General features: G+C 72.8%; 51 protein-coding genes and 1 pseudogene (1 of these 52 only partly in view). 26 read left to right on the forward strand and 26 right to left on the reverse strand.

Features of this window, described 5'->3' with window-relative positions; translation table 11 throughout:
• Nucleotides 1-119 precede the first annotated feature (119 nt).
• The 5 genes from HHX30_RS38365 to HHX30_RS38385 all read right to left on the reverse strand — a co-directional run bounded on the left by HHX30_RS38365 (nucleotide 120) and on the right by HHX30_RS38385 (nucleotide 5109).
• On the reverse strand, nucleotides 120-1751 hold the full coding sequence (locus HHX30_RS38365) for an integrase (protein ID WP_169988858.1): 1632 nt from the start codon (nucleotides 1749-1751) through the stop codon (nucleotides 120-122).
• A 245-nt stretch (nucleotides 1752-1996) separates the two neighbouring features.
• Nucleotides 1997-3013 carry a zinc-binding dehydrogenase gene (locus tag HHX30_RS38370; protein ID WP_169988859.1) on the reverse strand — a complete coding sequence of 339 codons (1017 nt, stop codon included), beginning with the start codon at nucleotides 3011-3013 and terminating at the stop codon, nucleotides 1997-1999.
• Nucleotides 3014-3140: 127 nt separating this feature from the next.
• A complete protein-coding gene (locus HHX30_RS38375; RefSeq protein WP_169988860.1) occupies nucleotides 3141-3857 on the reverse strand; it encodes a DUF3618 domain-containing protein in 717 nt (238 codons plus the stop codon).
• Nucleotides 3833-4231: a phage holin family protein gene (locus HHX30_RS38380; protein WP_169988861.1), complete on the reverse strand. Its 399-nt coding sequence runs from the start codon at nucleotides 4229-4231 to the stop codon at nucleotides 3833-3835. Before HHX30_RS38380 ends, HHX30_RS38375 begins: the two co-directional genes overlap by 25 nt.
• The gene (locus HHX30_RS38385) at nucleotides 4228-5109 is read right to left on the reverse strand and encodes a hypothetical protein (RefSeq protein WP_169988862.1); all 882 of its coding nucleotides are present in this window, start codon (nucleotides 5107-5109) and stop codon (nucleotides 4228-4230) included. Before HHX30_RS38385 ends, HHX30_RS38380 begins: the two co-directional genes overlap by 4 nt.
• Before the next feature lie 24 nt (nucleotides 5110-5133).
• On the opposite strand from HHX30_RS38385, the gene HHX30_RS43915 reads away from it, so the two are divergent.
• From HHX30_RS43915 to HHX30_RS38410, 5 genes are all read left to right on the forward strand, one after another.
• Entirely contained in the window at nucleotides 5134-5328 is a 195-nt protein-coding gene (locus HHX30_RS43915; protein ID WP_169988863.1) for a pentapeptide repeat-containing protein, read from the forward strand.
• Nucleotides 5329-5907: 579 nt separating this feature from the next.
• The gene (locus HHX30_RS38395; protein WP_169988864.1) at nucleotides 5908-7227 is read left to right on the forward strand and encodes an ABC transporter substrate-binding protein; all 1320 of its coding nucleotides are present in this window, start codon (nucleotides 5908-5910) and stop codon (nucleotides 7225-7227) included.
• 164 nt (nucleotides 7228-7391) lie between these two features.
• Nucleotides 7392-8405 (forward strand): carbohydrate ABC transporter permease, encoded by a 1014-nt coding sequence (locus HHX30_RS38400; RefSeq protein WP_169988865.1) that lies wholly within the window; start codon nucleotides 7392-7394, stop codon nucleotides 8403-8405.
• A complete protein-coding gene (locus HHX30_RS38405) occupies nucleotides 8398-9237 on the forward strand; it encodes a carbohydrate ABC transporter permease (RefSeq protein ID WP_169988866.1) in 840 nt (279 codons plus the stop codon). Before HHX30_RS38400 ends, HHX30_RS38405 begins: the two co-directional genes overlap by 8 nt.
• A gap of 41 nt (nucleotides 9238-9278) precedes the next feature.
• Nucleotides 9279-10649: a GH1 family beta-glucosidase gene (locus tag HHX30_RS38410; RefSeq protein WP_169988867.1), complete on the forward strand. Its 1371-nt coding sequence runs from the start codon at nucleotides 9279-9281 to the stop codon at nucleotides 10647-10649.
• 22 nt (nucleotides 10650-10671) lie between these two features.
• On the opposite strand, the gene HHX30_RS38415 is transcribed toward HHX30_RS38410, so the two are convergent.
• On the reverse strand, nucleotides 10672-11721 hold the full coding sequence (locus HHX30_RS38415; protein WP_169988868.1) for a LacI family DNA-binding transcriptional regulator: 1050 nt from the start codon (nucleotides 11719-11721) through the stop codon (nucleotides 10672-10674).
• A 466-nt stretch (nucleotides 11722-12187) separates the two neighbouring features.
• Nucleotides 12188-12916, reverse strand: coding sequence for a type 1 glutamine amidotransferase (locus HHX30_RS38420; protein WP_169988869.1), 729 nt, complete (start codon nucleotides 12914-12916; stop codon nucleotides 12188-12190).
• Nucleotides 12917-13043: 127 nt separating this feature from the next.
• On the opposite strand from HHX30_RS38420, the gene HHX30_RS38425 reads away from it, so the two are divergent.
• A complete protein-coding gene (locus HHX30_RS38425; protein WP_169988870.1) occupies nucleotides 13044-13487 on the forward strand; it encodes a protein-tyrosine phosphatase family protein in 444 nt (147 codons plus the stop codon).
• Between the two features lie 133 nt (nucleotides 13488-13620).
• Complete coding sequence (locus HHX30_RS38430; protein WP_169988871.1) at nucleotides 13621-14358, forward strand: sulfite exporter TauE/SafE family protein; 738 nt, start codon at nucleotides 13621-13623, stop codon at nucleotides 14356-14358.
• Nucleotides 14359-14516: 158 nt separating this feature from the next.
• On the opposite strand, the gene HHX30_RS38435 is transcribed toward HHX30_RS38430, so the two are convergent.
• Nucleotides 14517-14699, reverse strand: coding sequence for a hypothetical protein (locus HHX30_RS38435; RefSeq protein ID WP_169988872.1), 183 nt, complete (start codon nucleotides 14697-14699; stop codon nucleotides 14517-14519).
• A gap of 17 nt (nucleotides 14700-14716) precedes the next feature.
• Here HHX30_RS38435 and HHX30_RS38440 point away from each other — a divergent pair, with 17 nt between their 5' ends.
• Both HHX30_RS38440 and HHX30_RS38445 read left to right on the forward strand, forming a co-directional pair.
• Nucleotides 14717-15400, forward strand: coding sequence for a hypothetical protein (locus HHX30_RS38440; RefSeq protein WP_169988873.1), 684 nt, complete (start codon nucleotides 14717-14719; stop codon nucleotides 15398-15400).
• A gap of 134 nt (nucleotides 15401-15534) precedes the next feature.
• Nucleotides 15535-15744 (forward strand): hypothetical protein, encoded by a 210-nt coding sequence (locus HHX30_RS38445; RefSeq protein ID WP_169988874.1) that lies wholly within the window; start codon nucleotides 15535-15537, stop codon nucleotides 15742-15744.
• Nucleotides 15745-15748: 4 nt separating this feature from the next.
• On the opposite strand, the gene HHX30_RS38450 is transcribed toward HHX30_RS38445, so the two are convergent.
• From HHX30_RS38450 to HHX30_RS38460, 3 genes are read right to left on the reverse strand one after another with little or no spacing between them, the layout of a single operon-like run.
• Nucleotides 15749-17671 carry a prolyl oligopeptidase family serine peptidase gene (locus HHX30_RS38450; protein ID WP_169988875.1) on the reverse strand — a complete coding sequence of 641 codons (1923 nt, stop codon included), beginning with the start codon at nucleotides 17669-17671 and terminating at the stop codon, nucleotides 15749-15751.
• On the reverse strand, nucleotides 17671-19452 hold the full coding sequence (locus HHX30_RS38455; RefSeq protein ID WP_169988876.1) for an N-acetylglutaminylglutamine amidotransferase: 1782 nt from the start codon (nucleotides 19450-19452) through the stop codon (nucleotides 17671-17673). Before HHX30_RS38455 ends, HHX30_RS38450 begins: the two co-directional genes overlap by 1 nt.
• A gap of 6 nt (nucleotides 19453-19458) precedes the next feature.
• Nucleotides 19459-20598: a glutamate--cysteine ligase gene (locus tag HHX30_RS38460; RefSeq protein WP_169988877.1), complete on the reverse strand. Its 1140-nt coding sequence runs from the start codon at nucleotides 20596-20598 to the stop codon at nucleotides 19459-19461.
• Nucleotides 20599-20823: 225 nt separating this feature from the next.
• Here HHX30_RS38460 and HHX30_RS38465 point away from each other — a divergent pair, with 225 nt between their 5' ends.
• From HHX30_RS38465 to HHX30_RS38480, 4 genes are all read left to right on the forward strand, one after another.
• Entirely contained in the window at nucleotides 20824-22206 is a 1383-nt protein-coding gene (locus tag HHX30_RS38465; RefSeq protein ID WP_169988878.1) for a cellulose binding domain-containing protein, read from the forward strand.
• 181 nt (nucleotides 22207-22387) lie between these two features.
• Nucleotides 22388-23245: a universal stress protein gene (locus HHX30_RS38470; protein ID WP_169988879.1), complete on the forward strand. Its 858-nt coding sequence runs from the start codon at nucleotides 22388-22390 to the stop codon at nucleotides 23243-23245.
• Nucleotides 23246-23378: 133 nt separating this feature from the next.
• Nucleotides 23379-23864 carry a DUF6194 family protein gene (locus HHX30_RS38475; RefSeq protein WP_169988880.1) on the forward strand — a complete coding sequence of 162 codons (486 nt, stop codon included), beginning with the start codon at nucleotides 23379-23381 and terminating at the stop codon, nucleotides 23862-23864.
• A 50-nt stretch (nucleotides 23865-23914) separates the two neighbouring features.
• Nucleotides 23915-24223 carry a thiamine-binding protein gene (locus HHX30_RS38480; protein ID WP_169988881.1) on the forward strand — a complete coding sequence of 103 codons (309 nt, stop codon included), beginning with the start codon at nucleotides 23915-23917 and terminating at the stop codon, nucleotides 24221-24223.
• 51 nt (nucleotides 24224-24274) lie between these two features.
• Here HHX30_RS38480 and HHX30_RS38485 read toward each other — a convergent pair whose 3' ends face one another.
• From HHX30_RS38485 to HHX30_RS38505, 5 genes are all read right to left on the reverse strand, one after another.
• The gene (locus HHX30_RS38485; protein ID WP_169988882.1) at nucleotides 24275-24958 is read right to left on the reverse strand and encodes an endonuclease V; all 684 of its coding nucleotides are present in this window, start codon (nucleotides 24956-24958) and stop codon (nucleotides 24275-24277) included.
• 170 nt (nucleotides 24959-25128) lie between these two features.
• The gene (locus HHX30_RS38490; RefSeq protein WP_169988883.1) at nucleotides 25129-27291 is read right to left on the reverse strand and encodes an MFS transporter; all 2163 of its coding nucleotides are present in this window, start codon (nucleotides 27289-27291) and stop codon (nucleotides 25129-25131) included.
• Between the two features lie 171 nt (nucleotides 27292-27462).
• Nucleotides 27463-28368, reverse strand: coding sequence for a D-isomer specific 2-hydroxyacid dehydrogenase family protein (locus HHX30_RS38495; RefSeq protein ID WP_169988884.1), 906 nt, complete (start codon nucleotides 28366-28368; stop codon nucleotides 27463-27465).
• Between the two features lie 118 nt (nucleotides 28369-28486).
• Nucleotides 28487-29638, reverse strand: a complete 1152-nt coding sequence (locus tag HHX30_RS38500; protein WP_169988885.1) for a glutathione-independent formaldehyde dehydrogenase — start codon at nucleotides 29636-29638, stop codon at nucleotides 28487-28489.
• Nucleotides 29639-29814: 176 nt separating this feature from the next.
• Nucleotides 29815-30987 carry a sensor histidine kinase gene (locus HHX30_RS38505; protein ID WP_169988886.1) on the reverse strand — a complete coding sequence of 391 codons (1173 nt, stop codon included), beginning with the start codon at nucleotides 30985-30987 and terminating at the stop codon, nucleotides 29815-29817.
• A 114-nt stretch (nucleotides 30988-31101) separates the two neighbouring features.
• Between HHX30_RS38505 and HHX30_RS38510 the strand changes: the two genes are divergently transcribed.
• The 3 genes from HHX30_RS38510 to HHX30_RS38520 are packed head-to-tail and all read left to right on the forward strand — an operon-like array spanning nucleotide 31102 to nucleotide 33180.
• Nucleotides 31102-31719 carry a TetR/AcrR family transcriptional regulator gene (locus tag HHX30_RS38510; RefSeq protein ID WP_169988887.1) on the forward strand — a complete coding sequence of 206 codons (618 nt, stop codon included), beginning with the start codon at nucleotides 31102-31104 and terminating at the stop codon, nucleotides 31717-31719.
• A complete protein-coding gene (locus tag HHX30_RS43025) occupies nucleotides 31716-31916 on the forward strand; it encodes a ferredoxin (protein WP_169988888.1) in 201 nt (66 codons plus the stop codon). Before HHX30_RS38510 ends, HHX30_RS43025 begins: the two co-directional genes overlap by 4 nt.
• A 1-nt stretch (nucleotide 31917) precedes the next feature.
• Entirely contained in the window at nucleotides 31918-33180 is a 1263-nt protein-coding gene (locus HHX30_RS38520; protein ID WP_169988889.1) for a cytochrome P450, read from the forward strand.
• Nucleotides 33181-33200: 20 nt separating this feature from the next.
• Here the strand turns inward: HHX30_RS38520 and HHX30_RS43580 are convergent, their stop codons facing one another.
• Entirely contained in the window at nucleotides 33201-34490 is a 1290-nt protein-coding gene (locus HHX30_RS43580; RefSeq protein ID WP_169988890.1) for a glycosyltransferase family 4 protein, read from the reverse strand.
• Nucleotides 34491-34590: 100 nt separating this feature from the next.
• Between HHX30_RS43580 and HHX30_RS38530 the strand changes: the two genes are divergently transcribed.
• Nucleotides 34591-35448, forward strand: a complete 858-nt coding sequence (locus tag HHX30_RS38530; protein ID WP_311923025.1) for an AraC family transcriptional regulator — start codon at nucleotides 34591-34593, stop codon at nucleotides 35446-35448.
• On the opposite strand, the gene HHX30_RS38535 is transcribed toward HHX30_RS38530, so the two are convergent.
• Complete coding sequence (locus HHX30_RS38535; RefSeq protein WP_169988891.1) at nucleotides 35441-36322, reverse strand: aldo/keto reductase; 882 nt, start codon at nucleotides 36320-36322, stop codon at nucleotides 35441-35443. The genes HHX30_RS38530 and HHX30_RS38535 overlap by 8 nt on opposite strands.
• A gap of 157 nt (nucleotides 36323-36479) precedes the next feature.
• Here HHX30_RS38535 and HHX30_RS38540 point away from each other — a divergent pair, with 157 nt between their 5' ends.
• Together HHX30_RS38540 and HHX30_RS38545 are read left to right on the forward strand one after the other, a co-directional pair.
• The gene (locus tag HHX30_RS38540; protein ID WP_311923026.1) at nucleotides 36480-37166 is read left to right on the forward strand and encodes a TetR/AcrR family transcriptional regulator; all 687 of its coding nucleotides are present in this window, start codon (nucleotides 36480-36482) and stop codon (nucleotides 37164-37166) included.
• Between the two features lie 220 nt (nucleotides 37167-37386).
• Nucleotides 37387-41430 (forward strand): hypothetical protein, encoded by a 4044-nt coding sequence (locus HHX30_RS38545; RefSeq protein ID WP_169988892.1) that lies wholly within the window; start codon nucleotides 37387-37389, stop codon nucleotides 41428-41430.
• Between the two features lie 7 nt (nucleotides 41431-41437).
• Here the strand turns inward: HHX30_RS38545 and HHX30_RS38550 are convergent, their stop codons facing one another.
• Nucleotides 41438-42256 carry an AfsR/SARP family transcriptional regulator gene (locus tag HHX30_RS38550; RefSeq protein WP_169988893.1) on the reverse strand — a complete coding sequence of 273 codons (819 nt, stop codon included), beginning with the start codon at nucleotides 42254-42256 and terminating at the stop codon, nucleotides 41438-41440.
• Between the two features lie 119 nt (nucleotides 42257-42375).
• On the opposite strand from HHX30_RS38550, the gene HHX30_RS38555 reads away from it, so the two are divergent.
• Entirely contained in the window at nucleotides 42376-43011 is a 636-nt protein-coding gene (locus HHX30_RS38555) for a helix-turn-helix transcriptional regulator (RefSeq protein WP_169988894.1), read from the forward strand.
• Between the two features lie 23 nt (nucleotides 43012-43034).
• Entirely contained in the window at nucleotides 43035-43472 is a 438-nt protein-coding gene (locus HHX30_RS38560; RefSeq protein WP_169988895.1) for a hypothetical protein, read from the forward strand.
• 96 nt (nucleotides 43473-43568) lie between these two features.
• Here HHX30_RS38560 and HHX30_RS38565 read toward each other — a convergent pair whose 3' ends face one another.
• Together HHX30_RS38565 and HHX30_RS38570 are read right to left on the reverse strand one after the other, a co-directional pair.
• Nucleotides 43569-44324, reverse strand: a complete 756-nt coding sequence (locus HHX30_RS38565) for an SDR family NAD(P)-dependent oxidoreductase (RefSeq protein ID WP_169988896.1) — start codon at nucleotides 44322-44324, stop codon at nucleotides 43569-43571.
• Nucleotides 44321-45226 (reverse strand): NAD(P)-dependent oxidoreductase, encoded by a 906-nt coding sequence (locus tag HHX30_RS38570; RefSeq protein WP_169988897.1) that lies wholly within the window; start codon nucleotides 45224-45226, stop codon nucleotides 44321-44323. The genes HHX30_RS38565 and HHX30_RS38570 overlap by 4 nt, the downstream gene beginning before the upstream one ends.
• A gap of 200 nt (nucleotides 45227-45426) precedes the next feature.
• On the opposite strand from HHX30_RS38570, the pseudogene HHX30_RS43920 reads away from it, so the two are divergent.
• Nucleotides 45427-45801: pseudogene (locus tag HHX30_RS43920) on the forward strand (PhoD-like phosphatase N-terminal domain-containing protein); the annotation flags it as partial.
• Between the two features lie 8 nt (nucleotides 45802-45809).
• Nucleotides 45810-46841 (forward strand): alkaline phosphatase D family protein, encoded by a 1032-nt coding sequence (locus HHX30_RS42340; protein ID WP_311923027.1) that lies wholly within the window; start codon nucleotides 45810-45812, stop codon nucleotides 46839-46841.
• Between the two features lie 99 nt (nucleotides 46842-46940).
• Here HHX30_RS42340 and HHX30_RS38580 read toward each other — a convergent pair whose 3' ends face one another.
• A complete protein-coding gene (locus HHX30_RS38580) occupies nucleotides 46941-48707 on the reverse strand; it encodes a thiamine pyrophosphate-dependent enzyme (protein ID WP_169988898.1) in 1767 nt (588 codons plus the stop codon).
• Between the two features lie 52 nt (nucleotides 48708-48759).
• Nucleotides 48760-48969: a hypothetical protein gene (locus HHX30_RS38585; protein WP_169988899.1), complete on the reverse strand. Its 210-nt coding sequence runs from the start codon at nucleotides 48967-48969 to the stop codon at nucleotides 48760-48762.
• A 261-nt stretch (nucleotides 48970-49230) separates the two neighbouring features.
• Between HHX30_RS38585 and HHX30_RS38590 the strand changes: the two genes are divergently transcribed.
• From HHX30_RS38590 to HHX30_RS38595, 3 genes are read left to right on the forward strand one after another with little or no spacing between them, the layout of a single operon-like run.
• Nucleotides 49231-52401, forward strand: coding sequence for an FAD-binding and (Fe-S)-binding domain-containing protein (locus HHX30_RS38590; protein ID WP_169988900.1), 3171 nt, complete (start codon nucleotides 49231-49233; stop codon nucleotides 52399-52401).
• Nucleotides 52391-52846, forward strand: a complete 456-nt coding sequence (locus tag HHX30_RS41075) for a thiamine pyrophosphate-binding protein (RefSeq protein ID WP_211593372.1) — start codon at nucleotides 52391-52393, stop codon at nucleotides 52844-52846. The genes HHX30_RS38590 and HHX30_RS41075 overlap by 11 nt, the downstream gene beginning before the upstream one ends.
• A complete protein-coding gene (locus tag HHX30_RS38595; RefSeq protein WP_211593374.1) occupies nucleotides 52807-54249 on the forward strand; it encodes a thiamine pyrophosphate-dependent enzyme in 1443 nt (480 codons plus the stop codon). Before HHX30_RS41075 ends, HHX30_RS38595 begins: the two co-directional genes overlap by 40 nt.
• 120 nt (nucleotides 54250-54369) lie before the next feature.
• On the opposite strand, the gene HHX30_RS38600 is transcribed toward HHX30_RS38595, so the two are convergent.
• The 3 genes from HHX30_RS38600 to HHX30_RS38610 form a co-directional block, all read right to left on the reverse strand.
• Nucleotides 54370-55410: a PP2C family protein-serine/threonine phosphatase gene (locus HHX30_RS38600; protein ID WP_169988901.1), complete on the reverse strand. Its 1041-nt coding sequence runs from the start codon at nucleotides 55408-55410 to the stop codon at nucleotides 54370-54372.
• 231 nt (nucleotides 55411-55641) lie between these two features.
• Nucleotides 55642-56295, reverse strand: a complete 654-nt coding sequence (locus tag HHX30_RS38605; RefSeq protein WP_249350911.1) for a TrkA family potassium uptake protein — start codon at nucleotides 56293-56295, stop codon at nucleotides 55642-55644.
• Nucleotide 56296: 1 nt separating this feature from the next.
• Nucleotides 56297-56577 carry the end of a TrkH family potassium uptake protein gene (locus HHX30_RS38610; RefSeq protein ID WP_169988903.1) on the reverse strand. 1069 nt of this gene lie beyond the right edge of the window, so only the last 281 of its 1350 coding nucleotides appear in the window; the start codon falls outside the window, past its right edge — the gene reads right to left on this strand; its stop codon occupies nucleotides 56297-56299.

Here is a 56577-nt window from a genome sequence, read left to right on the forward strand (position 1 = left end):
ACGTCCGGTGAGTGCGACGAGCACCTCCCGGCCGAAGCCGACAGATCCCGTTGAGGACCCTAAGTCAGTCAGTCGATGGGTCAGACCCCGGCGGGAGGTGCTCACCTACATCATCTCTGTCAGTCGATGAGGTCGCACAGGCCGGGCCCGAGGTCGTCGTCCACCATGCGCAGCGCGGTCTCCGCCCTCGACGCGAGCGCGAGCGGGGGCACCCCGGCCACCAGATGGGAGTGCGCGATGCGGTCGAGCGCGGCGCCGACCAGCGGCGCCGTGACCCGGAGGGCGGCGGGAAGCGCGACGCCGCCGGTGGAACCGCCGTGGAGCACGATGTTGCGGCACCGGTACAACCGCCGCAGCGACACCTCCAGGTAACCGCGCACCCGCCCCAGCACGGGCCGGCGGTCGGCGAGCAGCGCCTTCATCCGGAAGACCGACGCCACGTCGCTGCCGGTCCGCCAGGACCGCACCAGCGGGAGCCCGTCCCGGCTCTCCAGCTCGGCGGCGACGAGTGTGGAACGTTCCCGGTTGGACGCGCAGGCCGCCAGCTTGTCCGCGAGAGCGTCACCGGGCACCTCCCGTATCCGGTAGGAGAGCGCGGTGAGCTCGGCACGCGGCCAGGAGCAGGCGACGAGCGCGGCGGCGCGGGAGGCGGCCACCACCTTCTCCCGCTCGTCGGGATCCCTGGCCTCGGTCAGCAGGGACTCCAGAGCCGCCCAGCCTCCCGCGATGGCGGGCGCGAGCGGCCCCTGGTTGAGCCCGGAGGCGATCTCCAGGGCCTCGTCGACCGTGCTCCTGGCCTGCTCGCCGAACCGCTGCACGTCCTGGCCGACCACGTACAGCTGCCGCTCGGCGGCCAGTGAGAGCACCTGCGCGCCGCGCGAAGGCAGCAGGAGGGGGAGCGGCCGGTCCTCACCTCCGATGTACGCCTCGCCCAGGGGGACGACCATCCCCGCGGCCGTGAAGCGCGCCCGCGCCTGAAGCCGTTCGACGAGGTCGGAGACGATCTCCACGGCGCGCTCGGCATCCCTGGCCTCGACCGAGTAGCTGAGCCCGCCGACCACCTCCCGGTGCCGCTCGGCGCTCGCGCCCGCCATCAGGGGCAGCGTCTGCTCGGCCGTCAGCCAGTTGGGCAGCCAACCGGCCAGCTCCTCGTGCCGGCTCAGCGCGCGGAAGGGGACGACGACCCGCCACTGGCGTGGCGGCCGGGCCAGCAGGGCGGACGCCTCGGCGATCAGGTCCGTAGCCGACAGATTCAGATGGCCGGCCCGGAGCCAGCGCTGCACACCCGCCAGGCTGTGCCCGCTGTCGAGCAGGTGCGCGGCGACGGCCCGGGCCACGCGTTCGGCCCGGGGCGGCTCCTGCGCCGCGGCGCAGGACGACCAGCGGCCGAGGTAGCCGGGCCGCCCGATGTCGATGAGGTGGCGCAGCTTGCGGCGGCCGTCGCTGGCCAGAGTGAGGGTGGTGCACAGGACCTCGCGCAGCTCACGACGATAGGCCGCGGTGCCCAGGGCGGGATCGTCGCCGAGCAGGCGCTCCAGCGCGTGGCGCTGCCAATCCACCGCCGCCTGCGACAGCACCCGCCGGTCGACCCACACCCCGGCCTCGTACAGCTCCTCCAGGGCGAGGAACGATCCGACATCCCACAACCGGATCGGCCAGGGGGCTCCTTGGCGGGTGAAATCGAGCAGCCGGGTGGTGACGTGCCGGGAGTAGGAGGACCGGGGGTCACGACCGGCGGGAATCGCATGCATGCTGACGCAACCTCGGGGGGTGTGCAGGACATCGGGGGAAATAAAGAGGGCGCGGCCCAGAAAGACCGCGCCCTCGGGGGCGACTGCCCCGGTGAAGCCTGTGCTCGCTTGCGCGATGCTCAGAAGATACCCCGTGTCGCGCCCGCCGCACCGGGATTTCGGGAGAACCTTGACGCGTGTCGTGGCGCCCCTGTCGGTGCGGCTGTCAATTCGACAGTGTCTGCCCGTTATGGCGCATCGGGCCCTCAGACCTGGGGTTCCACCACGACCTTGAGCCCGCGCCGGGTGACGGCGGCGGCGAAGGCGTCCGCCGCAGCCGCGAGCGGGAAGCGGTCGGTGACCAGCGACGAGACGTCCACCGCGCCGCCGGCGACGAGGCGGATCGCCCGGGGATAGGTGAGGTTCATCCGCCGGACGAGCGCGAGCGTGAGGCCCTTGCGCCGGGCCAGCGAGGCGGGGAACGAGGTGCGGTCGTCGTCGGGAATGCCGGCCAGCACGACCCGGCCGCCGGGACGTACGGCGGTCATGGCGATACGTACCGCGTCGTCGACGCCCGCCACCTCGAAGGCCACCCGTACGCCGAGGCCGTCCAGCCCGTCGATCCCGGCCCACGCGGCCGGTCCCGCGTCCTCGGGGGACAGGGCGTGGTCGGCGCCGAACCGCAGGGCGGCGGCGCGGCGGTGCGGCAGGGGGTCGACGGCCACGACCGCCGAGGCGCCGGCGAGCCGGGCGAGGCGGACGACCAGCAGCCCGATCGGCCCGCACCCGACGACGGCCACGGGCGACCCCAGGCTCACATGTCCCAGGTCCACGGTGTGGAGCGCCACACCGAGCGGTTCGAGCATGGCCCCGTCGCTGTCGGAGAGCGCGTCGGGCAGCGGGTGCAGCAACTCGTCGGGCCAGGCGAGAAACTCGCGCAGGCCGCCGTCGAGCGTGCCGTGCCCGGCGAAGCGGACGTCCGGGCACAGGTTGCCGTATCCCGTCGCGCAGACCGCGCAGCGGCCGCAGGGGATGGCGGGGTCCACCGCGACCCGGGTGCCGTGCCGGGGACCGCCCTCGACGACTCCGGCGATCTCGTGTCCCACGACGAGCGGCTCGTCCAGCACCGCGTCGCCGATGCCGCCCTCCGAGTACCAGTGCAGGTCGGAGCCGCACAGGCCGACGGCGGTGACGCGCACCAGGCTCTCGCCGGGCCCCGGGACGGGCGGCGGCTCGTCGGCCAGCCGGATGTCGCCCGCCTTCTGCAGCCGCGCCGCCCTCACGCCCCCGTCCCCCGCGTCATCGCCGCCTCCTCGATGAGTCCTTCACCTTGATCGTATCCCGGCGTACGCCGAGGGCCGGGCCCTCGCTGCTGCCGGCCCGGCCCTCGGAACGTTCCCACGGCCCCCGCTATGACCGGGCCTGCCCGGTCATCTGCCGTGCTTGGTCGCGGGTCTGCTCGGTGACCTGCCGTGCCTGGTCGCGGGCCTCCTCGCCGGTGGTCCTGGTCGCCTCGGCGGCCGTCTCGCGCACCTGCTGGACCGCCTCCCTGGCATCCTCGCCCACCCGCTGGGCGGTCTCCTGGACGGCCTGCTTGACCGGCTCGACCATGTCCTCGGCCCGGTCCTTGACCTGGAGGGCCGCATGCTCCTCCGCGGAGGTCTTCGGCAGCAGGCTCGCGGCCAGCAGCCCCGCGCCGAAGGCGATCAGCCCCGCGGCGAGCGGGTTGCCCTGCGTGCTCCGCATCGCCTGGCGCGGCGCCTCGCGCACGGTATGGGCGGCCTGCTGCGCGCCGTGCCTGACCATCTCGCCGGCCTCCGCCGCGGTCCCGCGCACCGTCTCGCCCGCCTGCGCCGCCGCGTCGCGGACCGTCTCGCCGGCGTGCGCCGCGGCGTCGCGCATCGTCCCCGCGGTCTCACCGGCCTGGTCGCGTACCGTGTGGGTGGCGTGTGCCGGCACTCCCATCACCTTCTCCTTCACCGAGTGCGCCATCCCGCGCATCCTGTCCGTACGGCGCCGCACGATGCGCGCCGGGCTCGTCCGGTCGGCGAGCCGGTCCACGTCGGCGGCGAGTTCCGCCCGCGTGACCTCGATCTCGGCCCTTATCTCCTCTGGGCTCGCGCCCATTGCACGTCCTCCTTCAGCGTCTCGATGGTCTGCTCGGGCGTGGGGTTCACCTCGCGCATGCGCTCCCTGCCGCGCGCGAACAGGACCCCGCCGATCACCGCCCACACGACCGCGACGATGAGCGCGGCCCAGGCCAGGTCCATGACGTTGCCGAGCCCGAACATCACGGCCAGCGTGACGAGAAGCGCCACCATGTATCCGGCGAAACCGGCCCCGCCGAGCATCCCGGCCGCCTTGCCGGCCTTCGTGGCCTCCTGCCGGATCTCGGCCTTCGCGAGCTCCACCTCCTGGCGGAACAGCTTGGACAGGTCCTCACCGATCTCCCCGACCAGCTTGCCCAGCGAGGGCTCGGCGGGCGGGCTGGGGTAGCTCATCGCGGCTCACCTCCGGCGCCCGGCGCGCCGGGGAAGCCGTCCGAGCCGCCGCGTCCGTCGTCGGCACGGCTGTCCCGGATCTCGTCGGACGGGTAGCGCGCGCCGGTGGTGTAGCCGGTCCCGGTGCCGTTCCGCGTCACGTCGCCGGTCCGGTGCCCGTCACCGGCCCGGTATCCGTCGCCGGTCCCGTTGCCGTTACCGGTGCCGTACGACGGTGAGGGGGTCACGCCGGTCCCCGGGCCGCCGGTGCCCGTGCTCCCGCTCACCGGCTCTCCGGCCACGGTGTGCCGGGTGCCCGTGCCGTACGTCGTGACCGGGCGCGTGCCGTACGGGGCGGACGAGGGCGACCCGGAACCGTACGCGGCGCCGCTCCCGTCGCCGGAGGCGGAGCCGTACCCAGAGCCGTATGCGGTGCCGGAGCCGGACCACCTGGCGTCACGGTCCGCGGTGCCGACCGCCGGGCCGTTCACCGGGCCGTTCGCGTGCGGATCCTCGGCCGAGGCGACGGCCTTGACGGCCCGCCCCACGAGGAATCCCGCGACCACGGCGCCGGCGAGGAACAGCCCGGGGCGGCGCCGCGCGAAGTCCTGCACGTCGCGCACCGCGCCCTGGAGACCCTCGGTCTCCAGGTAGTCGGCGGCGCGGTGGCCCCGCTCGGCGACCTGCTGGACCACGCTCCGCATGGGGGAGTCGGGCTGGGCGTTGTCGCCGATGGCCTCCAGTTCGCCGGTCCACTGCCGGATCGTGCCGGCGGCGCGCCTGCTCTGGTGCCGGGCCTGCTCGTCGGTGTGCCTGCGCAGCTGGTGGAGAACGTGCCGCGTCTGCTCCCTGGCCTCGTGGGCCACCGTCCGCGCCTGGTCCTTCGCGGTCAGCGCCACCTCGCCGGCGGCCGACCTGGACTCGTGGGCCGTCTCCTGCGCCGCCTGCCGGACCTGCTGCGCGGTGCCTGCTTGAGTGGTGCCCGCTTGAGTGGTGCCCGCTTGAATGGTGCCCGCCTGCGTGGTGCCCTGCGGTCCGGCCTGCTCGCGGCCGGCGTCCTGCGGCAGCTCGCTTCCCCCGGCGTATGTTCGCGGCTCGGTATGGAAGTCGCTCACTGAAGCCTCCTTGGGTCGAAATCGTCCCTGGAGCGGCGAGCTACCCCCGAAGTTCGAACGGACGCACAAATTGCCCAAAAAAGTCAAGAATGCGTATTGACACGGTAAACGGCGGCCGGGGTGGGACCGCCGACGGGGGCCGGGACGTGCCCGGCGTGCGGCTGGGGAGTGACGACCTCTCTTGGCGGCGAGGGAACAGGAAATGGGAGAGCGCTTTCCCAGAGCCTGGACTCCAACGGCCGCCCTGTCAAGGCGGGCTCGCGTCGTCGCCGAAACTCCCAGTTCATGCCGACAGGACTGGCGTAGCGCTGGCCGGGCGTCCCGGGCCGGGGGGTGAGGGGAAGGGCCGCCTCTTGACACGTCCGGCCTTCCGCGACACTCTCCTGCTTGGAGAGCGCTCTCCAAGCCGTGGCGGCGAGGAGAGCCCGTGCTCGCGAGGCGCGCGCCACAACGTGGGGCGGCTTTCGCGCAGGCGGGGGCCCGTCCGCGCCCCGCTGTCGCAGGACATGGACTGTTCACCCCCCCCAGGCCCCCGCCCCCGCGGGCGGGCGGTCGCACCCCGCAAGAGTGAGGACAACACCCGTGCGCAGACGCAAGCCATATCTCCTCGCCGTCGCCGGAGCCCTCGTGCTCGCCGCGACGGCCTGCGGCGCCGACGACTCGCCGTCCACGGCCGGATCGGCCGGCGGGAGCGCGGCCCAGACGATCACCTACTGGGCGTCCAACCAGGGCACGAGCCTGGAGAACGACAAGGAGGTGCTGAGGCCCGAGCTCGACAGGTTCACCAAGGAGACCGGGATCACGGTGAACCTGGAGGTCGTCCCCTGGGCCGACCTGCTCAACCGGATCCTCGCCGCGACCACGTCGGGCAAGGGCCCTGACGTCGTCAACATCGGCAACACCTGGTCGGCCTCGCTGCAGGCGACCGGGGCGTTCGTGCCGTGGGACGACGCGCTGCTCAAGACGCTCGGCGGCAAGGAGCGCTTCCTCGGCCCCAGCCTCGCCGCGACCGGCGCCCCCGGCCAGCCGCCCACCGCCGTGCCGATCTACGGCATGACGTACGGCCTCTTCTACAACAAGAAGATGTTCGAGGAGGCCGGCATCGACAAGCCGCCGGCCACGTGGGACGAGCTGATCGCGGACGGCAAGAAGCTGACCAAGGACGGCAGGTGGGGGCTCGCCGTGGAGGGCGCGAGCGTCAGCGAGAACGCCCACCACGCCTTCATCTTCGGCCGGCAGCACGGCGCCGAGCTGTTCGACGCCTCCGGCAAGCCGCACTTCGACTCCGACCAGGAGACCAGGGCCATCAAGCAGTACCTCGACCTGATGGCCGTCCACAAGATCGTCAACCCGAGCAACGCGGAGTACGCCAACGGCACCGAGGCGGTGCAGGACTTCGTCTCCGGCAAGGCCGGCATGCTCATGTGGCAGTCGATCGCCACGCAGCTCAAGCAGGCCGACTGGTCCGAGGACGACTACGGCCTGGCCCCGATCCCGCTGCCCGACCCGTCGCAGGGCGGCGAGCAGGTCAACGCCATGGTCGCCGGCATCAACCTCGCCGTGTTCAAGACGGCCGCCAACACGGACGGGGCACTGAAGTTCGCCCAGTTCATGACGTCCAGGCAGACCCAGCAGAACCTCAACAAGGCGTACGGCTCGCTGCCGACCGTCACGGACGCCTACGACGACCCGGCGTTCGAGAGCGAGACCGTCAAGACCTTCCAGCAGATCCTCTCCACCACGGCCGCGCCGCTGCCGCAGGTGGCGCAGGAGAGCCAGTTCGAGACGCTCGTGGGCAACGCCATGAACCAGTTGTTCGCGGACGTCGCGAGCGGCAAGCCGGTCACCGAGGAGGCCGTCAAGGCCAAGCTGACCGAGGCCAACCAGCAGATGGGCGGCTGAGCGGCCCAGGCACCCTCCGGCGCCGGGCGGCGGCCCCGCCCGGCGCCCGCGTGCCTCCCGCCCACCGCACGGAAGTCCCCGGAAAATTCGTCGCCCCCCGGGCGCTTCCTGCTTGTTTCCTCGCCCACTCCGGGCGCCGTCTGCCTGACACCGAGAGGAAGTCCATGGTCGTGTCCACCACGTCCCGGCCCGGCGCGGGACGGAGACCCGCGTCTCCAGGTGGTCCTCCGCCTCCGGGCGGCCTGCGGCGCGGGATCGCCGACCGCGTCCCGGCGCGGCTGCGCCGTCTCGCCCTGCCGTACCTGCTGATCCTTCCGGCCGTGCTGCTCGAACTGCTCGTCCACCTGGTGCCGATGGTGATCGGCATCGGCATGAGCTTCCTCAAGCTCACCCAGTTCTTCCTGCGCAACTGGTCGGCCGCGCCGTTGGCGGGGCTCGGCAACTACCGCGTCGCCGTCGACTTCGACGGTGCGGTCGGCCGCTCGCTGCTGCACTCGTTCCTCGTCACCGTCGCGTTCACCGTGCTCACCGTCGGGCTGTCGTGGCTGCTCGGCATCTGCGGCGCGGTGCTCATGCAGGGCTCGTTCCGGGGCCGGGCCGTGCTGCGCGCGCTGTTCCTCGTGCCGTACGCCCTTCCGGTCTACGCCGGGGTGATCACCTGGAGCTTCCTGCTCCAGCGCGACTCGGGACTGGTCAACCACGTGCTGGTGGACCAGCTGCACCTGTTCGGCGAGCGGCCGTTCTGGCTGATCGGCTCCAACAGCTTCGTGTCCCTCATCGTGGTCTGCGTGTGGCGGTCGTGGCCGTTCGCCTTCCTCGTGCTGATGGCCGGGCTGCAGAACATCTCCGACGACCTGTACGAGGCGGCGGCCATCGACGGCGCGGGCTGGGGCCGGCGGCTGCGCGCGGTCACGCTGCCCATGCTGCGCCCCGTCAACCAGGTGCTCGTCCTGGTGCTGTTCCTGTGGACGTTCAACGACTTCAACACGCCGTACGTGCTGTTCGGCAAGTCGGCCCCGCACGAGGCGGACCTGATCTCGATCCACATCTACCAGAGCTCGTTCGTCACCTGGAACTTCGGCTCGGGCTCGGCCATGTCGGTGCTGCTCCTGCTGTTCCTGCTGCTGGTGACGGCCGTGTATCTGGTCGCGACGTCCAGGAGGAGGAGCGATGCGTGAGCCCCGCTGGCTGCCGTGGGCGCGGTGGGCCGGCCTCGGCCTGCTCGGCCTGTTCACCCTGACCCCGCTGTACGTGATGCTGACCTCGGCGATGAAGCCGTTGCGGGACGTGCAGGGGGACTTCCAGTGGATCCCCACGACGATCACCCTGCGCCCGTTCGCCGACATGTGGCGGACGGTCCCGCTGGCCCGCTACTTCGCCAACAGCCTGATCGTGGCGTCGGTGGCCGCGCTGGTGTCGGTGCTCATCGCGATCTTCGCGGCGTACGCGATCAGCCGCTTCCGCTTCCCCGGACGCCGGATCTTCTCGGTCACGGTGCTGTCCACGCAGATGTTCCCCGGCATCCTCTTCCTGCTCCCGCTGTTCATGATCTACGTGAACCTCGGGACCGCGCTCGGGGTCGAGCTGTACGCCAGCCGCACCGGGCTGATCATCACGTACCTGACCTTCTCGCTGCCGTTCTCGATCTGGATGCTGGCCGGCTACTTCGACTCGATCCCGACGGCCCTGGACGAGGCCGCCCAAGTCGATGGCAGCGGCCCGGTCGGGGCCCTGCTGCGTGTCGTGCTCCCCGCCGCCACCCCCGGTATCGTGGCCGTCGCGATCTACGCGTTCATGACCGCGTGGGGGGAGGTGCTGTTCGCCTCGGTCATGACCGACGAGACGAGCCGCACCCTCGCCGTCGGCCTGCAGGGGTACGCCACCGAGAACGACGTCTACTGGAACCAGATCATGGCGGCCTCCCTGGTCGTCAGCGTCCCCGTGGTGGCGGGGTTCCTGCTGCTGCAGCGCTATCTCGTGCAGGGCCTCACCGCGGGCGCCGTGAAGTGAACGCCCACCATCACCACCATCGAACCAAGGAGAACCAGCGAATGGAGCCGCAGCGCGGCCACGCCCCCGATGTAACCGCTTTCGACGACTTCGTCTGGGGCGTCGCCACCTCGGCCTACCAGATCGAGGGCGCGGCCCTCGAGGACGGCAGGCTGCCCTCGATCTGGGACACCTTCTGCGGGGTGCCCGGCGCGATCGACGGCGGCGACACCGGAGACGTGGCCTGCGACCACTACCACCGGTGGCGCGAGGACGTCGGCCTGCTCGGACAACTCGGCGTGGACGCCTACCGCTTCTCGGTGGCCTGGCCGCGCGTGGTGCCCGACGGCGCCGGCCCGGTGAACCCGCGCGGGCTGGCCTTCTACGACCGCCTCGTGGACGCCCTGCTCGACGTCGGCATCCGGCCGTTCGTGACCCTCTACCACTGGGACCTGCCGCAGGCGTTGCAGGACCGCGGCGGGTGGCCCGAGCGCGACACCGCGCAGCGCTTCGCCGAGTACGCCGCCGTCGTGGCCGAACGGCTCGGCGACCGCGTCGCCGACTGGACGACGATCAACGAGCCGCTGTGCTGCTCCTGGCACGGGCACCTTGAGGGCTCCATGGCCCCCGGGGTGCGGAACCTGGAGGCGGCCGTGCGCACCTCCTATCACCTCCACCTCGGGCACGGCCTCGCCGTGGAGGCCGTACGGGCCGGCGCGCGGCTGACGCCGTCGATCGGGATCGTCAACAACCTCAGCCCGATCGACCCCGCGACCGACAGCGAGGAGGACCACGCCGCCGCGCGGCGTCTCGACGGGCACGTCAACCGGTGGTGGCTCGACCCGGTGACCGGCCGCGGCTACCCCGAGGACATGCTCGCGGTGTACGGCGTCGACCTGCCGATCCGGCCGGGCGACCTGGAGACGATCGCGACGCCGCTCGACTACCTGGGCGTGAACTATTACTTCCGTCAGGTCGTGGCGGCCGACCCCGGAGGGCCCGTGCCGTACGCGCGGCAGCTTGAGGTGCCGGGGGCGACGACCACGGCCATGGGCTGGGAGGTCGACGCCGGCGGCCTGGAGCGCCTGCTGGTGCGCCTCACGCGGGAGTACGCCGCACCCCGCCTGTACGTCACCGAGAGCGGGTCGGCCTGGCCCGACACCGTCGGCCCGGACGGCACGGTCGACGACCCGGAGCGCCTGGCCTACCTGGAGGACCACATCGCGGCCTGCGGCCGGGCGATCGAGCAGGGGGCGCCGGTCGCGGGCTATTTCGCGTGGTCGCTGCTGGACAACTTCGAGTGGGCCTACGGCTACGACAAGCGGTTCGGCCTGGTGCACGTCGACTACGAGACCCAGGCGCGGACGGTGAAGGCGAGCGGCCGCCGCTACGCCGAGATCATCGCGGCCGGCAAGCGGCTGCGGGTGGCCTGACAGACGCGGCGCCGGTGGTCCGTCAGGCCGACTCGCGGACCACCAGCGCCGGCTGCACGATGACCGAAGTGACCCGGAAGCCCGGGTCCGCGACGTGCGCGAGCAGCAGGCGGGCCATCTCGGCGGCCATGTCCTCCATCGGCTGGCGCACGGTCGTCAGCGGCGGGCGGCAGACGGCCGCCGCGCTGTCGTCGAAGCCGACCACCGCGACGTCCTCGGGCACCCGGCGCCCGAGGTCGCGCAGCGCGAGCAGCGCGCCCTGCGCCATCAGGTCGTTGGCGACGAAGACGCCGTCGATGTCCGGGTGCTCCTTCATGAGCCGGTGCATGCCGGCCTCCCCGCTCGCGGGCATGAAGTCGCCCTCCACGGCCGGCACGTACGGGTGGCCGTGACCGGCCATGGCCTCCTGGAATCCCGACAGCCGGTCCTGCGCCGCGGGGACGTCGAAGGGGCCGCTGATCGTGGCGACCCGGCGGCAGCCGCGCGCCACCAGGTGGTCGGCCGCCAGCGCCGCGCCGGCCCGGTGGGCGAGGTCCACGTAGCTGATCGGGATCGGCCGGGCGGGCCGCGCCCACAGCACGGCGGGCAGCCCGGCGTCCACCAGCAGCTTCGGCAGCGGGTCCTCGCCGTGCGTCGAGACGACCAGCGCGCCGTCGGCGCTGCCCTGCCGGAGGAAGGAAACGACGTCGTGGCGGGTCTGCGCCGAGTCCGCCAGCATCAGCACCGGGTGGATGCCCCGCGGCCGTAGATATCCCACCACGCCGCTGGCCACCCGGCCGAAGAACGGGTCGGCGAACACGCGGGACTCGAACGGCTCTCCGCCCTTCGCGTCGCCCGCGCCGGAGACGACCAGTGCCACCGCTCCCGTACGGCGGGTGACGAGGGACCGGGCGGCCCGGTTCGGCACGTACCCGGTCGTCGCGATGGCCCGGTGCACGGCCTCCTGGATTTCGGGCGCCACATTGCGGATACCGTTGATCACGCGCGAGACGGTCGCCCGGGACACCCCCGCCACGCGGGCCACGTCCTCAAGTGTGGGAGTTCCCGAGAGCGGCGGAAGGTCGCTGGTCATGCAGCCATTTATAGCACGGAGGGGGAGAGCGCTCTCCGGTGTCGCCCGGCCGTCCCGCAGCCGACCGACACGTGAGGAGGAGCGACGGGAATGCCCGGCCTACTGGCACTTCGACCCGTCACGGAAGCCGACCTGGACGCCTTCGACGCGGCCTTCCAGAGCGAGAGCGGTGCGACGCCGTACCAGTGGTTCGGCTTCACCCCGACGGCGGGGCTGCGGGAGGCCCTGCGCGCCCGCGGACTGCTGGCGGGAGCCGACAACATGCTCGCCGTGACGGTGGACGGCGAGCTCGCCGGGCGGGTCGAGTGGACGCGTCCAGGCGACCACCGATCCGGAGAACAGGGCCGAGATCAGGTGCCTGGAGAAGATCGGATTCCGCCTGGAGGGCGTCGTACGGCGTGCTCAGTGGCGCGGCGGGCGCTGGCACGACCAGCTCCTCTACTCCATCCTCCGGGACGAGTTCCCGCTAGCGGGCCGTCCCTAGTGGTCCCTCCTTGACCAGGGTGGCGAAACGGGAGGCCACCTCGCCCCAGGAGGCCCGCGAGAGCGGGTCGTCGGCCACAGCGGCGGCATACAGTTCGTCGAGGTCGAGACCTCGCCGCCGGGTGTGGTCGACGTCCCACTGCCGGATGCGTTCGGGCCGCACCTCGGGGTGGAACTGCACGCCCCAGGCCCGGTCGCCCAGCCGGAAGGCCTGGTAGGGGCAGCGTTCGGTCTCCGCCAGCCACACCGCGCCCGGCGGCAGGGCCGTGATGGCGTCGATGTGGTTCTCGATCGCCGGGACGACGGCGGGCAGCCCGCCGAAGACCGGATCGTCCGCCGCCTCGGCCCGGATGGTGATGGACGTGCTGCCGTGCTCGGGCGCCCCGGCGTCGCCCTGGACCTTCCCGCCGCCGACCGAGGCCAGCATCTGCCCGCCGAGGCAGATGCCGAAGAACGGCACCGACTCGGCGAGGGCCTGCTCGACGAGGGCGCGGGTGGCCGGCAGCCAAGGCGCCGTGTCGTCGTCGTCCGGGAGGTAACCGCCGCCGAGCACGAGCAGGCCGTCGTGCTCCAGCCGCGGCGGGAGGGCGGACCCGTCGAAGGCGGTGACCACGTCGACGGCGACCCCGGCGGCGTCCAGCCATTCCCCGAACCGCCCGGGACCCCCGTTCGTTCCGTTCTGTACGGCGAGCACACGCGGCGTTTCCGGCATGAGGCCCGACTCTAGCGCCCCCGTCCGCGCGCACGATTCCGCTTCTCCCATGGCGCGACGGCAGGCGGGATCACGGCGTTCCCGTCATTCACGTGATCTTGACGCGGTGGCGGAGGCACAATGGGGCATGCCCACGACTCGTCTCACCGGCGCGATCCGCCTTCCCGACGGCGCCTGGGTCCGCGGACGCGGCCTGCGGCGTCCCGCTCCCGCGGGCGAGCCGCCCGAGTACGGCCTCTACCTCGGCGGCCCGCGGCTCAGGCGCAGGCACGACCAGGGCCTCACCTGGACGCACGAGTGGATCGACTGGCCCGATTTCCTGCTGCCCCGCGACCGGGAGCAGGCGATCGACCGCATCCGCGCGCTGCACGAGCACGCCCGGGCGGGCAAGGCGGTGGAGGTCGCCTGCGGCGGGGGAGTGGGACGCACCGGCACCGTCATCTCGTGCCTGGCCGTCCTGTCGGGCCTGCCCGCCGACCGGGCCGTCGCGTGGGCGCGGGCCGAATATCACCCGCGGGCCGTCGAGACGCCCTGGCAGCGCCGCTGGGTGCTGCGGTTCCCCGCCTCCTGACGGACACGGCGCCCATCCGGCGTTCACCCGCACCGGGGGCGGCGGAGCCGGGCACGGACCGTTTCGGGCCGACCGGTAGGCCGGTTTTTGCGGTCCAAAACCCATATGGTTGGGTTCCCTTGTGCTTGTCGACGTGCTCGGGTTGGCCGGGATCGGCCTTATCGCCGGGGTCGTCAGCACGGTCGTGAGTCTGGCTTCGATCGTGTCGTACCCCGCGCTGCTGGCCTTCGGCCTGCCGCCGCTCACCGCGAACGTCACCAACACGGTCGCGCTGCTGTTCACCGGTGTGGGTGCGGCGGCCGGCTCGCGGCCGGAACTGGCGGGCCAGGGGCGTCTCCTCGCCCGGCTCGGCCTCGCCACCGCGCTGGGCGGGGCGACGGGCGCGGCGCTGCTGCTGGTCACGCCGTCGCGGACGTTCGAGGCGGCCGCCCCATGGCTGATCGCGGGCGCCTCGCTGCTGCTGTTGCTGCGCCCGCCCCGCCAGGGACGGGTGCACCTCGGCGGGGAGAAGGGCCTGGCCCTGCGCGTGGGCGCCTTCTGCGTCGCCGTCTACACCGGCTACTTCGGCGCGGCCGGCGGCATCATGATGTTCGCCGTGCTCGCCGCGGCGCTCGACCGCCCGGCGGCCGGGGTCAACGCGGTCAAGAACGTCGTGGGAGCGTTCGCCAACGCCGTCGCGGCCGTCTGGTTCGCTTTGTTCGGGCCGGTCGACTGGGCGGCGGTCGGACCCCTGGCGGCGGGGTTCCTCGTGGGCGGCTGGCTGGGCCCGGCGGTCGCCCGCCGCCTGCCCGGCGACACGCTGCGCCTCGCCGCGGCCCTCTGCGGACTCGCGGTCGCGGTCAAGCTCGGCGTCGACGCGTACGGCGGCTGAGCGGGTGGGGCCTTGCGCCGGACAGGCCGGCGCCTTCTCCGGACGTCCGCGCTGCCACGTCACCCCGTCGCCACGTCACTCCGTCGCCACGTCACTCCGTCGCCACGTCACTCCGCCGCCACGTCACTCCGCCGCCTCGCCCCGGCGGCGGTGCGTGCTCACCGAGCGGTTGTGCCGGGGGACGCGTCCGCCGCGACGGCCTCGGCGTGCCGGGCGCGCAGGCGATCCCGGATCTCCTCCGGCGTGTACGCGCGCCTGCGGCGCTCGGCCCGGGCGATCACCACACCTGTCGCCGCGACACCCGTGAAGGCCGCCAGACCGAGTATCTTCCACCACCGCATGTGCCTAGGCTACTGCCGTGGCTCATACGCGGATAAGCCTCGACAAGGCACTCGAACTGGCCCGTACCGGTGACGTCTGGGTGTTCCGGGGACGCAGCGTCCCGGACCGCGCCATCCAGGTCACCACCAACAGTCCGGTCAACCACGTGGGCATGGCCGTGGTCATCGAGGACCTGCCGCCGCTCATGTGGCACGCCGAACTCGGCCGGTCGCTGCCCGACATGTGGTCGGGCACCCACCAGCGCGGCGTCCAGCTGCACGACATGCGCGACGCGGTCTGCGTCTGGGCCGCGAGGTACGGCCAGCGTGCCTGGCTGCGCCAGCTGGAGCCGGGCGTGAGCAGGGAGATGGAGGACGCCGTCCTGCGGACGATCGCGCGGCTGGACGGCACGCCGTTCCCGTCCACGGCCCGCCTGGCGGGACGCTGGCTCCGCGGGCGGCTCCCCGCACTCCGGCCCGCGGCGTGGCGCGGGCTCCGGAACGCGGAGCGGCGGACCGCCCGCGACAGGGCTCTGGAGACCGCCTACTGCGCGGAGGTCGTCGCGGTGACCTACGAGGCGATGGGCCTGCTGCCCGAGGGCCGCCGCCCGAACTGGTACGACCCCGGCAGGTTCTGGAGCGGCGACAACCTCGTCCTCGGCGAGGGGCACCGGCTGGGCGGCGAGATCGCGGTCGACGTCCCCGGCGGCGAGGCGCCCTGACCGCGCGTCCGGCGTCTTGATAACGCCCCGGCGAATATTTTCCCGGGGCCGTCAACCTCCGGTGCCGGAGGCGCGTCAGGTGTAGGCACCGTTCGTCCAGACCCGGAGGGCAGAGCCCCATGCCTACTCCTGAGATGAGACGCGAGGATCTCGCCGGAACCACCGACCGAGAGCGGCGGGCGCGTCTCGCGCTCGACGCGATACGCCGCCAGGGTCCAGAGGCGGTGCAGGAGGAGACGTTGCGCCTGAAGTCCGAGCTGTTCCGGCAGTACGGATGGGAGGGATACCAGCGGGTCATCGCCAAGATGGAGAGCGACCTGGCGCGGCTGCACGAGTCGCGCTGACCGCTCAGGCGGACGACGGGCAGGTCAGGTGCCGGCCGAGCCACTCGGTGACGCGCCGCACGAACGTGACCCGGTTGACCCGCCGCCGGATCTCGTGCCCCTCGTCCTCGAACAGCAGCAGCTCGCAGGGCACCCCGCGGGCCCGGGCCGCGCCGACGACCTGTTCGGCCTCGTACACCGGGACGTTGGAGTCCCGCGCGCCGTGCACCACCAGCAGGGGAGCGGCCAGGCGGTCGAAGGCGTGCAGGGGCGACAGCGCGTGCAGCAGGTCGCGGTCGGCCTCCGGATGTCCGTACTCGCTCACCGCGGCCGCGGCGATCCACGGCTCGGTGCGCTCGTAGAAGGTGGCGAAGTCGGCCATCCCGCACACGTCCACCCCGGTCCGGAAGAGCCCCGGATAGGTGACGAGCGCGGCCAGCGTGAGATAGCCGCCGTACGACCAGCCCATGCAGGCCAGCCGGACGGGGTCGGCGAGGCCGGCCCGCACCAGGAAGGCGGCGCAGTCGGCCACGTCGTCGATGGCGCGGAACCGCAGCGCGTGGTTGTCGGCCTCACGGAAGGCCCGGCCGAATCCGGCCGAGCCGCGCACGTTCGGCGCGAAGACGCCGATCCCGGCGGCCACCAGGCACTGGTACAGCGGGGTGAACGCGGGCCGCTCCTGGTCCTCCGGCCCGCCGTGCAGGAAGAGGGCGTACGGCGCCGGGCCCCGCGCGCCGGGCGGGCGGTAGAGCCACCCGCCGATCTCCAGCCCGTCGCGGGCCGGCAGCCGCACGAGTTCGGCGTCCACGGCCCCGGCGACGCGTCCCGCCCCGGCGAGCGTCCGATACCGGCCCGTGTCCAGGTCGCACGACACCACCTGTGCGGGCTGGGCGGGCCCTTCCACGGCGAGCACGGCCACCCTGTCGTCGAGCGACACGCTGATCGAGGTCACCAGCTCACCCGGAGGAGGGGGCAGCGGGCGCCGTACCGGGTTCTCGGCGGCAGCACCGCCGGTGACGAGGGCGGTGTCGGCGACGCCGCCGGCGTGCCCCCAGCCGTGACCGCCGTCGCCCGGCTCCAGCACCTCCAGCTCCGAGCGGCCCCCGACGTTCCACACCAGCACGAGACGGCGGCCGTCCGCGCTCAGCGCGAAGCGGTCCAGCTCGGCGTCCGGGCGCTCGGCCAGCACCACCGGGCCGCCGCCCCGGCTCACCGCCACCAGCGCGGCGCGGTCCCGGCCCGCGTCGGACAGCAGGTAGGCGGTCTCGCCGTCGGGGGACAGGACGCCGTGGCCGGTCGAGCCGGGCAGGTCCGCCAGCAGCGGCTGCTCCGTGCCGCCCAGGGTCAGGTCCCTGAGATACATGCGCCGCATCCCTCTCGGGCCGCGGCGCAGCAGCACCCGCGCGTGGTCGCGGCTCACCGACTCCGGATGCACGAGTGGCCCGGCCGCGACGGTCTCCCGGCTCCCGGTGCCCGCGTCGACCAGCAGGGCCTCGGCCGGCCCGGCCGCCGAGACCTCGGCCACCAGAAGCAGATCGCCCCGGCCGGTCCACCGGACGAACCAGGCGGACCCGCCCTCGGGCGCGGCCAGCGGCCGCAGGTCGCCGCCGTCCGGGCGGACCGTCCAGACCTGGGTGTGCTCGCCGCCGCCGGGCACCACGAGCACGGCCAGCCGCTCGCCGGTCGGCGACCAGCTCACCTCGGCGACCGGCTCGGGCCCGGTGTCGACGGCCCGCGCCCCCGCGCCGGGCCGCGTCGGCTGGACCCAGACCCGCGGCGTGCCGTCCCGGTCGCTGACGTACGCGACGGCGCCGCGGTCCGGGGCCAGGGCCGGCGTCCGGCACTCCCAGGTCTCCAGGAACGCGGCCCCCAGGAACGCGGCCCCCAGGAACGCGGCGCCGTGGGACGCGGCGTCGGCGAGCTCGGTGCCGGGGACGTGCTCCGCCATCAGATCCCTTGCGACTGCAGCCACATCTCCAGCAGCCCGAGCTGCCACAGCGTGTTGACCCCCGTCCTGGCGCGGTCGGCCCCCGGGTCGTCCAGCAGCCTCGCGACGTACGCCGGGTCGAACAGGCCGCGGGAGCGGGCGGCGGGCGCGGTGAGCGCGTCGCGCACCAGGTCGAGGAACGGCCCGTCGATGTGCCGGATGGCGGGCACCGGGAAGTAACCCTTCGGCCGGTCGACGATCTCGCGCGGCAGCAGCGCCCGCGAGGCCTCCTTCAGGATGCCCTTGCCGCCCCCGGCGAGCTTCAGCTCGGGTGGGCACGCCGCCGCCAGTTCGACCAGCTCGTGGTCGAGGAACGGGGTGCGGGCCTCCAGGCCGTGGGCCATCGTCATGTTGTCCACCCGCTTGACCGGGTCGTCGGCGAGCATCAGCCGCGTCTCCAGGCGCAGGACGGCGTCGAGCGCGGTCTCGGCGCCCGGCCGGTCGAGGTGGCGGCGGACGACGCGGGCGCTCTCGTCCTCCTCGGCGAGGTAGGCGGGCGCGACGATGCCGGCGAGGTCCTCGTGCGGCCGGTCGAAGAACTCCCTGGCGTACGCCGCGAAGGCGTCCTCGCGTGGCACAGCGGCCACGGGAGGGAACCAGCGGTACCCGGCGAACACCTCGTCGGCGCCCTGCCCGGACTGCACCACCTTGACGTGCCTGGCCACCTCCCCGGACAGCAGGTGGAAGGCGACGCAGTCGTGGCTGACCATCGGCTCGCTCATCGCCCGCACCGCCTCCGGCAGGCCCGACAGCAGCCGGGAGTCCTCGATGAGGATGCGGTGGTGGGTGGTGCCGAAGCGCTCGGCGACCATGTCGGAGTAGCGGAACTCGTCGCCCGCGTCGCCGCCGGCCGCGTGGAATCCGATGCTGAACGTCGACAGGTCCCGCTGGCCCTCCTCGGCCAGCAGCGCCGCGATGACGCTGGAGTCCAGGCCGCCCGACAGCAGCACGCCCACGGGCACGTCCGCGACCATCCGCCGGCGGACGGCGGCGCGCAGCCGGTCGAGTACGGCCTCGCGCCAGTCGTGCGCGTCCATCCCCTCGTACCGCGGCAGCCGGGTGAAGGGCGGGTCCCAATAGACCGTGTCGCGGTACGTCCCGTCGGCCTCGACCGTGCGCACGGTCGCCGGCGGCAGCCTGCGCACGCCGGTGAGGATCGTGCGCTCGCCGGGCACCAGCGAGTGGAAGGTCATGTAGTGGTGCAGCGCGACCGGGTCGATGTCGGTGCTCACCTCGCCCCCGGCGAGCAGCGCGGGCAGGGTGGAGGCGAAGCGCAGCCGCCGCCCGTCCCCGGACACGTACATCGGCTTGATCCCGAGGCGGTCGCGGGCGAGCGTCAGCCGGCCCGTCGCCGGTTCGAAGACGGCGAAGGCGAACATCCCCGCGAAGCGGCGCACGCAGTCGGGCCCCCAGTGGTGGAACGCCTTGACCAGGACCTCGGTGTCGGAGCCGGAGAAGAAGTGGTATCCCTCGGTTCGCAGTTCCTCGCGCAGCTCGCGGTAGTTGTAGAGGCAGCCGTTGAAGACCGCGGCCAGGCCGAGCGAGGGGTCGGCCATCGGCTGGGCCGCCTTGTCCGACAGATCGATGATCTTCAGGCGCCGGTGGCCGAGGGCGACCGGGCCCCGCGACCACAGGCCCGACCCGTCCGGGCCGCGATCGTGCATCGCGTCGGTCATCCTGCCCACCGCGCCGATGTCGGCGCGCCGCCCGTCGAACCGGATCTCGCCGCTCAGTCCACACATGTCGTCCTACCTCCCGGCCCCCGCGAGCCGACGGTCCCCGGACCTCGTCTCGCCGAGGAGGAGGTCCACGACGTCGGTCAGGCGGCCGCCGCGCCGGAAGGCCTCACGCTGCCGCGCGGCCGAGCCGCCGTCGGCCAGCGCCCGCTCCGCCAGGGACGAGACGAGCGCCCAGTCGCCGGACTCCTCGAGCTGTGGCCGCAGCCCCTCCAGCATCCGGCCGATCACCTCACGGGCCGGCCTCGGCACGCCCTCGACCGGGTCGACCAGCTCGCCGTCCAGTCCCGAACGCGCGGCCCGCCAGGAGGCGGCCCGCACCAGTTCCGTACGCACGGACTCCTCGGCCGCGGAGGGCGAACGGCCGGTGGCGAGGGCGTCCAGCTCCCGCGCGACCAGCGCGCGGAACAGCCCGGCGATCAGCACGATGTCGTCCACCCGGGGGCAGGCGTCGCACACCCGCAGCTCGACCGTGGGCACGTGCGCCGACGGCCGGACGTCGAAGTAGAGCATGCCGGGATCGCTGATCACCCCCGACCGCACCAGTTCGTCCACCATCGCGTCGTACTCCTCGGCCGACTCGAACCGCGCCGCCGGCCCGGCGGTGGGCCACCGCTGCCACACCATCGACCGGAAGCTCGCGTATCCGGTGTCGGCGCCCATCCAGTACGGCGAGCTGCAGCTCAGGGCCAGCAGCGGCGGCAGCCAGGGAGCCAGCCGGTGCGTCACGGCCACCGCCAGGTCGCGGTCGCGCACCTCCGCGTGCACCTGCGTGCCGCAGATGAGCTGCTCGCGGGCGAGCGCCTGGTAGTCGGCCAGCATCTGCTCGTAGCGCGGATCAGGGGAGATCTTCATCGTCTCGGGGTCGACCAGCGGGACCGTCCCCGCCGCGACGATGCCCAGGCCGAGGCCGTCCGCCGCCGCGACCACGTCGGCCCGCAGTCCGGCCAGCTCCCGCGACAGGTCCTCCAGGCGGGTGCACGGGCGCGTGTTGGCCTCCACGACCGAGCGGTGCAGCTCCTGGGTGAACCGGTCGGGGGGCAACTGCTGGAGGAGCAGGCCGGCGCGCGGGACGGGCTGCCGTGTTGCCAGGTCCACGACGTGGAACTCCTCTTCGACGCCGACCGCCATGTCCCGCGCGAAATCCGTCATATGGTCGCTCCCCAGGCTGATGAGTGCTTTCGTGTCCTCTGCCCCGAAAGTCGGCTTACGCACGTCTCTGGTTTGCCATGGTGATGAAAGTTACAGGTCCTCACCAGAGGATCGCCCAGCTCACCGGCTCGCCGGCGGGGCCGCCTCGGCCGGGGCCCTTGACGGGAAGGGGTTACGCGGCCACGATCGCCGCGTTCCGAGCCGACCGTGAGCGCAGGGAGCCCGATGAACGGCCGCGCATCTTCCTTCCGACGCCGCGTGTGGGCGGCCGCCGTCGCCGCGGTCCTGCTGACCGCCTGGCCCGCCGCCACGCCGGCCGGGGCGGTCGACGACCCGCCCGCGCCGGTGACCGGGAACGCGACCTACTTCGACGCCCTCGGCTCGCCGTACGGCGGCTGCGGCATCCCGCAGTCGGAGCTGGACTCGCAGGACTTCGTCGCGCTGAACGTGTACGACACGCCCGGGGACTACGCCTTCTACCCGCGGCCCCTGACCGGGGCGAACGCGTCCAAGGCCGGGCTGTGGAACAACGGCCTGAACTGTGGCAGGTACGTCAAGGTGACGATCTCCGACTACTGCACGGGCGTCAACGACGGCGGGGCCGGCCAGGCGTTCTGCCGCAACGGCTCGTGGGTCTCCGACGCCTACAGCGGCGCCACGCTGACCATGATCGTCGCCGACAGCTGCGGCGATCCCAACGGCTGGTGCCGCGACGACCGCTACCACCTCGACCTGTCCAAGCCCTCGCTCAACAGGTTCGTCAAGAACGGGGCGCCCGTCGGGGACATGTACCCCAACCACTGGAACAACCGCCACGTGACCTGGTCGTTCGTCCCGGCGCCCGGCTACAGCGGCGACATCCGCATCGGGTTCATGAAGGGCGCGCAGGCGTGGTGGCCCGCCATCGCGGTCTCCCACCTGCCCAACGGCATCCACGGGGTGGAGTACTACGCCGACGGCGCCTGGAAGCAGGCCCAGATGAACTCCGACATGGGCCAGTCGTACATCATCGGCGGGGTCACGCAGGGCGCCACCCGGTTCCAGATCCGGGTGCGCGACGTGTCTGACGCGCTGGTGAACGGCGGCCGGGTCTACAGCTTCGCCCTGCCTGCGTCCTGCGGATCGCAGTGCGGCGCCGACTACACGGAGGTGAGCTACACCACGACGACGCCCAGTGGGTCGCCCTCGCCCTCGCCCTCGGTGTCCGTCTCGCCCTCCGCCTCACCGTCGGTCTCGCCGTCGGTCTCGCCGTCTGCGTCCCCGTCCGTTTCCCCGTCCGCCTCGCCCAGCCCGTCTCCCTCGGCGAAGCCCGGGAACTGCCAGGTGACCTACCAGGTGGCCAGCTCGTGGCAGGGCGGGTTCACGGCGGACGTCACGGTCAAGAACACCGGCGCAGCGGCCTGGACGGACTGGACGGTCACCTGGGACATGCCGTCCGGGGTGAGCCTCGTCAACGCCTGGAGCGCGACCGTGACGACCGGCGGCGCCCGCTGGACGGCGAAGGCGCCCTCGTGGGCGAGGAGCCTCGCGCCCGGCGCGTCGGCGAGCTTCGGCTTCCAGGCGTCCGGCCCCTCCACGCCCGGGGCGAGCGGCATCACCTGCTCCTGACCTCCGGCCGGCTCGCCGCCCCCGGACAGCGGTGAGCGGGCCGGCCTCGCTCCGGATTCCCAGCCCTTGTCCCGGGCACCGTACCCGTGGGAGGAGAAAGGTCCCGCGGCGCGGGGACCAGCGGCCCTGCCCCTGACGGGGCGCAGGGGGTCGGATGGGGGCAGGAGCAGAAGGAGGAGCCATGACCCAACCCGTCATCGTGGGCACCGACGGATCGCGCGCCGCGACCGCCGCGGTGGAGTGGGCCGCGGGCGACGCGGCGCGAAAGGGCCTGCCGCTGCGGATCGTCCACGCGGTGGACCGCCTGCCGTACGAGATCGCGCGCTATCCGATCCCGGTGGAGGACCAGCTCGACCGGGCAGGCCGGCGGATCCTGGAGGAGGCCGAGCAGACCGTGCGGGAGACCCATCCGGTCGTCCGCGTCACCACCGCCCTGATCGAGGGCGACCCGTCCCGGGTGCTGCGTCAGGAGGCCGGGAACGCGGCGCAGATCGTGGTCGGCAGCAGGGGACACGGCGGGTTCGCCGGCATGCTGCTCGGATCGGTCAGCATGCACGTCGCCGGCCAGGTCGACGTCCCCGTCGTCGTGGTGCGTCCCGGGGTGTCGGCGCCCAACGGGCTGATCGTCGTCGGCGTCGACGGCTCCGACGAGGCCGGCACCGCGCTGACCTACGCCTTCGAGGAGGCGCGGCTGCGCGACTGCCGTCTGCTCGCCCTGTACGCCTGGCAGCTTCCGGTGCACGCCTTCGCGCCCGAGATCGCCTACGACGTCGACGAGGTGCGCAAGGCCCAGGAGGAGTACGTGGCGGACGTGCTGCGGGCCCACCGGGACCGGTACCCCGGCGTCCGCGCCGAGATGCGGGCCGTGTGCGCCCACCCCGTCGCCGCGCTGGTGGAGGCGGGAGACAAGGCCGACCTGCTCGTCGTGGGGTCGCGGGGACGCGGAGCCGTCGGCGCGGCGGTGCTCGGCTCGGTGAGCCGGGCGGTCCTGCACCACGCGCACTGCGCCGTCGCGGTGGTGCGGCCTCCCCGGGGCTGAGCCCGGCGCGGCCAAGGTCTCATCCGCGAGTTGAGAGTCGGTGACGGCCCAGCAGTGGATTCCCCGGAAAAGTCTCATAAAGGACTTGAATGGGACACTTGAAGGAGGAATCCCAGCGAGAAAAGGACCTCGTGTGACCGAGAACGACGTCATCGAATTCACGACCGGCCTCCCGGGCGTCGTCGCCTTCACCGCCGGCGAGGACAACGGCGCCCCGCGGGCCGCGTGGGGGGACACCTTCTTCTACTACGACCCCGACGACGTTCCGGCCAACCGGAAGATGCCCTTCGCCACGATCGTCGTCAAGGATTACGAGGGGTTCGACACCGCCTCCGACCTGAACCGGCCGGGCGTTTTCCGGGTCAACATCGGCGTCGGCCGCGCCGTGTTCGAGGAACTGCTCGGTTACCCGCCGGCCGCGCACCCCGCCCACCACGAGGCGGTGGACTACCGCGTACCGGACCGGATCCTGCCGCACCCGGTCTACGCCGCCCAGTCCTGGATCTGCGTGCTCAACCCCGGCGACGCCACGGCCGAGCGGGTGCGTACCCTCCTGACCGGCGCGCACGCCCGCGCGGCCGCCCGCCACGGGACCGGTGAGCAGGCCACCCGCGCGTGACCCGGCGGGTGTTAGCGTGACTCCGGAGATGCGATCTTCGAGGAGGTCTCGTGTCGGTTCTCGTCGCGTTCAGCGTCACGCCGATCGGCGCCGGTGAGGATGTCGGCGAAGCGGTGGCGGAGGCCGTGCGCGTGGTCCGCGCGTCCGGGCTGCCCAACCGCACCGACGCCATGTTCACCACAGTCGAGGGCGAGACGTGGGACGAGGTGCTCGGCGTCGTCAAGGACGCCGTCGCCGCCGTCGAGGCCCGCTGCTCCCGCGTCAGCCTGGTGCTCAAGGCCGACGCCCGAGCAGGTCAGGGCAGGCTCGACGCCAAGGTCGCCACGGTGGAGCGCCACCTCGCCGAACGCCCGTCCTGATCACGGCCGGCCAGGCCTGCGCGCCGCACCGCCGCGTACGGCGGGTCGTCGTCAGGGGGAGGCCGCCATGGCGGTCTTCAGCGCCGCGCGCGACAGGCGGTCGGCGGCGCGCGTCGTCTCGGGGAGCCGGTGCCGCGGGGTCAGGGCGAGCACGTGCCGGCAGGCGGTCTCCAAATCGATCCGATGGCCGACGGAGACGAAGACCGGCTTGACGCCGTCCCGGGTGCGCAGCACCCGGCCGGTCACCTGGCCGTCCAGGAGCAGGTCGCTCCACGCGCCGCGTTCCCGGCCGGGCTGGTCGAAGGAGCCGACGAAGGCCGTCTTGCCGACACCGATCGTGGGCAGCCCGGTGAGCACGCCGAGGTGGCAGGCGAGGCCGAACCGCCGGGGATGCGCCAGGCCGTACCCGTCGCAGACGATCAGGCCGGGCGTGACGGTGAGCCGCTCCAGCGCCTCGACCAGGCTGGGCAGCTCGCGGAAGGCGAGCAGGCCGGGCACGTAGTCGAAGGCGGGCCGTCCCGGCACCGTCACCTGCTCGACCACGTCCAGGCTCGCCGCGTCGAGCACGACGACCGCGGCGGCCAGCAGGTCGTCGGCGTAGGCCACGTCCACCCCCGCGACCAGGGCGGGGTCACGGGGACCGGGGCCGGCCAGGTCGAGCCGGGACCGCAGGGCGTCCTGGATCGCCTCCGCCTCCTCGACGGTGGCCGGGGCGGTGACGGAACAGACCTCCATGCGGCGACCATAACGCCCCGGCGACCCGGCGGGCGCAGGGGTGCGCGTGGCGCGGGTCGCCGGGCACGACCCCCGGACGATCGGGCTGGTGAACCCGTCCGGTCCGCGGCGGCGCCCGTGCCCGCGGGCCGGACCGGGCCGGACCGGGCCGAGGCGCGGTCCGGTAGACGTCATCGTGAGCGGTGGTGCTCGACCACGCGGTCGCCCTCACCGGGGAACACCATGATCAGAAGGTGCTGGGGTGCTCGCGTCTCCCAGTCCGGCTTCCGGTAGTGGACGCGGATCCGGTAATGCCCCTTGCCGCGGAACGCCAGATTCGGCAGGGACGCTCCTCCCATCGGGTCCATGAGCTCGATGTGGCCCGCCGGGCTCCGGTAGCCGATCTCCACCACCCGATGCCACCCTTTCACCTCAACCGGGGGCCTCGTGCGGTAGGTCTCGGTGGTCACACAGATGTCGTAGTCGGAGTGGCTGAGGGTGATCAGGTGTCCCGGAACGGCGGCGACCAGGTCGTCGTCCTGCGCCGTTTCCAGCAGGCCGTCGTCGAACGGGTCCGACGGCGTGTTCTCGTCGTACTCGAAGGATTCCAGGACGCCGTAGTCGGTCCACGTCCGCTCGCGGGCGACGCGTACGGGTCTGATCAGCGGCCGGTGGCGGGAGCGGTCGCACGCCTTCTGGCTGGCGGCCTCCTGCGCCCGATACTCTGCCTCCTCGGCGTCGATCGCCGCCTGGAATCTCGCGGCGGCCGGGGGACAGATGGGGGCGATCAACCCCTCGTCGGCGTGCGGGCCGGGGTAGACCTCACACATCGCCCGCCCGTACGCCAGCAGGTCCCGGTCGGAGACGGTGGCGAACCGCCCGCCCGCTCGCGCCCCGCAGATGAACGACCGTTCGCCGGTCGGCACCCTCGCCGCCTCGCCGTACCGGGGCGCGCACTGGTCGTGGGTGGTGATGCGGCTGTACGCGAGGTCGGTGGCCGGCAGCGTGGCCAGCAGCGCGAGCACCGCGAGCGGCGGCCCGGCTCGCCGGACGGCGCCGGCGATCGCGGAGGTTGGCCGGCCGGCGGCCCGGTCCGGGCTCGTCTGATCGCCGTCGTCCGTCGCGTCGTCGTCGTCCAATCCGGCGGCGTCGCCCACCGTTGACCGCCGGGCCCACAGCAGCGGGACGGCGGCGGCGAGCGCGGCGGCGGTGGCGAGCGCCGGCGGCGCGGCGCCGCCCAGATCGGCCAGCCGCCCCGCGGGCCCCTCCAGGAGTTCTCCCGCCTCCTCGGCGACGGTGGCGAGCAGGAGCAGCAGGCCGCCCGTCCGGCCGAGCAGCCGGTTGGGCGTGACGGCCTGCCGGTGGCTGAGCAGGGCGACGGTGGCGATCACCGCGCCGGTCGCCGGGACGCCGCTTCCGAGGACGTACCAGATCCGTTCCGCCCCGGGCCCGGAAAGGGCGAGCAGCAAAGTGAACGGCGCGCTCACGAGGAGGGCCCACCAGGCCAGCCGGAACGCGCCGAGCCTGCGGTGCATCAGCACCGCCAGCAGCGCCCCGAGGACGACAGGGCCGTAGGCCGACGCGATCGCCAGCCGCCAGGGGTACTCGATCGGTGTCGCGCTCGGGCCGTGGAACGCCGTCGCCCGCGCCTCGTCGGTCACCTCGTCGCCAAGTTCGAAAAGCAAGGACGACAGCAGCACATAGAGGGCGATGGCCCGCAGCGCCGGATGCCGGGCCGTGAACCGGATCCCCTCCGCCGCCTCCCGCCACAGCCCCGCCCTCGGCGGCGGTGGCGTCTCGGCGGCGGAGACGCCGCGGAACAGCGCCGCCGCCGCGGCCAGCGCCAGGCCGACGGCGAACAGGAACGCGGACCCCTGCCAGACGGTCCCCGTCAGCGTCATCGGCACGACGACGATGCACGGCAGCAGGGTCAGCAGAGCATTCGCCGGAAGCAGGCGCGCACGCCGTACGACGGACGGCAGGTACGCGTCCTGGGCGACCACCGTCACCGACGCCAGGACGCCGCTCGCCGGGATGGTGGCGAGGAGAAGCGGCCAGGTGGGCGCCCCGAGAGCCCCGGCCGCCGCGACGGCCGTGAGGGCCGCGCCCAGCAGCGCGGACACCACCAGGACCGACCGGCGCCGCGCGCGGTCGATCAGCACGCCCAGCGGCAGCGCCAGCACGAGGATCGCGACCGGCTCCACGGTCCGGTCGAACACGTTGAGAAGGTTCGACGAGATCCTCCGGTCAGCGATCCACAGAGCCGGTTCGATCAGCGGGTGGGAGACGCCGACGACGACGGCGGCGAGCGCGAAGAGCGCGAAGCGCAGACGTGCACGGCGGGGGGATGCCACCGGGTGATCTTCGCCGCGACCGCCCGGTCCACGCAAACCGCCTCCGGCCCGCCCGGCCGATCCAGCTCGACGAGGGAGCCGGGAGGCCACGCGCCCGGCCCATCCACACGCGGGGCCGCCCTATCCGGCGACGGGGCCGTTTCCCATGCCGATCAGGTCCGGCCGGCAGCCTCAGTAGCCCCGCGCGGGGTCGATCAGGCCCAGCAGCGGCTCCCCGCGCAGGTAGCGGGCGACGTTCTCGCGCACCCGCTCGGCGAGGCTTTCGGTGAGGCGGGTCTGCGGGTTGGCGCTGTGCGAGGTGATCAGCACGTTCGGCTCGGCCCACAGGCCGTGCCCGTCCGGCAGCGGCTCCGGGTCGGTGACGTCGAGGGCCGCGCCGCCGATCTCGCCGGCGCGCAGCGCGGCGAGCAGGGCGTCGGTGTCGACGAGCTCACCCCGCGCCACGTTGACCAGCCACCCGTGCGGGCCCAGGGCCCGCAGCTCGTCCCGTCCGACCATCCGGTACGTCTGCGAGGTGGCGGGCGCGGCCAGGATGACGTGATCGGCCCGTGGCCAGACGGCGGCCAGGCCCTCGAACGGCACGGTCTCGGCCGCGCCCTCGACCGGCTTGCCTGAGCGGTTGACCGCGAGAACGCCCGCCCCGAGGGCGCGCAGCCCGGGGACGACGGCCCTGCCGATCCCGCCCGCGCCGACGACGGCCACCGTGCTCCCGCGCAGCGTTCCCGGCTGGTCGCGCCGCCACGTACGGCTCCGGGCGGCGGCGGGCAGCCGGTGCACCCCGGCCAGCAGCAGGGCGAGGGCGTGCTCGGCGACCTGCGGGGCGTAGGCTCCCGCCGCCGAGCACCACACGCGCGTGGAGTCGACGAGACCCTCCCGGGTCCAGCGTTCGACGCCCGCGGAGGGCAGCTGGACCCAGCGCACGCTCGGCGTCAGGTACTCCCGCACGCCCTCGGGCCGCGAGTCGGTCCAGACCAGCGCCTCCGCCCGGCGCGGATCCGCGACGACCTCACCGCCGGCGGCGCGGACCGACTCGACGATCAGCGGCGGGTCCGCCGGGGCCACGCAGACGGTGAGCACGCGCCCGTCCCTTCCTGGTCGCGCCGGGCGCCCGCGCGCCCGCGGCTTTCCCCCCACATTACGGTCTGCCCGCCTCGGCCGATCACCGGCCCGGTTCGCCGCGATGGGGGCCGCGCCGTCAGTCGATCTTGTTCGGGTGCAGGACCACCTTGGTCCAGCCCGCTTCCCGCGCGTCGAAGTGCTCGTACGCCTCGGGCGCGTCGTCGAGGTCGAGCTCGTGGGAGACGATCCAGGACGGCCGGGCGCCGGCCTCGTGGATGAGGGAGCACAGCTGGCGGTTGTAGTTCTTGACGTTGCACTGGCCGGTGCTCATCGTCTGGCCCTTCGACCAGAAGGTGCCGTAGTCGATGGCCACCTCTCCCCGCTGGTAGAGGTTGTCCCCGCCGCCGGGGTCGCGGGGGACGAACAGGCCGACGACGGCGATGTTCCCGGTGAACTTCACGGATCTGACCAGGTCGTTGAGCGTCATGTTGGGACGCTCGGCGCCCTTCGGATCGTGTGCCTGGAAGCCCACGCACTCGCAGCCCCGGTCGGCGCCCATCCCCTGGGTGAGCTCCAGGACCTGCTCGACCGGGGATGCCTGGGAGTCGTCGATCGTGATCGCGCCGATCTCCTCGGCCTTGCTCAGCCGGTCCGGATGGTGGTCGATGACCATCACGCCGCTCGCGTTCCTGAGCAGGGCCGAGTAGGCGGCCATCAGGCCGACCGGGCCCGCGCCGTAGACCACGACGGTGTCGCCCGGCTGGACGCAGGCGAGCGTGGTCGCGTGCCATCCGGTGGGCCACACGTCGGCCAGCATGACGTAGTCGGTCTGCCTCTCATAGGCGTCCTCCGGCAGGACGAGGCAGTTGAAGTCCCCGTACGGCACGCGCAGCAGCTCGGCCTGGCCGCCGTTGTACGGGCCCATGTCGGCGTAGCCGTACGCGGCGCCGGCCAGGCCGGATGTGGGGTTGGTGGTCAGGCAGAAGGCCGTCAGGCCCTGCTCGCAGTTGGCGCAGAAGCCGCACGAGATGTTGAACGGCAGGCACACCATGTCGCCGACCTTGACCCGGTCGACGGCGTCCCCGACCTCGACGACCTCGCCGAGGTTCTCGTGGCCGAGGACCCGGCCCGGCTCGAAGTTGGTCCTGCCCTCGTACATGTGCAGGTCGGAGCCGCAGATGTTGGACGTGGTGACGCGGACGAGGACGTCGGTGTGCCGCTCGATCCGGGCGTCCGGCACGGTGGTGACGCTGACCTGTCGGGGGCCTTCGTAGACCACGGCTTTCATGGCTACCCTCACAGGCGATCGTTACGGGCAGACGCGTGCGACAGGCGCGGCGCGCCGCCTCCCGCGACGGCGGCCCGGGCCGTTGTGCGCTGTATCGGTGTGAGAGGCCCGTACCCCGCCGGGCGGGGCGGAAACCGGCGCGCCCGCGTGGCCGCCCGGCGTCCGGCCGCGGCCGGTCACGCGGGAGGGTCCGGGCGACCCGTGATCGGTGGGCCAGCCGCCCGGCCCCCTCGGAGGGGGATGCGGGCGGCGAGCACGAAGCCGCCCTCGGGGGTCGGCCCGGAGAAGAACCGGCCTTGGGCGAGGCAGACGCGCTCCCGGATTCCGGCCAGGCCGTATCCCCCGCCGAGGGAGGGCGCGGCCCTGACCTTCCTCCCGCCGGGCCGGGGGTGCGCCGGCGTGTCGACCACGGAGACCGCCACCTGGTCGCCGCTGACCTCGCAGCTGACCCGCACGCGGGAGTCCGGCGCGTGTTTGCGTACGTTGCTCAGTCCCTCCTGCACCAGGCGGTAGCACGCGTGTGAGACCTGTCTCGGCAGCGTCCCCGGGGGAGCGTCGAGGTGCAGGTCGACCTGGAGCCCGCTCGCTCGCGCCTCGCCGACCAGCCGGGTGATCGCCTCGGTGTCCTCGGCGAGGTCTCCGTTCTCGCGGCGGAGCACGGTGAGCAGCTGCCGCAGCTCGTCGAGCGCCTGCACGCCCTTGTCCTCGATGACCGCCGTCAGCTCGTCGACCTCGCCGGGATCGGTGGCGTCGCGGGCCATGCCGGCGTTGAGCACCATGGCGGTGACCGCGTGGGTGACGGTGTCGTGCATCTCCCTGGCGATCTTGCGGCGTTCCTCGGAGGCGGCGATCTCCTCGCGTTCGCGTACGCCGAGACGCAGCTCCCGGATGAGTCTCCGGTAGGCGTACACCCATGTGCCGACCATCGCGGGCAGGTAGATGAGGGTCAGCGCGCGCACGGCGTTGAGGTAGACCGAGTGGTCGGTGTGGGGGTTGCGGTAGTCGACGGCGAAGTAGACCACCGTCAGGACCAGGGCGACGTACTGCCACCGGCGCACCCGGTGCTCGGCCGTCATCGAGTAGACGGCGAGGATCATCGGCACGACCTGCCCGGTGACGCAGGCGCACGCGGCCGAGGCGAGGACCGCGGGCCAGGGGGTGCGGCGCCGCACCAGCATGGCCGCCGCGGTGACGATCCCCGTGACGATCTCGACCCCGCCCGGGGCGCCGTCCCAGAGGGAGAAGCTATAGCCGGTGAGCGTGGTGGGGATGGTGAAGGCGAGAACGGCCGCCGCCAGCGCCGCGTCGACGAGTCGATCACGATGCCTTATGCCCCATTTTCTCCACATTCTGCTAGTTTGCGTCGTTTACCTGGCGGTCGTCACGCCGGGCATCGCGACGGGCTCCGGCAGGACGAGTACGCGGTCTTGACGCAATCAAATGAACAATCATTAAATTCCGTCATGGGGCGGATCGCGGGTGTCACCGCCGCCGAGACGCGGGAGAGGCTGCTGCGCGCGGCCGCCGACGTGTTCGCCCGGCGCGGGTACGAGGGCACACGCGTGGCCGACATCGCCGCCGCCGCCGGCGTGAGCAACGGCGCGCTCTACGCGCACTTCGGCTCGAAGGCCGAGCTGCTGGTCGCCGCGCTGCGCACCCACGGGCCGCGGCTGCTGGCCGACCTGCTGGCCGCCGACCCGGACCGGCCCGTCGCGGACCTGCTGATCGCCGTCGGGCGCAGGCTGCAGCGCCGCCGGGACGCCGGCGGTCACCTCATCGTCGAGGCCATGGTCGCGGCCCGTCGCGACGAGGACGTCGCCCGGCCGATGCGCGGCTACGTCGGCGACCGGGCCGACCGGCTCGCCGGGCTCGTGCGCGCCGCCCAGGACGGCGGCGAACTGGACCCCGCGCTGTCGCCCGCCGCGATCGCCCATTTCTGTCTCCTGCTCGCACTGGGCAGCGCACTCGTCCCGCCGGACGAGCACGCGGTCGACGAGGAGGACTGGAGCGCGCTGCTCACCCGCCTGGTGGCCGCGCTCGCCCCCATCCGGCCGGACTCCACCAAGGGGAGCACGCGGTGAAAGTGACCATCGATCCGCAGCGATGCCAGGGACACGGCCGCTGCTACGACCTCGCCCCGGAGTTGTTCGGCGAGGACGACGAGGGCTACGGGCGGGTCCTCGGCGACGGCGTCGTGCCGCCGGGCGAGGAGCGGGCGGCGCGCGTCGCGGCCGCCAACTGCCCCGAACGGGCGATCGTCCTCGCCGAGGAGGCCTGACATGACCGTCGACGACCGTTTCACCCGCGACTTCCGCCAGGAGCCGCCCGCAGGCACACGCAACGAGGTCATCGCCGGTCCGGTGTCGGACTGGGCGAGCGACTTCTCCCATTTGGAGCCCGAGTGGGCCGCCGATCCGTACCCGATCCAGGACGACCTGCGGGCGCGCTGCCCGATCGCGCACACCGACAGGTTCGGCGGCGGGTGGCTGCCGACGCGGTACGAGGACATCGCGGCGATCGCGTACGACACCGAGCGCTTCTCCTCGCGGTCGATCATCATGAGCAACTACCGGCCGCCGGCGGAGATCGCGCCGGTGGGGGCGGTGCCGCCGATCTCCTCCGACCCGCCGTTCCACCACGACGCGCGCAAGCTGCTGCTCCCGGCGTTCACCAAGAAGGAGGTGGCGAGGCGGGAGGAGGCGACACGCGCCTTCTGCCACTCGCTGATCGACTCGTTCGAGGGCGCCGAGGTCGTCGACGCCGCCCGTGACTACGCGCAGCACATCCCCATGCGGGTCATCGCCGACATGCTGGGTTTCCCGCCCGAGGACGGCCCACGGTTCCGCAGGTTCGTGGAGAGCGCTCTGGAAGGTGTCAACCTGCCGCCGGAGGAGCGGCTGGCGCGCATGGACGAGCTGTTCGACTACCTGTACGCCCAGATCCGCGACCACGTCGCCGACCCGCGCGACGACCTCACGACCTACCTGATCGACGTGGAGCTGTACGGCCGCAAGCTCGAACCCGCGCACGTCGCGGGCACGATCGCCTTGCTGCTCATCGCCGGCATCGACACGACGTGGAGCGCGATCGGCGCCTCGCTGTGGCACCTGGCGAAGACCCCGGCCGACCGGGAGCGCCTGGTCGCCGAGCCCGGGCTGCTGCCGACCGCGCTGGAGGAGTTCCTCCGGGCGTACGCCCCGGTCACGATGGCGCGGCTGGTCAAGGAGGACATGCACTGGCGCGGCGTCGACATGAAGGCCGACGACTGGGTCCTGCTGTCGTTCCCCGCCGCCAACCGCGACCCCGGCCAGTTCGACCGGGCCGACGAGGTGATCATCGATCGCGAGATCAACCGGCACGCGGCGTTCGGGCTCGGCATCCACCGCTGCGTGGGTTCCCACCTGGCCCGCATGGAGCTCCGGGTCGCGCTGGAGGTCTGGCTGGAGCGGGTTCCCGTGTTCGGCCTCGCCGACCCCTCGGCGGTGACCTGGGCCCCCGGCCAGGTGCGGGGCCCGCGTACGCTCCCGGTCCGCATCGGCTGACCGGGCCGCCGCGCGGCCTGTCAGCGCGCGAGCTGCCGGCGTGGCCGCGCCGCCTCGGCGTACGCCGCCAGGGTACGCGCGGCGGTGCGCGCCCAGCTGTAGCGCTCCCGCACGTATGCGGCGCCCCGCAGAGCGAGCCGGTCCGCCTCCGCGGCGTCGCCGAGGAGGCGCAGCAGAGCGCCGGCCAGCTCGGCGGGGTCGTCGCGCGCGCAGCGCAGCGCCCCGTCGCCGACGACCTCCGGCGAGTAGCCGGGCCCGGCCACCACCGGCCGGGCGAGCGCCATCGCCTCGACGGCGACCAGGCCGAACGGCTCGTAGACGGACGGGAAGACGCAGACGTCGGCGGCCAGGAAGTGCGCGAACACCTCGCCGGGCGGGATGAAGCGGTTGCCCGCGACGACGTGCGCGGTCGCCCCCGCCCGCTCGATCAGCCGGGCCACCGCCGCGGCGTCGTCGGTCTGCGGCGCCGCGGCGCCGACGAGCACGAACCGCGCGTCATCGTGCTCGGCGACGACCCGTGGCACCGCCCGGATCAGCGTGTGCACCCCCTTGTGCGGCGACGGGCGCCCGGCGAACACGACGAGCCGGCCCTGCCCGCCGGGCAGGTAGCGCCGCCGCACCTCCGCCCGGATCCGGTCGCGCTCGTGGCCCGGGAGCCCGGCCAGCCGCAGCAGGCCGGGGTCCTCGTAGCCGTGCGGCACGACGACCAGCCGCCCGGCCGGCCAGCCGCGGGCCGCGAGGTCGTCGCGCATGCGGGCGCTCGGCACCACGATCAGGCGTGCCGTCCGGGCCTGGGCCGTCTCCAGCACATCGAGGAGGACGGCGTACGCCGAGCGGCGCCGCTCTCCGGGCGCGTTCAGCTCGCGGGTGTGGACGTGGAACACGACCGGCAGCCGCCCCAGCGCCATGCACAGGAGCCCGGCGAGGCAGCCCATCCAGTCGTGCACGGCGACGACCGCCCCCGTCCGCCCCGCCTCCGCTCGCAGGATCCGGACGGCCGCCCGCACGTTGAACGCGAGCAGCCCGGCGACCCTGGCCAGGCGGCGCACCGGCGCGGGAACGCGGGAGCCGCCCCCGAGGCCGTACCCGGGGGTGGGCAGCCGGTGCAGTGTGACGTCGCCCCGGCGCTCCGCCCGGCAGGCCGAGCCCCGGCGGGCGGCCCCGAAGACCACGACCGGGGTGCCGCCGTCACGCAGGGCGTCCATGATCCGCTCGGCGTACCGGCCGAGCCCGCCGACCACGTCGGGCGGGACCTCCGAGCAGACGGCGTACACCCGGAGGCCGGGGGATGGGTGATCGTCGGTGGGCACGGCGCGAACCTAGTCCCTCACGCGGCGCGCGGCCAACACGCGCCCGGCCGGCGACCGGCGGGCCCGCGACGGCGGCCGCGAACGGCTGTAGTCTCGGCGCGTGCGGCACGAGTCACCGGACGCCGGCGGGGGCCTGCGCCGGCATCTGCCGGACGGCGGGACCCGGCCGGGCCATCGGCTGAGGTTCGGCTCCGGCGCGGCGGGCATCGAGCGGCTGGAGGCGTCGCTCGTCGGCGAGGGATTCGCCACCCACCGCCACGACACGTACGCGATCGGGATGACGCTGCGGGGCGTGCAGACGTTCCGCTACCGCGGCGAGCTGCGGCACTGTCTGCCGGGGGAGTGGCACGTCCTGCACCCCGACGAACCACACGACGGTGTGGCGGGCACCGACGAGGGGTTCGGCTACCGGATCATCTACCTCGATCCCTGCCTTGTGCAGGAGGCGCTGGGCGGGGGGCCGCTGCCGTTCGTCGCCGACCCCGTGATCGGGCGGCGTGAGGCCGACCCCGCGCTCGCCGCGTGCCTGCGGGACATCGACGAGCCGCTGGACGACGCCGAACGGCTGACGCTCACGCTGCGGGTCGTCCGCACGCTCGTGCGCCACTCCTCAGCGCGGCCGGGCGGGCGGCCCCGGCTGGCGCTGGAGGCGCTGACCCGCGTGCGCGACCTGATCGCCGACGACCCGGCGGTCAGGCATACGCTCGCCGAGTTCGAGCGGGTCTCGGGCCTGGACAGGTGGACGGTGGCGCGGCAGTTCCGCGTCGCGTTCGGCACCAGCCCGACCCGCTTCCGCACGATGCGGCAACTCGACCGGGCCCGCAGGCTGCTGCGCGACGGCGTGCCCCTGGCCGAGGCGGCCCAGCTCGCCGGCTTCGCCGACCAGGCGCACATGTCGCGCATGTTCAAGCGGGCCTACGGTCTCACGCCGGCCCGATGGACGGCCGCGCTCATGTGACCCGCGGGTCGCGTCCGCCCAGCTCGGCGAGGTCGTCGGCGGTGAGGCGGAGACCGGCGGCGCCGACGTTCTCGGTCAGGTGGCCGAGCGAGCCGGTTCCGGGGATGGGCAGTGTCACCGGTGAGGCGGCCAGCAGCCAGGCCAGGGCGACCTGCGCGGTGGTCGCCCGATGCCGGGCGGCGACGCTCGTGAGACGAGCGTGGTCGATCCGTTGCCCGCCTCCGCCGAGCGGAAAATACGGGACGTAGGCGATGCCCTCCCGCTCGCACGTCGCCAGGACGCCGGAGTCGCTCGTGTGGTGGACGTGGAAGTGGTTCTGCACCGCGGCGACCGGGGCGATGGACCGTGCCTCGGCGAGTTGGGCGGCGTCGACATTGCTGACGCCGAGGTGCCGGATCAGCCCTTCGCGGCGGAGCTCCGCGAGCGCGGCGAAGCGTTCGCCGATCGATTCGCCACCGGCCGGGCCCATACCGCCCACCCGCAGGTAGACCAGATCGAGGCGGTCCCGGCCGAGGCGGCGCAGGTCGTCCTCCACCAGAGCGCGCAGCCGATCGGGGCCGGCTTGGCCGGCGGGCGACATGTCGCCGGCGAAGAGCGGACCCACCTTGGTGGCGATCACCAGGTCGTCCGGATAGGGCGACAGCGCCTCCCGGATCAGTTCGTGCGCGTGCAGGTCGCCGAACCCGTAGAAGCCCGCTGTGTCGATGTGGTTCACGCCGAGCTCCACGGCGCGGCGCAGCACCGCGACGCCTGCCTCGGGGGAGCGCGCGGAGCCGCCGAGGGCGAGCCTCATCGCGCCGAAGCCGAGGCGGTTGACGCGCAGGTCGCCGCCCAGGAGGAAGTCGCCGCCGGCGGCGGCCGCAGTGATGCCCATGTTTCGCTCCTTGTCGTGAGACGCGCGGCCGAGGACCGCGTGATGCCGTCACTCCGATCGCAGGCGGGCCTTCCCGCCGGATCGGGGGCCTCAGACTATACAAAAAGTGCGCGCACGCAAGTTTGCGTGAACGCAACCAGTCTGCGACAGTAGGACTGTGACGGCAGGACGGACGGGGCTGCGCGAGCAGAAGAAGCAGGCCACCCGGCAGGCGTTGCGCGAGGCGGCGTTGCGGCTGGCTCTCGAACGCGGGCCGGACAACGTGCGGGTCGACGACATAGCCGACGCCGCCGGAGTCTCCCCGAGGACCTACAACAACTACTTCTCCAGCCGTGAACAGGCGATCGTCGCCGCTGTCACCGCCGAACGCGAGTCCCGGGTGGCGGCGGCGATCGCCGCCCGCCCGGACGGCGTCCGCCTGGCCGACGCCGTCGTCGACGCGATCGTGGAGCAGTACACCGACCCCGACGCACAGGACGGCGACGCGCTGCTGTTGATCACCACCCGTCCCGCGCTGCGCGAGGCGTTCGTCGATGCCGCCGCCGCGATCGAACACCCCCTCACCGACGCGATCGCCGGCCGCCTCGGCGACGCCGATCGGGACACCGCCCGCGTGCTCGCGGCGAGCGTCGCCGCCGCGGTCCGGGTCGCGGTCGACCGGTGGGTGGGAAGGACGGCCGCCGCGTCCCCCGTCGCCGGCGGGCTCGTCGTACCGTCCGGCTCGCTCCCCGACCTGCTCCGCGCTGCGCTCGCCCCGCTCGCCCCCGCCCTCGACGCGGCCGAACGGCGGGCGGCCCCCGCCCGGCACGACCCGGGGCGAATCCAGCCGGAGACTTTCGCCTAGAAGGCTCCCGCCAGCGAGATCCGCCGCCTTTCCGCGTTACTGACTCGGCCACCCATGGAGGTTGATCACGTCCAGGGCTGGTCCAGACGGCGACGCCGCCGTCGAACCCGAGCCCGGCGATGCCACTACCAGCCTGTACAGGTGGCGCCGCCCCGAGCCCGCCGGCCGCCGACGGGCGATGGCAAGGCCGTGTCAAGCCGGCGTGCCGATGCTCCCGAGTATGAGACACCCCCGGCGGTTGCTCCTCATCGGCGCCACGATCGCCGCCAGTCTGGCCACCCTGCTCACCCCTGCGACCCCCGCGCTGGCCGAGCCGCCCGCGCCCTCCCCGACCCCACCGCCGCAGCATTTCGAACCGTCGTCCGTCCAGCCGGAGAAACGCGACCGCGTGCTCGGCGCGAACTGGCAGAATTCGCGCGACCTTGCCGTCACCACGGCCGGTGACGCGACCGGGTTCCACGTGCTCACGGCGACGGCCGCCTCGGGCTACCAGTGGCGGACCGCCGCCACCCTCACCGAGCCCGGTATGGACACCGACCAGTGGATCGGCAACGCCTGCCTCACCGGGTCCGGCACCAGGATCGTGGCCGTCTACGCGCCGCGCCACTTCACCAACCGCGACTGGCTCTTCAGCCGGGGCGCCTTCGCCGCGATCATCGACGTCAAGACCGGCGCCGTCACCAAGCTCCGGGACCAGGTGACGCTCGCCTACTTCAACCCGGGCTGCGGCGCCGGCGACACGGTCACGCTCACCCAGGGCGTCAGCGAGCAGCGCGGCACCACCCGCCTGCTCACCGTCGACACCGCCGCCAAACGCGTGACCCGGGCCGTCGTGGTCAGCGGCCAGCTCACCTCGGCCGTCCCCGTCGGGGACACCGTGGTGGCGGCCGACGGCGCCCGGCTCGTCGAGGTGCGGGCCGGCGGCGAGCTCACCAAGCTCGCGGCCACCGACTCGGTGCCGTTCGACCTACGGGCGACCGCCGACGGCGGCGTGGCCTTCGCCACCCGCGACGGCGCGTCGGTCAAGGTCCGCCAGTATCTGGGCGGGACGACCCGCGAACTGGCGTCGGGCCGCCTGGGCGAGCTGACGGTCAAGTCGGGCACGAACGGCCGCGTCTTCCTCGTCGGCCGGGCCGACCGGAAGGCCGCCCTGCCGCAGGGCGTGTCGCTCCTGGACGCCCCGGCGGCGGCCGACGTCTCCTCCGAGGGCGGCCTCGCCGTCACGGCGGCGGCCCGGCGCGGCCTGCGCGCGGGCCCCGGCGCCCCGCCGCCCGCGGGACCGCCGGCCGCGACGATCCTGGGCGATGACAAACCCGGTGTCAGCCCCGACGTGCCCGACGCCGAGCCCGTCGACATCACCGCACAGGTCGTCACGACCAAGGCCGACGTCGGCTTCGAGGTGCAGCCGGGCGAGGATCTGCTCCCGGCGGCGGCCTCGGGACGCGCCACCAACCCCAAGCTGGCGCTGGCCCTCAAACTAGTGGGCCCCGCCGCGACCACCGCCGTCAACGGGACCGTCGACACCGGCTACCGGTGCGCCATCCCGCGTAACGACCCGTCGATCCAGGTGTACCAGCCGCACTGGCGGCAGGTGGAGTGGGCGGTCGACCAGCTCGTCTTCAAGAACCGGCTGACCGTGACCCGGCCGACCGGCTGGAAGGGCTCCGGGCTGCCCGCGTGGAACCCGCAGACCGAGTTCCCGGTCCCGGACCTGGAGGGCGGCGGGCGCATCCCGGTGTCGATCATGTTCGGCATCCTCGCGCAGGAGTCGAACCTCTGGCAGGCCCAGCGCAGCGTGCTGGAGGGCGAGACCGGCAACCCGCTGGTCGGCAACTTCTACGGCGTCAACATCTACGACTCCAACCCCGCCAACGACTGGGACGTCGACTTCACCAAGGCCGACTGCGGCTACGGCATCTCCCAGCAGACCGACAACATGCGCGGCGACGCGACCCTGTGGAGCGCGAACAAGCAGAAGCGGGTGGCGATCGACTACGTCACCAACATCGCGGCCGGCATGTCGACCCTGGCCGAGAAGTGGAACCAGATCCGGACCGACACCGACGGGCTGGCGAAGGTCAACGACGGTGACCCGGCGAAGATCGAGAACTGGTACCTGGCGGTGTGGGCGTACAACTCCGGCTGGCACGCCAAGGCCGAGGCCTGGAAGATCGACAACAACGGCACGCCGAACAACGGCGCCTGGGGGGTGGGCTGGCTGAACAACCCCGCCAACCCGTCCTACCGGCAGGACCGCCGTCCCTTCCTCGACAACAACAGCTACGCCGACGCGGCGCACCCGCAGGACTGGCCCTACCAGGAGAAGGTGCTGGGCTGGGCGGCGTGGCCGATCACCAAGACCTACTTCGACGCCGCCCAGAACAAGAACGTCTCCGAGGGCGGCTACAACTACGCGTGGTGGACCACCGAGGGCTACCGCACCATGATCGTGCCGACGGTCTCCAACACGGGGATCGTCGACAACAACGCCTTCTGCGCGCCCGGCAACGAGTGCCAGCCGCCGTCGTCGGGGAACGGGCGCGGCACCTGCCTGCGGTCCGACTCCAAGTGCTGGTGGCACTTCTCCAAGGAATGGAAGGATTGCGCGTCGGCGTGCGGGCATGAGGCGGCTCTCCGGTACGACTCGACCTGGGCCTCGACCGAGCGCGCCGAACCCACCGACCAATGGACGCCCTGCAAGACGCCCGGGCTGCCCGCCGTCGGCGGAGACACGACGAAGGTCCTCATCGTCGACGACGTGACAGTCCCGGCGGTGCGCGGCAACTGCGACAACAGCCAGTGGACCAACCGCGGCACCCTGTCCTTCACATTCGCCCAGGACTCCGCGGGCAGGGTCCCCGCCAGGGCCGACTTCCAGCAGCTCGGCAACGGGTTCGGCGGTCACGAGTGGTTCGGGTACACCCGCACCAGCGCCAGGAACGGCGGCGTCATGCAGGTGACCGGCACCTGGGAGCCGGAGGAGGACATCAACGGGTGGGCCCGTGTCCTGGTCCACATCCCGAAACGGCGCGCGGAGACCCAGCAGGCCCCCTACACCGTCGATCTGGGCAACGGCGCCACGGAGACCCGCTACCTGAACCAGAGCCGGGAGCAGAACCAGTGGTACAACCTCGGCGTCTTCCAGTTCGGCGGGAGACCGAAGGTGTCGCTCACCAACCTGAACGACGAGGGCGACGGCTCGGCCGCCATCGCCTGGGACGCGATCGCCTTCCAGGTGCTCGCGAAACGGCCCAAGCATTTCGTCGTCGCCATGGGCGACTCCATCACCTCGGGTGAAGGAGTCGGAAGCTACACCGCCGAGACCGACTTCGGCTACAAGACGCCGCGCTGGAACGCCTGCCGGCGCAGCAACGACGCCTGGATCAGGCAGACCGTCCTCCCGGGCGAGACCCAGACCGTCGGCCAGCTCGCCGACTCCTTCGACCCTCGGCTGGACTTCGCGTTCGTGGCGTGTTCCGGTGCCGAGTCGCGGGACGTGTTCGTGCCGCGGTACGCGTACATGGACGAGCCGATCGGCGACTGGTCTGACTATCGCGGTCGTGCGGAGGGCAGGTTCCGGGAGGCGGCCCAGATCGAGAGCGGCTTCCTGACCAAGAACACGACCCTGGTCGCCCTGTCGCTCGGAGCCAACGACGCCGACTGGTCCGGCGTCCTGACCGGCTGCTACCTGATCATCTGCAAAGCCGGCGGCAGCCCCTACGAGGACCAGCTCAGGGCTCGCATCACCGACGTGCTGAACACCAAGACGGAGTACAACCTCCCGGCCAACGTCGCCGACATCCTTCAGCAGATCGAGAGCAGGACGCACAACAAGGACGGCAACCGGGGGAAGAAGGCGAAGATCGTCCTCATGGGCTATCCGAACGTGGTCGGCGGCACCGTCTGCCAGCGCTTCGACCAGGACGAGATCGGAATGCTGCAACGGCTCGCCGACCATTTCGTCACCGAGGCGAAGAACACGGTGCGGGTGCTGCGGGACGCCGGGAACGAGGTGTCCTTCGCGGACTCCCTGCCGGCCTTCGCCGGTCACGGAGCGTGCGACGCCGACCCATGGGTCAACAAAGTGATCTTCACCAAGACCGGCCCCGGCGACTTCACCGACATCTGGGACGGCTGCATCGCCGACGGGGGCCGGTGCGCGAGCCGCTCTTCCCTGCACCCCACCAGGAGAGGCGCCCAGGAGTTCGCCACCGTGTTCAAGAACCACCTCGGCAGCCCTGAGGTGAACTACACCGGCTGGTAGCGGCTTGTCAGCCGGTCGCCGGCCACGACCAGCGCCGCGCGGACGCCCTCGACGGCTTGAAGTCGAGCGAGGGGTCCGCGCGGGCCATCCGGTCGTGCAGCTCGTGGAGCTCCCTGGTCGGTTCCAGGCCGAGTTCCCGCACGAAGTCGCCGCGAGCCCGGCGATACCCCGCCAGCGCGTCGGGCCTGCGGCCGTCGCGATAGAGAGCGATCATGTACGCCCGGATCAGCCGCTCCCTGAGCGGATGCAGCCGCACCAGATCGGCGAGGTCGGGCAGCAGCTCCCGGTGCCGCCCACACTCCAGCTCGGCCTCCGCGCGGGCCTCGATCGCGCCCAGCCGCAGCTCCTCCAGCCCGACCCCCAGCCGGTCACGCAGCCGATCGCTCGCGGCGTCGGCCAGCAGCGGACCCCGCCAGCAGGCCAGGGCGTCTTTCAGCAGCCGCGACCGGACCCCCGGCGCGGCCGACCGGCGGGCCTGCCCGACCAGGTCCCGGAACCGGTGGACGTCGACCGCGCCGACATCGGTCTGGGCCAGATAGCCGTCACCCTGGCGCAACAGCCGGAACCCCCGTGACCCCGTCCGCTTGGGGTCCAGCGTGCCGCGCAGCCGGGTGACGTGGCTGTGCAGGATGCCGCGGGCGTTGGCCGGCGGGCGGTCGTCCCACAGCAGCTCCAGCAACCGGCCCACCGGGACGACCCGTCCCGCGTCGAGCAGCAGCAGGCCGAGCAGGCAGCGCTGGGCGCGCCTGGCGACCGTGATCGTCGTGTCCCCGTGCCCCACTTCGACCGGCCCCAGAAGCCGGAACTCCCAACCCCGATTCGACATGACCACGAGCATCCGACGCCCCGGTATAGACGAGGTATACATGCAGGTGAGACCCCTTCCGCCGGTCACGATCGGCAGCGGCAAGGCCGTGTCAAGAAGGGCTGCCGAAGCTCTGTGTCGTGCTGCGAATTCATTTCACCGCCGACGACATCGCACGAACCCGCCTGGCGACCGCCCCGCGCGCAGACCACCACGATGACCTGATTCGCGCCAGCGTCGAGGCCGACGTCGCGGCCCGCGTCGGCGCGCTGCTCGCCGGGGGTGTCGAGGCGCTGCTAGGTAGCTTCGAACCGCTGATGCGCTGGCGTGCACCGGCGCTGGAAGTGCGCCACCCCGTCGATCACGACCTGCGCCTCCAGGGCCGGGGCCTGTGGCTGGTGCCGTCGTTCTTCAGGGGCGCGACGCCCCTGCCGCTCGCCGACCAGGACCTGCCACCGGTCCTGGTCTACCCGATCGCGCCCGAACACCGCCGGAACACGATCACCGACCCGGCGGACTCCCTCGCCGACCTCATGGGCGGCACCCGCGCCGCCGTCCTCGCCGCCCTCCGCGACAGTGCCTCCACGACGCAACTCGCCACCAGGCTCCACACCTCACTCGCCGCGATGAGCAGGCACACCAAGACCCTCAGGCAGGCGGGCCTCATCACTAGCACCCGGTGTGGTCCGGCCGTCCTGCACGGCCTCACGCCGCTGGGCCGCAGGCTCCTCGACGGACCCCTTTGCGTTACCGCGCAAAGGTCTTCTCCGAGGTAGGGCGCTGATCGACTCTTGCGGCTATGCGACTCACACGACCAATGATCTCGACGGCGATCGCGCTCCTCATCGGCATCTCCATCCCGCTGGTCGCCAGCCAGCCCGCGAACGCGGCGTGCGGAACCGTGAACAGCGCCAGCAGCTACTGGGGCTGGAACGGCACCTGGAGCACGCACGTGGTCGGCACCAACTGTTCCACCCGGTATGGACGCTTGGTCTGGGACACGAGCGACAGCTGCTGCAATCCGTGGTGGGTGAAGATCGAGCGGCAGCTGTGGGGCAGCTATGGCTGGCTGACCACGCACACGCAGACCAAGCGGGTGGAGTTCGGCAACTTCGGCACGCACAACACCGGGACCGTTCCGTCGGATCCCTCGCAGGGCAGCGAGCGGTTCCACGCCTGCTGGGGCATCGGCTCGACCACGCCCAGTTCCTGGACGTGCGGCGGCTGGGTCAGCTAGCGGGACGTCTCAGGTCAAGGCTCGGCCGCCGGTCGCGGCCGAGCCTTCTGCCTCTGTCTGAGGTACGGGGACAGGCGCTTCTCGGAAGGAGGCGTACTAGAGCCCGCCGTCGACGTTCAGCACGGCCCCGGTGACGTAGGACGCCCGGTCCGACAGCAGCCACGCGACCGCCTCGGCGATCTCCTCCGGCCTGCCGGGGCGTCCCATCGGGATCCGCGCCGCGACCCGCTGCGCCCGTCCCGGCTCACCCGCCCGGGCGTGGATCGTGGTGTCGACCGTCCCCGGAGAGACGGCGTTCACCCGGATGCCCGCCGGGGCGAGCTCCCGGGCCAGGCCCACGGTCAGCGTCTCGACCGCGGCCTTGGTCGCGGCGTAGGCGACGTACTCGTGCGGGGAACCGGTGCGCGCCGCGACGGAGGAGACGTTGACGATCACCGGGCCGGTCTCGGGCGCGGCCGTCCGGCTGGTCCAGCGCCGCGCCGCCTCCCGGCACAGCCGCACCGGCGCCATGAGGTTCACCTCGACGACCCTCCGCAGGTCGGCGTCGGTCAGCTCGGCGAACGGCCCGAGCCTGCCGGTCACCCCCGCGTTGTTCACCAGACCCGCGACGTCACCGGCGGACTCGGCCAGCTCGAACAGCCGCTCCGGCGCGTCCTCCTCGGTCACGTCGAGCCGTACGCCGTGGACGAGGGCGCCGCGACGGCCGAGGTCGTCCTCCAGCGCCTTGGCGTCGGCGTCGGAGTTCGAGTGCGTGAAGACGACACCGAAACCGTCCGCGCACAGCCGCTCGACCGTGCACCGGCCGATCCCGCGCGTCCCTCCGGTGACGACGACGATCGGTCGAGAGGTCATCCGCATGTCCTTTCTCCGTGTGCCCTGGCCTCGACGTGTGTCCTGGCCTCGATCGCGTGGACGACGGCGGCCATGTCCAGGTCGGCGTGGCCCAGCGCGACGGTCTCGCCGAACAGGGTGTGGCAGACGTCCAGCAGCGGCGAGGCGATGCCGGCCTCCCGCGCGGCCTCGGCGATGAGCCGGTTGTTCTTCAGCACGTCGGCGATGGCGGCCTGGGCGGCGAAGTCGCGCCCGGCCAGCTTGACCGCCTTCACCCGCGACACGTCGCTGGCCATCTGGCCCGAGTTGAGCACGTCCACGAGCAGCCCGAGGTCGAGCCCGTGGCGTTCGCCGAAATGCAGCGACTCCGCCAGGCCGGTGACCGTCGTGATCAGGAAGATGTTGACCGCGAGCTTCGTCAGCAGAGCCCTGGGCGCAGGCCCGCACGCCACCGTCTTGGCGCACATCGGCTTCAGCAGCGGGCGGACCTCCTCAACCGTCCCGGGCCGGCCGGCCAGCATCGCCACCAGCCGCCCCTGCTCGGCGGGCACCCGGGAGCCGGAGATCGGCGCCTCGGCGTAGCGGCCCCCGGCCGCGAGCACGTCGGCCTCCAGCCCGGCCGAGTAGCCGGGGGAGGTGGTGCCCATGTGGACCACGACCCGGTCCGCGACGTTGCGGGCGAAGCCGGGCGTGCCGCGCTCCAGCACCGCGTCGGCCGCGGCCTCGTCGGCCAGCATGAGGAGCACCACCCGCGACCGCCGGAACACCTCGGCCGCGCTGCCCGCCACGTCCGCGCCCGCGGCGCGCAGCGGCTCGCTCCTGGCGGCCGTGCGGTTCCACACCACGAGGGGGGTTCCCGCGCGGGCCAGGTTGAGGGCCATGGGCTGCCCCATGATCCCGAGACCGACGAAACCCACGTCCATCCGTTCGCCTCCCCGCACACGTCCCCGTGCCGACCCGGCGGCACGCCGGGGACCGTTGTAGCCCATGGCGTGGTGGCGGTCTTGAACGATTGTGCCCGTCCCGGCGCCCGCCCTGGAGTCGCCGTCCGGCGTCCGCGCCCGCGTACGTCGTCTCCGGCCGGCCCGAGCTGAGCCACGGCGTGCAGAGCGGCGACGCGACGGTGGACTCGGCGGTCGTCTGGGGCCGCGCGGACCGGCCGGGGCGGCTCGTCGTCGAGTACGGCACCCGTCCGGACCTGCGGAACGCGGAGACCGTCCGGGGACCCTGGCTCACTCCGGACACCGATCTGACCGGACGGGTGCGCCTGCGTGGACTGCCCGCGGGCCGGCGAATCCACTACCGCGTGCGAGTCGAGAACGAGCGCGGCGCGGCCGGCGAGGCCGTGAGCGGGTCGCTGGTCACCGCGCCGAGGGACGACCAGCGCCCCGACGTGCGATTCGTCTGGTCCGGAGACATCGTCGGGCAGGGCTGGGGGATCAACCCGGACATCGGCGGCATGACCATCTTCGAGGAGATGCGCCGCCTGGGCCCGGACTTCTTCCTGTGCAGCGGCGACACCGTCTACTCCGACGGGCCGCTCACCGCGACCGTGACGCTGCCGGACGGCCGGGTCTGGCGCAACGTCACGACCCCGGAGAAGTCGAAGCCGAGACGCTCGCCGAGTATCGCGGGCAGTTCGCGTACAACCTGCTCGACGCCAACTATCGTGCGTTCGCCGCCGAGGTGGCGCAGATCAACCAGTGGGACGACCACGAGGTCCGCAACAACTGGTACCCCGGCCAGATCCTCGACGACGCCCGTTACACCGAGAAGAACGTCGACGTGCTCGCCGCCCGTGCCCGGCAGGCGTTCCACGAGTGGGTGCCGATCGGCGACGACCGGGTCTACCGCACGCTGTCCTACGGCCGCCACCTCGACGTCTTCGTCCTGGACATGCGGACCTACAAGGACCTCAACGACGACAACCGCTACGCCGACCCGCGCCGCGGCCTGCTCGGCGACCGGCAGCGGCGCTGGCTGATCGACGGCCTGAGCAGGAGCCGCGCGACCTGGAAGGTCATCGCGGCCGACCTGCCGCTCGGCCTCGTGGTCCCCGACGGGGCCACGGCGCAGGAGGGAGTGGCCCAGGGCGACGCGGGCGCGCCGCTCGGGCGTGAGCTGGAGTTCGCCGAGGTGCTCCGCACGGCCCAGCGGCGCGGCGTGCGCGGGATCGTGTTCGTCACCGCCGACGTCCATTACACCGCCGCGCACAGCTACGACCCCGCCCGCGCGGCTTTCAAGGACTTCGACCCGTTCTGGGAGTTCGTCTCCGGTCCCCTCAACGCCGGCGCGTTCGGGCCCAACGTGCTCGACGGCACGTTCGGACCCCGCGCCGAGTTCGTGCACGCGCCGCCGCAGGCGAACGCATCCCCGATGGAGGGCTTCCAGCACTTCGGCGAGATCGAGATCGACGGCCCGAGCGGCGACTTGACGGTACGCCTGCGCGACGCCCGATCCGCGGTGCTGTGGAGTACGACGCTACGCCCCGAGCGCGGACCGAAGCAGAGCCTCGGCGCCGGCTCGCCGCACCGCTGACCGTCGCGCACGCCCGGAAGTCCTGCGCGAGGGCCGCTCCGGCACCGGCCGGAGCGGCCCTCGCACACGCTCCGCCGGCTCCGGAGGAGGGCGCGACCCTCAGGAAAGCAGCTCGTTGATCTTGTCGCGGGCCACCGTGGCGAGGACGCCGGCCTTGTGTGGCTGTCCGCGCAGGAACGCCTCGGTGAAGTGCTTGGCCTGCTCGTACTTGACCCTGCCCGGCATGGGCGGCTCGTTGGGATTGACGTCGCAGTCGACCAGTGCCGGGCCGTCGTGCGCCAGCGCCTCGCGGATCGCGCCCGGCAGGTCCACCGGATCCTTGATCTTCGCGCCGTACGCCCCACAGGCGCGGGCCCAGGCGGAGAAGTCGGCCTCCGGCTGCCGGTGCCGCACGGCGTACTCGGGATAGCCGAGGATGATCTGCTCCCACAGGATCTGCCCGTAGCTGTTGTTGTTGTTGACCACGACCTTGATGGGCAGCTCGTGCCGTACGGCGGTGAGGAAGTCGGCCATGAGCATGGCGAAGCCCCCGTCGCCCACGAAGGCGATCACCTGCCGGCCGGGGAAGGCGTGCTGCATCCCGACGGCGTACGGCAGGCCCGGGGCCATCGTGGCGAGGTTGCCCGACAGGTAGAACTCCCGCCCGCCGCGGATCGTCCAGTGCCGCGCGGCCCACGTCGCGATGGTCCCGGAGTCGCAGGTCAGGATGGCGTCGTCGGCGGCGGCGTCGTCGACGCAGCCCATGAGGTACTGCGGCGCGATGGGGTGGCGTGAGGGGTCCTGCAGCGCCTTCATGTCCTCGCGCCAGGCGTCCATCTTGCGCTGGTACTTCTCCAGGAACGACCGGTCCTTCGACGGTTCGAGCAGGGGCAGCAGCGCCTGGAGGGCGAGCCTGGCATCGGCGGTGACCGGCGCCTGGGTCGGCCGGCGGATGCCGAGCAGGGTGGGGTCGGCGTCGATCTGCACCACCCGGGCCTGCCCGTCGGGCGGCAGGTACTTCCCGTAGGGGAAGGACGTGCCGACCATGAGCAGCGTGTCGCACTCCTCCATGAGCTCCTCGCTCGGCGCGGTGCCGAGCAGCCCGAGCCCGCCCGTGGTGAGCGGGTGGTCGTCGGGCACCACGAACTTGCCGGGCAGGCTCTTGACGATCGGGCTCGCCAGCCTGTCCGCGACCGCCAGCACCTCCTCGCGGGCGTGCCGGGCTCCGACGCCGACGAGCATGGCGATCCGCTCGCCCTGCCGCAGCACCTCGGCCGCCCTGGTCAGGTCCTCCTCGACGGGGCGCAGGGGCAGGCTGGAGCAGGTCGGCAGGCTCGCGGGCGGGTTGCCCGGCCCGATGTGGCGGTACGGGTCCTCGCTCGCGGGCGCCACCTGGATGTCGTTGGGGAAGGTCAGATGCGACACCGTCCGCCTGGTCAGCGCGTTGCGCACCGCGAGGTCGACCACCCCGGGCATCTGCTGCGGATTGGTGACCATCAGGTTGTAGGCGGCGAGGTCCTGGTAGAGACGGTCGAGATGGACCTCCTGCTGGTAGTGGGTGCCCAGCACCGAGGTCTCCTGCATGCCGGTCAGGGCCAGCACGGGCACGTGGTCGAGCTTGGCGTCGTACAACCCGTTGAGCAGGTGGATCGCGCCCGGCCCGGAGGTCGCGGCGCACACGCCGAGACGGCCGGTCGCCTTCGCGTAGCCGGTCGCCATGAACGCGGCCGCCTCCTCGTGGTGCACCAGGATGAACCGCAGCCTGTCCCGGTGCCGGCGGAAGCCCTCCATCAGGCCGTTGATCCCGTCTCCCGGGAGCCCGAAGATCGTGTCGACCCCCCACTCCACCAGCCGCCGGGCCAGGCTCTCACCCACGATCTCGGTCATGTCCGCCTCCGGATAGCAAATGAGCCGTACGGGAACGCGGCGTCCGCGACCCTCAGCGCGTCGCGGCCCGGTGACCGTGCCGCCAGCCAAGGGCGTAGGCGGCGGCGAGGCAGGCGGCGACGGCGAGCGGCTTCGGAGACGACACGGCCGACTTCGCCTGCTTCAGGGCGCCCTTCGGGTCGGCCACGGCGCCCGCGACGCTGCCGATCGCCGACGCCACGGTGTCACCCGCGTTCTTCACCGCGTTGCTCTGCACGTTCATGATCGACTCCGGCATCGAACGGCTCGCCCGGGGTGCCCTTCCCGCCCCCCGTACGCGTAAACGAAACGGCAGGTCATGGGGGCTTTGTCCGCGGCAGACCCGAACATCGCACGGCCCGCATGGGCGAATCCCCGCCGTGCTGTTACCCACCCCCGTGGTCCTGCCCGCGCTCGGCGGGAAGGGTCGCGCGAGAGGCCGCCGCAGACGCCGCTGTCAGCCATACGCGTCCGGCGGGCCGGCGAGATCCGCGAGGAGGCGGACATGACCCGTGTCTTCCCGAGACCGGAGCCGCCGGCGCCGCCCCGCGCGGGGCCGGGGGCGGCAGAGGCCAGGAACCCGCCGCTGCCCCCGTACGCCGAGGAGTTGCGCGACCGGCTCGCCGAGGCCGTCGCGGGCGAGGTGAGGTTCGGCGGCGGCGACCGGGCCATGTACGCCTATGACGCGTCCGTCTACCGGCAGGTGCCGGTCGGCGTGGTGACGCCCAGGGACGCCGCGGACGTCGAGGCCGCGCTGGAGGTGTGCCGTCGTTTCGGCGCTCCCGTGCTCGCCCGCGGCTGCGGCACCTCGCTGACCGGGCAGACCGTCAACGGGGCCGTGGTGTTCGACTTCACCCGCCACATGGACCGCATCGCCGAGCTCACCCCCATGCGCCGTACGGCGCGGGTGCAGCCCGGCGTCATCTGCGACCGGCTCAGGGACGCCGCCGCGCCGTACGGCCTGACCTTCGGCCCGGACCCCGCGACCCACGACCACGCGACGATCGGCGGCATGGCCGGCAACAACTCCTGCGGCACCCACTCGGTGACGGCGGGCAAAACGGTCGACAACATCGAGGACCTGGAGGTCGTCACCTACGACGGCACCCGCATGCGGGTCGGCGCCACCGGCGAGGACGAGCTGGAGTGCGTCATCGCGGCCGGTGGGCGGCGCGGCGCGATCTACGCCGGGCTGCGCCACATCCGCGACACCTACGCCGACGTGATCCGCCGGGGCCTGCCCGACATCCCCCGCCGGGTGTCCGGCTACAACCTCGACGCGCTGCTTCCCGAGAACGGCTTCCACGTCGCGCGGGCGCTCGTGGGCTCGGAGGGCACGCTGGCGCTGACCCTCGACGCGACCTGCCGGCTGGTGCGGCTGCCGCCCCGCCGCGCGCTCGTCGTGCTCGGCTACCCCGACATCCCCTCCTCCGGAGACGACGTGCCCTGGCTGCTGCGGTTCGGGGCGATCGGGCTGGAGTTCACCAGCCGCCACGTCGTGACCAACCTCCAGGCCAAGGGCTTCCGCTTCGGCGGGGAGAACCTGCTGCCTTCCGGCCGGGCGTGGCTGCTCGTGGAGTTCGGTGGCGAGACGCAGCGCGAGGCCGACGCGCGGGCCGCGCGGCTGGTCCGCGCCGTCCGGATGCGCCCGCACGGTCCGAGCTGCAGGTTCTACGACGACCCGGCCGACGAGAGCGCGGTGTGGGAGATCCGGCGCCACTCGGCGGGCACCGCTCGCATGCCCGTCGGGCTCGGTGGCCACGGCGGCTGGCCCAACTGGGAGGACGCCGCCGTCCACCCCGACGTCCTCGGGCCCTACCTGCGCGACTTCCTGCGCCTGCTCGACCGGTACGGCTACGACGCCGTCTTCTACGGCCACTGGGGCCAGGGATGCGTGCACAGCCGCATCGACTTCGACCTGCGCAGCCTCGACGGCGTCCGGGCCTTCCGGAGGTTCATGGAGGAGGCCGCCGACCTCGTCGTCGCGTACGGCGGATCGCTGTCGGGGGAGCACGGCGACGGGCACGGGCGGGCCGAGCTGTGGCCGCGCATGTTCCCGCCCGAGCTGATGCGGGCCTTCGAGGAGTTCAAGCGCGTCTGGGACCCCGACGGCCGGATGAACCCCCACAAGCTGATCGACCCCTACCCGCTGGACGCGCACCTGCGTGAGGGGCCGGCGTACCGTCCGCTCGACCTGGAGCACGTCTTCGGCTACCCGCTCGACGGCGGCAGCTTCACCGAGGCGGCCGGCCGCTGCTTCGGCGTGGGCAAGTGCCGTCACCTGTCCGGCGGGGTGATGTGCCCGAGCTTCATGGTCACCCGCGAGGAGAAGCACTCCACCCGGGGCCGGGCCCGGCTGCTGCAGGAGATGGCCGAGAGCGCGGGGCCGGTCGGAGACCGCTGGCGCAGCGAGGCCGTGCACGAGGCCCTCGACCTCTGCCTGGCCTGCAAGGGGTGCAAGAGCGACTGCCCCGTGAAGGTGGACATGGCCACCTACAAGGCCGAGTTCCTCCACCACTACTACGCCGGCAGGCCGCGGCCCCGGCAGGCGTACGCGCTGGGGCTCGTCGACGTGTGGGCCCGGCTGGCCTCGCGCGTCCCGCGCCTGGCCAACGCCGTCACCCACGCGCCGGCGCTCGGGCGGCTGGTCAAGCTGGCCGCCGGGATCGCCGTGGAGCGCGACACGCCGCGCTTCGCGCCCCGCACGTTCCGCCGCGTCATGGCCACGCACGTGCCGCGCAACCCGGGAGGGCCGCCGGTCCTGCTGTGGCCGGACACCTTCACCGAGCACTTCCAGCCGGAGGTGGGGGTCGCGGCCGTGGACGTCCTGGAGGCCGCCGGGTTCCGCGTCATCTTGCCCGAGGGCCCGCTGTGCTGCGGTCGCCCGCTGTACGACTACGGGATGCTCACGCTCGCGCGGCGCTACCTGCGCCGGGTGCTGGACGCGGTCGGCCCGCACGTCGAGGCGGGGATCCCGGTGGTCGGCCTGGAGCCGAGCTGCCTGGCCGTCTTCCGCGACGAGCTGACCAACCTGCTGCCCGACGACCTCGACGCGGGGCGGCTGCGCGCCAACAGCTACCTGTTGTCGGAGTTCCTCACCCGGCACGCGCCGGGCTGGCCGCGGCCCCGGCTGCGGCGCGAGGCGCTCGTCCAGGTGCACTGTCACCACCACGCGGTGATGGGATTCGAGGCCGAGCGGGCGCTGCTGCGCGACATGGGGCTGGACGTGGAGATCCCGGACTCCGGCTGCTGCGGCATGGCCGGCGGCTTCGGGTACGAGGCCGGCGAGCACTACGCGGTGTCGATGGCGGCGGGGGAGCGGGTGCTGCTTCCGAAGGTGCGCGCCGCCGGCCCCGGCACGCTGATCGTCGCCGACGGGTTCAGCTGCCGCGGGCAGATCACCGCCGGGACCGGCCGCAGGCCTCTGCACCTGGCTCAGGTGCTCGCGCTCGCGATCCGCGAGGGCGAGTCCGGGCCGGCCGGCCACGCCGTCGACAGCGCCGCCGACAGCGCCCTCGACAGCGCCATCGTGCAGGCCGGAGACGGAGCCGGCGGACGTGGGGGCCCGCGCGCGGCAGCCGCCGTCGGCGTGGGGGCCGCCGTCGCCGTCGCGGCGGCACTCGCCGCCAGACGGCGCGTACGCTTCTCACCGAGGGAGACCCATCATGAGCGATGAGTTCACCGCCGCGGACGTCCTCGTCGACCGGCTGATCCAGTGGGGGGTGGACGTCGTCTTCGGCCTGCCGGGCGACGGCATCAACGGCTTCATGGACGCCCTGCACAACCGCAGGCGGGACCTGCGCTACATCCACTGCCGCCACGAGGAGGTGGCCGCGATGGCGGCGGTCGGCTACGCCAAGTTCACCGGGCGGCTCGGCGTGTGCTTCGCGACCTCGGGTCCCGGCGCGGCGCACCTGCTCAACGGGCTGCTCGACGCGCGGACCGACCAGGCGCCGCTCCTGGCCATCAGCGGCATGACCTACCACGACCTCGTCGGGACCAGCTACCTCCAGGACGTCAACACCGACTACATGTTCGACGACGTGGCGCTGTACAACCAGCGCATCATGGGACCACGCACGTGGTCAACGTCACCGACTACGCCGTGCGCACGGCGCTGACCCAGCGCGGCCCGGTCCACCTCACTTTCCCGATCGACTACCAGGCGGCCCCGGCCGGCTCGGGCAGCCGCTTCCGGCGCAACGTCGAGGGCCACACCTCCACCGCGTACCGGCCGCCGATCCGGGTGCCGCGCCGGCAGGACCTCGACGCGGCCGCGCAGGCGCTGTCGGGGCGCAGCAGGCCGCTCATCCTCGCCGGGGCGGGCGCCCGCGGCGCGGTGGACGAACTCGAGGCGGTCGCGGAGAAGCTCGGCGCGCCGATCGTCAAGGCCCAGCTCGGCAAGGACTGCGTGCCCGACGACAGCCCCTACACCACGGGGCCCATCGGCCTGGTCGGCAGCCGCCCGAGCGAGGAAGCGATGGAGGAGTGCGACGCGCTGCTGATCGTCGGCTCCACCATGCCGTACATCGAGTACTACCCCGCGCCCGGGCAGGCCGTGGGCGTGCAGATCGACGACAGGCCGGAACGGCTCGGCCTGCGCTACCCGGTGGACGTGCCGCTGGCCGGCGACGCGTGGGCCACCCTCGCCGAGCTCCTGCCACTGCTGACCCGCAACGAGGACAGGTCGTTCCTGACCAGAGCCCAGCAGGGGATGCGCGAGTGGTGGCGGCTCATGGAGGAGCGCGGCACGCGCACCGACATGCCGATGAAGCCACAGGTGCCCGCCTGGGCGCTCAACGGCGCGCTCACGCCGGACGCCATCGTGTGCGGCGACTCGGGCACGGTCACGAGCTGGGCGGCCCGGCAAATCAAGATCCGCCGGGGGCAGATGTTCAGCTTCTCCGGCACGAACCGCTCGATGGCGGCGGCCCTGCCGTACGCCATCGGCGCGCAGGTCGCCTACCCGGGACGGCAGGTCGTCGCCTTCACCGGGGACGGGTCGCTGACGATGCAACTCGGCGACTTCCTCACCGCCGTGCAGCACGACCTGCCCATCAAGATCGTGGTGGCGAAGAACAACTCTCTCGGACTGATCAAGTGGGAGCAGATGGTGTTCCTCGGCAATCCCGAGTACGGCGTCAACCTCGCCCCCATCGACTTCGTCCAGTTCGCCGAAGCGTGCGGAGCCCGGGGGATGTGCATCACGGACCCGAGAACCTGCGCCGACCAGATGTACGAGGCGCTCTCCTGGGACGGGCCGGTCATCGTCGAATGCCTGGTCGACCAGCACGAGCCGCCGCTGCCGGCGAAGGTGAAGAGCCACCAGGTGCAGAAGCTGACCGAGGCGCTGGTCCAGGGCACGCCGAACCGCAACCGCATCGCCCTGCAGATGGTCAAGGACATGCTGGACGAGTCGAGCTTCGCGGCCAGTCCGGCGCACGCCGTGCCCCGCAGGGTCGGGCAGGCCGCGGCCACGCTGGTGGGCAGGCTCCGCGACCGCGCCAGAGGCGAGCATCCCTAGTAGGGGCCGCGGCCCGGCCGGGTGCCGGGCTCATCGGGGAGGCCGGGCTTATCCAGGGTGCCGGGCTTATCCAGGGTGCCGGGCTTATCCAGGGTGCCGGGCTTATCCAGGGTGCCGGGCTCATCCAGGGTGGCGGTGCAGCAGGAGCATGGCGGCGTCGTCGGGGACCGGGCCGCCGACGTGGCGCAGCAGGTCGGCGCGCAGTCCGTCGAGGGCCGCCTGGGGATCGGCGCCGCGCAGCAGGTGCGCCCGCTCCTTGAGGGGGTAGAAGCGGCCCTCCCGGTTCCGGGCCTCGACCACGCCGTCGGTGTAGAACAAGATCTGGTCGCCCTCCCCGAAGGGCACCCGGTGGGGCTTCGGGCGCGGCGAGCCGAGCATGCCGAGCCCGAGCGGGAGGGCCTCCTCCTGCGGCTCCGCGAATTGGACACCGCCGTCGTGCCGCAGCACGAGGGGAGCCGGGTGGCCGCAGTTCAGCAGCGAGATCTCCCCGTCGTGGACCTGCGCGACGATGGCGGTGACGAACTTCTCGCCGCTCAGGTGCCGGGCCAGGCTGGTCTCCACGCGCTCGACCACGCCGGCGAGTTCGGACTGGTCGTAGGCCGCCTCGCGGAAGGCGCCGAGCACCCACGCCGCGGTCTCCACCGCCTCCAGGCCCTTGCCCTGCACGTCGCCGACGAGGATGCGTACGCCGTCGGGGGTGGTGACGACCTCGTAGAGGTCCCCGCCGATCTGGGCCTCGGCGGCGGCGGAGGTGTAGGAGAGCGCGACCCGGAGGTCGCCGGCGCGGCGGGGGACGGGGCGCAGCAGCACTCGCTGGGCCGCCTCGGCGACCAGGCGGACGTCGGCCAGCTCGCGCTCCCGCCGGTTCCTGAGCCTGCTGGCGAGCATGCTCGCGGCGGTGACGCCGATGATGGCCGCGATGGTGAGGTTGTTCTGCGGTCTGCCGAGGAGACCGTCGTAGACGGCGAGGGGGAGGCAGATGCCCAGGGCCAGCACCCCCACCAGGACGGTGCGCCGCACGCCGCCCGCGACCGAGGCGAAGGCCGGACCGAGGGTGAGGAGCGGCAGGAAGCCCACACCGGGGCCCGTTATCAGGTCGACGACGACGACCAGGAGAATCGCGATGAACGGCAACGCGCGCAGGATGCTCTGGGAACTCATCGCGACTCCATTGCCGGCCCCCACGTCAGCACATGATTCCTTTCCTGATGGGTTTACTCCTTCCCGTCTTGCGATCGGGGCACTCCCCGTCGTCCGCGACGGATGGCACGATTTGGGGCCGGTCCGGTCAAGTCGCGGCGCGCCCCACCTGATCACAACGAGTAGTGACGTTACTCGAATTCGTGACGTGATGGCCGGTGAAGCCGGATATTCGGCCTTCCCGTCACCCCGTCACGGCAGTTCCGCGAAACGTTCGACCTGGTCCGTACGCCCGGACACGATGATCACGTCACCGTAGCCGAGTTCGGTCTCCGCGGTGGCGTAGGTGAACTCCTCGCCCGGCCGCTTGACCGCCACCACCGTCACGCCGTACTTGCGGCGCAGGCTCGACTCGCCGAGGGGGACCCCGACGTACTCCTTGGGCGGAAGGGTCTTGACCAGGGCGAAGTTCTCGTCGACCTCCATGTAGTCGAGCATGCGGCCGCTCACCAGGTGGGCCACGCGCTCGCCCATGTCGTGCTCGGGGAAGACCACGTGCTGGACGCCGATCCGGCTGAGGATGCGGCCGTGCTGACGGCTGACGGCCTTGGCCCAGATGTCGTCGATCTCCATCTCCACCAGCAGTGACGAGGTGAGGATGCTCGCCTCCAGGTCGCTGCCGATGGCGCACACCGCCCGGTAGAAGTCCGGCAGGCCGAGCTGACGCAGCGCCTCGGGATCGGTGGCGTCGGCGGTGGCGATGTGGGTGATCTGGCCCGCGAGACTCTGCACCACCTTCGGGCGATGGTCGATGGCCAGCACTTCGGTGCCGCGCCGCACCAGCTCCAGGGCGAGCGAGGTGCCGAAGCGGCCGAGACCGATCACCGCGACGGGGTCGTTTCTCATGTCAGCCAACGATGACGTCCTCCTCAGGTAATTCATAGCGGCGGCCGCGCTCCTTGAGCGCCAGTGCGGAACCCAGTGTGAGCGGGCCGATCCGGCCGACGAACATCAGCAGGGTGAGCAGCACCTGCGCGGCGGGAGAGGCTTCGGGGGCGACGCTGACGGACAGTCCGGTCGTGCTGAAGGCGGAGACGACCTCGAACAGTACCCGGTCGAGGGAGTGCGGTGTCAGCACCAGCAGGACGTAGGTGAAGAGCGCGACCAGGCTCACGCTCAGCACGGTGA

This window comes from Microbispora sp. H10836, from assembly GCF_012999525.1.
Classification (GTDB): domain Bacteria; phylum Actinomycetota; class Actinomycetes; order Streptosporangiales; family Streptosporangiaceae; genus Microbispora.

What these genes read in the sequence shown, in the direction of transcription:
- HHX30_RS38465 (WP_169988878.1), top strand. Translation starts at nt 20,824, where the DNA reads ATGAACGGCCGCGCATCTTCCTTCCGACGCCGCGTGTGGGCGGCCGCC.
- HHX30_RS38560 (WP_169988895.1), top strand. Translation starts at nt 43,035, where the DNA reads ATGCGACTCACACGACCAATGATCTCGACGGCGATCGCGCTCCTCATC.
- HHX30_RS38600 (WP_169988901.1), bottom strand. Translation starts at nt 55,410, where the DNA reads ATGAGTTCCCAGAGCATCCTGCGCGCGTTGCCGTTCATCGCGATTCTC.
- HHX30_RS38545 (WP_169988892.1), top strand. Translation starts at nt 37,387, where the DNA reads ATGAGACACCCCCGGCGGTTGCTCCTCATCGGCGCCACGATCGCCGCC.
- HHX30_RS38520 (WP_169988889.1), top strand. Translation starts at nt 31,918, where the DNA reads ATGACCGTCGACGACCGTTTCACCCGCGACTTCCGCCAGGAGCCGCCC.
- HHX30_RS38500 (WP_169988885.1), bottom strand. Translation starts at nt 29,638, where the DNA reads ATGAAAGCCGTGGTCTACGAAGGCCCCCGACAGGTCAGCGTCACCACC.
- HHX30_RS38400 (WP_169988865.1), top strand. Translation starts at nt 7,392, where the DNA reads ATGGTCGTGTCCACCACGTCCCGGCCCGGCGCGGGACGGAGACCCGCG.
- HHX30_RS38510 (WP_169988887.1), top strand. Translation starts at nt 31,102, where the DNA reads ATGGGGCGGATCGCGGGTGTCACCGCCGCCGAGACGCGGGAGAGGCTG.
- HHX30_RS38470 (WP_169988879.1), top strand. Translation starts at nt 22,388, where the DNA reads ATGACCCAACCCGTCATCGTGGGCACCGACGGATCGCGCGCCGCGACC.
- HHX30_RS38365 (WP_169988858.1), bottom strand. Translation starts at nt 1,751, where the DNA reads ATGCATGCGATTCCCGCCGGTCGTGACCCCCGGTCCTCCTACTCCCGG.
- HHX30_RS38435 (WP_169988872.1), bottom strand. Translation starts at nt 14,699, where the DNA reads ATGCGGTGGTGGAAGATACTCGGTCTGGCGGCCTTCACGGGTGTCGCG.
- HHX30_RS38450 (WP_169988875.1), bottom strand. Translation starts at nt 17,671, where the DNA reads ATGGCGGAGCACGTCCCCGGCACCGAGCTCGCCGACGCCGCGTCCCAC.
- HHX30_RS38590 (WP_169988900.1), top strand. Translation starts at nt 49,231, where the DNA reads ATGACCCGTGTCTTCCCGAGACCGGAGCCGCCGGCGCCGCCCCGCGCG.
- HHX30_RS38550 (WP_169988893.1), bottom strand. Translation starts at nt 42,256, where the DNA reads ATGTCGAATCGGGGTTGGGAGTTCCGGCTTCTGGGGCCGGTCGAAGTG.
- HHX30_RS38535 (WP_169988891.1), bottom strand. Translation starts at nt 36,322, where the DNA reads ATGGGCATCACTGCGGCCGCCGCCGGCGGCGACTTCCTCCTGGGCGGC.
- HHX30_RS38605 (WP_249350911.1), bottom strand. Translation starts at nt 56,295, where the DNA reads ATGAGAAACGACCCCGTCGCGGTGATCGGTCTCGGCCGCTTCGGCACC.
- HHX30_RS38425 (WP_169988870.1), top strand. Translation starts at nt 13,044, where the DNA reads ATGCCCACGACTCGTCTCACCGGCGCGATCCGCCTTCCCGACGGCGCC.
- HHX30_RS38410 (WP_169988867.1), top strand. Translation starts at nt 9,279, where the DNA reads ATGGAGCCGCAGCGCGGCCACGCCCCCGATGTAACCGCTTTCGACGAC.
- HHX30_RS38375 (WP_169988860.1), bottom strand. Translation starts at nt 3,857, where the DNA reads ATGGGCGCGAGCCCAGAGGAGATAAGGGCCGAGATCGAGGTCACGCGG.
- HHX30_RS38505 (WP_169988886.1), bottom strand. Translation starts at nt 30,987, where the DNA reads ATGTGGAGAAAATGGGGCATAAGGCATCGTGATCGACTCGTCGACGCG.
- HHX30_RS38420 (WP_169988869.1), bottom strand. Translation starts at nt 12,916, where the DNA reads ATGCCGGAAACGCCGCGTGTGCTCGCCGTACAGAACGGAACGAACGGG.
- HHX30_RS41075 (WP_211593372.1), top strand. Translation starts at nt 52,391, where the DNA reads ATGAGCGATGAGTTCACCGCCGCGGACGTCCTCGTCGACCGGCTGATC.
- HHX30_RS38585 (WP_169988899.1), bottom strand. Translation starts at nt 48,969, where the DNA reads ATGAACGTGCAGAGCAACGCGGTGAAGAACGCGGGTGACACCGTGGCG.
- HHX30_RS38570 (WP_169988897.1), bottom strand. Translation starts at nt 45,226, where the DNA reads ATGGACGTGGGTTTCGTCGGTCTCGGGATCATGGGGCAGCCCATGGCC.
- HHX30_RS38485 (WP_169988882.1), bottom strand. Translation starts at nt 24,958, where the DNA reads ATGGAGGTCTGTTCCGTCACCGCCCCGGCCACCGTCGAGGAGGCGGAG.
- HHX30_RS38405 (WP_169988866.1), top strand. Translation starts at nt 8,398, where the DNA reads ATGCGTGAGCCCCGCTGGCTGCCGTGGGCGCGGTGGGCCGGCCTCGGC.
- HHX30_RS38415 (WP_169988868.1), bottom strand. Translation starts at nt 11,721, where the DNA reads ATGACCAGCGACCTTCCGCCGCTCTCGGGAACTCCCACACTTGAGGAC.
- HHX30_RS38445 (WP_169988874.1), top strand. Translation starts at nt 15,535, where the DNA reads ATGAGACGCGAGGATCTCGCCGGAACCACCGACCGAGAGCGGCGGGCG.
- HHX30_RS38565 (WP_169988896.1), bottom strand. Translation starts at nt 44,324, where the DNA reads ATGACCTCTCGACCGATCGTCGTCGTCACCGGAGGGACGCGCGGGATC.
- HHX30_RS38380 (WP_169988861.1), bottom strand. Translation starts at nt 4,231, where the DNA reads ATGAGCTACCCCAGCCCGCCCGCCGAGCCCTCGCTGGGCAAGCTGGTC.
- HHX30_RS38580 (WP_169988898.1), bottom strand. Translation starts at nt 48,707, where the DNA reads ATGACCGAGATCGTGGGTGAGAGCCTGGCCCGGCGGCTGGTGGAGTGG.
- HHX30_RS38460 (WP_169988877.1), bottom strand. Translation starts at nt 20,598, where the DNA reads ATGACGGATTTCGCGCGGGACATGGCGGTCGGCGTCGAAGAGGAGTTC.
- HHX30_RS38455 (WP_169988876.1), bottom strand. Translation starts at nt 19,452, where the DNA reads ATGTGTGGACTGAGCGGCGAGATCCGGTTCGACGGGCGGCGCGCCGAC.